This is a genomic window from Burkholderia sp. BCC1047, assembly GCF_902833155.1.
GTDB classification, from domain to species: domain Bacteria; phylum Pseudomonadota; class Gammaproteobacteria; order Burkholderiales; family Burkholderiaceae; genus Burkholderia; species Burkholderia sola.
This window is the reverse complement of record NZ_CADFEH010000011.1, coordinates 114,389-172,059: the sequence shown is the minus strand read 5'-3', so window position 1 is coordinate 172,059 and position 57,671 is coordinate 114,389. Positions and strand designations below refer to the sequence as shown.

The following is a 57,671-nucleotide window of genomic DNA, read 5'->3' as shown; positions in this document are numbered from 1 at the left end:
CGTTCGCGCGCAGTTCGTCTTCCCGAAGCCGCGACAGCGACGCCAGCACCGCGAAGAAGCTGAGCCCGTTCGCGAGAAACGCCCAGCCGGTGCCGACCGATGCGATCAGGAAGCCGGCCGCCGCCGGGCCGACCATCCGCGCGGCGTTGAACGACGTCGAATTGAGCGCGACCGCGTTCGCGAGTTCGCGGTCGCCGACCAGTTCCGCAACGAAGGTCTGCCGCACCGGCGCGTCGAACGCCGACGCGCAGCCGAACAGGAACGCGAATACATACACATGCTCGAGCCGCACCGCGCCGGTGACCGTCAGCACGCCGAGCACGAGCGCCAGCGCGCCCATCAGCGCCTGCGTCGCCATCAGCAGCTTGCGCTGGTCGAAGCGGTCGGCCGCGTAGCCGGTCCACGGCAACAGCAGCAGTTGCGGGCCGAACTGCAGCGCCATCACCGTGCCGACCGCCGATGCGTCGTGATGCGTGAGCTGCGTGAGGACGAGCCAGTCCTGCGCGGTGCGCTGGATCCACGTGCCGATGTTCGACACTAGCGAGCCGATCGCCCACACGCGATAGTTGAAGCTGCGAAGCGAGCGGAACACGCCCGCGGCCGGCACGCTCATCGCCGCTCCCGGTCGGACGCGTTGCCGCCGTGCAGTTCGCCGAAATGGCGCGCAAGGAACAGGCCGAGCACGAGGATGCCGAGGCCGAACGCCGCCGCGTCGGCCGTGATCTTCAGGTCGAAATCGCCGGCCCGGCGCACGAGCGCATAAGCAATGACGAGGTTCACGACGCCCCACACCACGTTCACGGTCGACGACGACAGCCCGCGCCCGGGCGGATGTGCGAACGGTGTCTGGAACGGCTCGCCGCGCAGCCCGCTGACGAGATGCGGCACGGCATTCGCGAGAAACGCGCCGCCGAAGAAGTACGACACGAGATGCAGGAAGTTCATGGGCGAGCCATCCTTTCAGCGAGCGGGTCGATACGGTTTACGAACGCGCCGGGTCGTGGAATTCGGCGAGCCGCTGCAGCAGCTTCACGGCCGCCGCGAGCTCGGCCTGTTCCGCCGCCGACAGTTGCGCGTGCAGCGCGCGGAACAGCCAGTCGTCCTTGGCCGCGCGGTTCGCTTGCAGCACCTTGCGGAAACCGGGCGTGAGCGCGATCAGCGTCTGCCGGCCGTCGGTCGGATCGGGCGCGCCGGCGACCGCGCCGAGCGCCTCCAGCGTCGCGACCGTCACGCGCATCGACTGCGGCCGCACGCTTTCGGCGCGTGCGAGCGCCGAGACGGTTGCCGGGCCGTCGCGATCGAGCCGCAGCAATACCGATTTCTGCGACGACGTGAGGTCGTTCGGATGGGTCTGCTCCCGCATCCGCCGCATCAGCTTGCCGACCGAGATGCGGAGTTCGCCGGCGAGACCGGCCAGTGGGAGCGTGTCGGGGGGAGACGATGGCGAGTTCATGGATTCAAGATAGCACATCGACAGTCAAACTGTACAGTTTAACTGTATATTTCGTTACGTAAGGATTGACCCGCCGCGCACACTTTCGGCGCGACGCCACGCCCCGTTCGGCCGCGCGATCCGCCTCTGCGATAATGCGGGCTTCCCGTTTCCGCCCCGCCTTCCGCCATGACGCAGCCGCCCGCCCCGCTCTCCACCGACCTGCCGCCGATCTCGTGCCTGCCCGGCGATGCACTGCCGTGGCTGCCGATGAGCGCCGACCTGCCGGGGCTCGCGATCAAGTACCTGCACATCAACGCGGCCGAGGACACGCTGACCGCGCTGCTGAAGATGCCGGCCGGCGGCATGCTGCCGCGCCATCGGCACGACGGCGAGGTGTTCGTCCATACGCTGCAGGGTGCGTGGCGCTACCGCGAATACGACTGGGTCGCGCACGCCGGTTCGACGGTGCTCGAACCGGCCGGCTCAGTGCATACGCCGGAAACGCTCGGCGCGCCGGGCGAGGACGTGATCACGCTGAACGTGATGCGCGGCGACCTCGTGCTGCTCGACGACGACGGTCGCGAAACGGCGCGCGAGAACTGCCGCGTCGCGCTGCTGCGCCAGCGCAAGCATGCGCGTACGGCGCCGGATGCGGCCACGGCGTTCGTTACGCGGTAAGACGGGGAATGACGCAGCAAGACAGGCAATGCGACGCGATCCGAATCGTGCCGCTCCCGTCCCGCGTAAGCGGCCTCCGGGGTAGGTTTCCGCCGCCCGGCTTGCTCGCTCGTTATCGAAACCGTCTGAAAAACCGCCGAATATCGTCGGCCAGCAAATCCGGCTCCTCCATCGCCGCGAAATGGCCGCCGCTCGGCATGTCGGTCCACTGCACCACGTCGAATACGCGTTCGAGCCAACTGCGCGGCGGGCGGCTGATCTCCTTCGGGAAGCGCGCGAAACCGACGGGCACCGCCAGGCGTTGCCCGGGGGCAAACCGCATCGGCTGCAGCCGGTTCTCCCAATACATCTGCATCGACGAGCCGATGCAGCCGGTGTACCAATAAAGCGAGATGCCCGTCAGCAGCGTGTCGTGCGAAAACCGCCGCGCGACGTCGCCGTCGCAATCGCTCCACGCACGGAATTTCTCGGCGATCCACGCGGCCAGCCCGAGCGGCGAATCGTTGAGTGCGACGGCCAGCGTCCGCGGCTTCGTCATGTGGACGTGCGCGTACCCGCCTTCCAGCGCGGCCCAATCGCCGCGCTGCTTCAAGAACGCCTGCTCGTCGTCGGTCAGCGGCCGCGCCGCGTCGATCGGCGGTTCGTAGCTGCCGGGCAGATAGTTCAGATGGATGCCGTCGACCACGCCCTCGTGCCGCGCGCCGAGCGCGACCGACACGCCCGCGCCCAGGTCGCCGCCCTGCGCGCCGAAGCGTCGGTAGCCGAGGCCCGCCATCAATTCCGCCCAGCAGTCGGCGACCTGGAGCGCCGACGTGCCGGCTGCCGCCGGCGCCGGAGAAAACAGGAAGCCGGGTAGCGACGGCGCGACGACGTCGAACGCGTCGTCCGGATCGCCGCCGAACGCGGCCGGATCGCACAGGCGATCGATCAGCGCATGGAATTCGAATACGGAACCCGGCCAGCCGTGCGTGACGACGAGCGGATAGGGTTTCGGGCCTGTGCCGCGCCGATGTACGAAATGCACGCGCCGGCCGCCGACGTCCGCGACGAACTGCGGCAGCCGATTCAGCGCGCGTTCCGCCGCGCGCCAATCGAAGCCGTCGGCCCAGTACGCGGCCAGTTCACGTAGCCACGCGCCGTCTACACCCTGCTGCCACGGCTCGGCAGGCGTCAGGTTCGGCGGGCGGGTGTCGTGCAGACGTCGACGCAGGTCGTCAAGTGCTTGATCGGGTATCGCAATGTCGAACGGCTCGGCGTGCATCGTGTCTCCTCGCGAAACATGTCGACGAGATTCTGCGCGATTTTCCCGACCCGCGCTGGCGGCGTACGGCGGCGCCCGTCAGCCCGTTTCCCGCTCGCCCGCCCGCGCATCGCGCCGCAACGCCTGCGGCGGCACGCCGAACCCGCGCACGAACGCGTCGCGCATGTGCCGGCGGTCGCGAAAACCGTTCTCCTTCGCGATCACGTCCAGCGGATGGCGGCTCTGTTCGATCATCAGCCGCGCCGATTCGAGCCGCAGCCGCTCGATCGCCTTCGCCGGCGACTGCCCGGTTTCGAGCGTGAACACGCGGCTGAACTGGCGCGGGCTCAGGTGCACGGCCTCGGCCAGCTCCTCGACGGTCAGTGCGCGGCCGAGATTCTGCCGCGCGTAGTTGAGCGCGTTCTGGATCCGGTCGGATTTCGGCGCAAGCTCGAGCATTTCCGAATGCTGCGACTGGCCGCCGGCCCGGCGCTGATGCATCACCAGCTTGTGCGCGACCGAGCGCGCGGCGTCGGCGCCGAGGTCCTTTTCCACCATCGCGAGCGCGAGATCGAGGCCGGCCGTCATCCCGGCCGACGTCCAGATCGGGCCGTCGACGATGAAGATCCGGTCGTCCTCGACGCGAATCTCCGGGTAGTGCCGCTGCATGTCGCGACCGAACGCCCAGTGCGTGGTCGCGCGGCGCTGCGCGAGCAGCCCGGCCTCGGCCAGCACGAACGCGCCCGTGCAGATGCCGGCGATCCGCCGCGCCTGCCCGTTCGCGCGGCGCAGGTAAGCAACGACGCCGGCCGGCGCCGGCGAGGCGAGCGGATCGTTGACGCCCGCGACGATCCACGTATCGACGCCGAGCCGCCCGCGTAGCGCGCGCGTGGCGACCGGCAGCCCGAGCGACGAGCGCACGTCGCCGCCGTCGACCGAATAGCTGTCCATCGCGTAGAACGGCGCGTCCATCCCCATGTTCGCGTACTCGAACACCGACTGCGCGGCGAGCGCCATGATCTGGAAGCCGTCGCTGATCAGAAAACCGATTCGGTGCATCTGCATTCTCCGGTTCCGTGCCGATTGGCCCGATGTCCGGAATCATACCCATCTACGTCATTTGTGTCGCAGCGCTTCGAAGCCAGAATGTCTTCACGCCATCCGGCCATCCTCATCGAAACGGAGTTACATCATGACGCAAGCACATCGCGGTACCGCTGTCATTACCGGCGCGTCGTCGGGCATCGGCGCCGTCTACGCGGACCGCCTCGCGCGCCGCGGCTACGACCTGATCCTGGTCGCGCGCAGCCGCGACCGGCTGAGCGCCCTCGCCGACCGCATCACGAACGACACGCGGCGCAGCGTCGAGATCGTCGACGCGGACCTGAACGACCGCGCGGCGCTCGCCGCCGTCGAAGCCAAGCTGAAACAGGACGCAAGCATCACGCTGCTCGTGAACAACGCGGGCATCGGCACGCATGCGCCGCTGCTCGACAGCGACGTCGACGCGATGACGCGGATGATCGACCTGAACGTGACCGCGCTCACGCGGCTGACCTATGCGGCCGTGCCCGGCTTCGTCGCGCGCGGCCGCGGCGCGGTGATCAACATTTCGTCGATCGTCGCGATCTCGCCGGAAACGCTGAACGGCGTGTACGGCGGCAGCAAGGCCTTTGTGCTCGCGTTCAGCCAGTCGCTGCATCACGAGCTCGCCGACAAGGGCGTGCAGGTGCAGGCCGTGCTGCCCGGCGCGACGGCCACCGATTTCTGGCAGACGGGCGGCCTGCCGCTGGAGCACCTGCCGAAGGAAATCGTGATGACGGCGCCGGACATGGTCGATGCGGCGCTGGTCGGGTTCGATCGCGGCGAACTCGTGACGATCCCGTCGCTGCACGCGGGTGACGAATGGGACGCGTACGAGGCCGCGCGCCGCACGATGGCGCCGCATCTGTCGGCCGATACGCCGGCGCCGCGTTACACCGCGACGCGCTAGTTGCCGGCGGGGCCCGCGCCGTGCGGTGCGGCCCGCACGCCCAGCAGCATCGCGACCGCACACGCGGCCAGCAACCCTGCGATCATCAGCATCGCCGAATCCATGCTGCCGGTGCGCGTGCGGATCACGCCGACGATCCACGGCGTGATCATCCCGCTCGATACGCCGATGCTGCTGATCAGCGCGATCCCGCCCGCTGCGCCGGCCCCCGCGAAATACGCGGACGGCACGGCCCAGAACACCGGATGCGCGGCGAAGATCAGCATCGCCGCGATCGACAGCAGCGCCATCATCGCGACGATGCTCGGCAGGTGCAGCGTCAGCAACGCGAGCGTCACCGCGCCGCCGAACGCGCACGCGGCGAAATGCCGGCGCCGTTCGCGCTTGCGGTCCGAGCGCCGCGCGATCGCGATCAGGCCTGCCGCGCCGATCGCGTTCGGCACGATCGACAGCAGGCTGATGTGCACGACGTCGTGAATGCCGAATTCGCGAATCATCAGCGGCATCCAGAACAGCAGCATCAGCAGCGCGGTCGTCAGCGAGAAATAGATGAACGCGAACAGGTAGGTACGCGGCTCGGCCAATACCTGCCGCAGCGAAGCAGCCGCGTGCGCGGGCGCATCCGCGCGATCGGCGGCCAGGTCGGCCGCGAGCCGCTGCCGGTCGTCGTCGGACAGCCAGCGCGCGTGTTCGGGACGGTCGCACAGCCAGAACCATGCGATCGCGCCGAGCAGGATCGCGGGCGCGCCCTCAATCGCGAACATCCATTGCCAGCCGTGCAGCCCGAGCACGCCGGACATCCCGCGCATCAGCCAGCCCGACAGCAGCCCGCCGATCATGCCGGCCACCGCGACGCCCGCATAGAAGATCGACAGCACCGACGCGCGCCGGCGCGCCGGATACCAGTACGTCAGATAGAACACCACCCCGGGGAAGAAACCGGCTTCGAACAGCCCGAGCAGGAACCGCAGCACGTAGAACTGCTTCGCGCTGTCGACGGTGATCATCGCGACCGACACCGCACCCCACAGGACCATGATCCGCGCGAACGTGCGTCGTGCGCCGAAGCGGCGCAGCAGCGCGTTGCTCGGCACCTCGAACAGCACGTAGCCGACGAAGAACAGCACCGCGCCGAGGCTGTACATCGCGTCGGTCAGGCCGAGATCCTGCCGCATCTGCAATTGCGCGAAGCCGATGTTGCTGCGATCGAGGATCGACACGATGTAACAGACGAACAGGAACGGCACGATCCGGATGCCGATGCGGCGGTACAGCGCGTCGTTGCCGGACACGGCGGAACCGGACACAGCCGCGTGCGCGGCGTCCGCTTGCAGGGGGATGGACATCGCTCGTCTCCTCGATGGATGCGAATACGGGCCGGACGGAAAACGCGACGCCAGTCGCCGCCGCCCGCCGACGGCAACCGGCCGAAGCCGACGTTCAGCCGCGCCGCGCGGATTCGCCCTTCACGCCCGCCATCAGCGCCACGCCGCTCGCGACCAGCAGCGCGGCGAGCAGGTACACGGCGAGATCCATGCTGCCCGTGCGCGTGCGGATCATCCCGATCACCCACGGGCTGACGATGCCGCTCGTGATCCCGATGCTGCTGATCAGCGCGATCCCGGCCGCGGCCGCATTGCCGGACAGGTAGCGGGTCGGCACGGCCCAGAAGATCGGCAGCGCGGCGAAGATCAGCGTCGCCGCGATCGACAGGCACGCGAGCATCGCCGCGAAGCTGTGCAGGTGCAGCGTCAGCGCCGCAAGCGCGAGGCCGCCGCCGATCGTGCAGCATGCGAAGTGCTTGCGGCGCTCGCCGGTGCGGTCCGAGCGGCGCGCGATCAGCACCAGCCCCACCGCGCCCACCGCATTCGGCACGACCGTGTAGAGACTCACGGCCACGACGTCGGTCACGCCGAAGTCGCGGATCATCAGCGGCATCCAGAAGTTGAGCGTCAACGATGCGCAGGTCAGCGAGAAATAGATGAACGCAAACAGGTACACGCGCGGGTTCGCGAGCGCGGCCAGCACGCTGCGCCCGTCGTGTGCATTGCCGTGTGCGCGGCCTTCGGCGCACAGCGCGGCGACGCGCGCCTTTTGGTCGGCCGTGAGCCAGGTCGCGTCCTGCGGCCGGTCGACCAGCAACGTGAACGCGGCGAACGCGAGCAGGATCGCCGGCGCGCCTTCGATCGCGAACATCCACTGCCAGCCGTGCAGGCCGAGTACGCCGCTCATGTCGCGCATGATCCAGCCGGACAGCAGCCCGCCGAGCACGCCGGCCACCGCGACGCCCGCGAAGAACACGGAGATCGCCGCCGCACGCCGGTTCGCGGGGAACCAGTAGGTCAGGTACAGCACGATGCCGGGGAAGAAGCCGGCCTCGAACACGCCGAGCAGGAAGCGCAGCACGTAGAAATGCGACGGCTGCGACACGAACATCATCCCGGTCGACGCGAGGCCCCACAGCAGCATGATCCGCGTGAACGTGCGGCGTGCGCCGAACCGCGCGAGCAGCATGTTGCTCGGCACTTCGCAAAACACGTAGCCGACGTAGAACACCGCGGCGCCTAGGCCGTACATCGCATCGCTGAAGCCGAGATCGTGCTTCATCTGCAACTGCGCGAAGCCGATGTTGATGCGGTCGAGAAACGACACGACGTAGCAGAGGAACAGGAACGGGACGATCCGCCATGCGATCTTGCGGAACAGCAGCGCGTCGCCGAATGCGGATGCGGAAGTTTGCGCCGAAGCGCTCGCGTGCGCGAGCGTCGCTTCGGCAGGAAGCGATTGGGTCATGTCTCTCTCCAAACGGGCCGCACGATATCGAGCGCGCGGCAGTCTCCGAGGGCGTGCATGCGCCCTGCTTTCTTGTGAGACCGGATACGGTTGCCGGCGCCGCGGCGCGATGCCGCCGCGGATGCCGCAACCCTCAGTGAAACGGCGAGGCGATCATCTGAACGCCGCCCCGCCGCCGTGCGCCCTTCACTCCTGCAGCGCGGCCCACATGTCCTTGTCGCGCTGCGCGGTCCAGATGCGCGGATGCGCGATGCCGCTCGCTTCGTCGAATGCGCGCGACACGTCGAACGGCAAACAGTGCTCGTAGATGAACACGTGGCCGAACTTCGGGTCCATCGCCTCGCGCGTGAGCGCCATCGCCGCCTTCAGGTCGAGATTGCGCTCGACGGCCTTGCGGCCCTGCGCGAGCAGCGTCGTGACGAAATCCTTCGTGTAGTCGAGGCCCTTGTTCACTTCGGCCGGATTCAGCAGCGCGGGGCCGCGGCCCGGCACCAGCTTCTCGGCGCCAAGCGCGCGCAGCGCCTCGAGCGTGGCCGGCCACTGTTCGAGCTGTGCGTCGCCGCAATAGCACGCGGCGTCGTATTCGACGAGGTCGCCCGAGAACAGCACCTTCTGCGACGGCAGCCACACGATCGTGTCGCCCTTCGTGTGGCCCGAGCCGACATGCATGATCTTCACCTCGAGCTTGCCGAGGAACAGCGTGATCTCGCGCTCGAACACGAGCGTCGGCCAGGTCAGCCCCGGCACCGTCTCGACGCCGGCGAACAGGCGCGGGAAGCGCTCGATCTCCGACTTCATGTCCGCCTCGCCGCGCTCGACGATCATCTCGTACGTGCCGCGGCTCGCGATCACGTGCTGCGCGCCTTCGTCGAAGTACGCGGACGCGCCGAGCACGCGCACCGCGTGGTAGTGCGACAGCACCACGTGCTTGATCGGCTTGTCGGTCACGCTGCGGATCTTCGCGATCAGGTCCTGCGCCATCGCGGGCGTCGCGGTCGTGTCGACGATCAGCACGCTGTCGTCGCCGATGATCACGCCCGAGTTCGGGTCGCCTTCGGCGGTGTACGCGTACGCGTTCTCGGACAGCTTCGTCCAGGTGACTTTCTTCTCTTCCAGATCGGCTTGGGAGGCGAATGCTTTGGCCATTGTGCGTTCCGTGGCTGCGAGCCATGTGTTGAGGGGAATGAGCGGATCATCGACTTGCGCCGAATATTTGTCAATGGCAAACTCGCTTGCTATTGTCTAATACGGGTAAACCTGCGGGCTGGCGCTGAAAACGGCGTCGGATACCATGCGGGGTTTCGTCAACGGAAGAATCATCGCGTGCAGAACCACGAAGTCAGCGCGGACGACGCGCCGCCCAAGGCGCAGCGCGGCATCCAGAGCGTCGAGGTCGGCGGCCGGCTGCTCGACGCGTTCGCGCGCCGGCGCAAGCCGCTCGGGCTGTCGGAACTGGCCGCGGCGGCCGAGCTCTCCACCGCGCAGGCGCACACCTATCTCGTGAGCCTGACGCGGCTCGCGCTCGTGAAGCGCGATGCGATCACCGGCAACTACGAGCCGGGCCCGCTGTCGCTGCGGCTCGGGCTGATGTCGATCGAGCGCCAGCCGGCCTACCGCGCGACGCTGCCGCATGCGGCGCGGCTCGCGGAAACGGTCGGCCTGAGCGTCGCGCTGTCGGTGCCGGGCGTGCTCGGCCCGACGATCGTGCGCATCGAGCACGGAGGCTATCCGCTGCACATGAACCTGCACGTCGGTTCGGTGATGTCGCTCGACACCACGGCGACCGGCCGGGTGTTCCGCGCGTTCGGCGACGCCGCGCACATCAACGCGATGGCGGCCAGCCAGGCCGGCGCGGGCGGAACGCTGGCGGGCGCCGAACGCGAGCCGGTCGTGCCGGACGCCGCGGCGCAACACGTCGAACTCGACGCGATCCGCGCGCGCGGCATCGAACGCAGCATCGATCGGCCGAGCCCGGGCGTCAGCGGGATGTGCGTGCCCGTCTTCGATGCGCACGGGCGCCTGCAGCTCGCGTTGACGGTGATCGGTTCGACGGGCTCGATCGATGTCGACTGGAACGGCCCGATCGCCGCGGCGTTGCGCGACGCGGCGCGGCAGGCCACCGCGTCGCTCGGCGCGGTGCGTGCGGAGCCGGTGCCCGCACCGGCGTCGGGCCCAGCACGCGTACCGCCCGCGCTCGCCGACGACGCGAAGGCGCAGCGCGGGATCAATGCGCTCGACAGCACCGGCGACCTGCTGCTCGCGCTGGTGTCGGCGGGCCGCGCGCTGCCGCTGCGCGATCTCGCGACGGCGGCCGGCATGCCGGCGGCGAAGGCGTTTCCGCATCTGGTCAGCCTGCAGAAGATCGGCCTGCTGAGCCGCGACGACGCCGGCTGTTTCGACGGCGGCCCGCTCGCGCAGGCGCTCGGCCTGATCGCGATGCAGCGCGTGTCGCCGACGCGCGACGCGGAAGCGGAGATCGTCGCGCTTGCCGGCGCGACCGACATGAGCGTGGCCGCCGCGACGCTCGGGCCGCTCGGGCCGACCGTGATCCGGCTGGAAGAATCGGCGCGGCCGCAGCACGTGAGCCTGCAGGTCGGCACCGTGATGTCGCTCGTCAATACGGCGATCGGCCGGGTTTTCGCGTCCGGCATGTCCGACGACGTGCTGACCGACCTGCTTGCCAACGAGCCCGTGCGGCTCGCCGGCGCGCACACCGCGCCGGACGACGCGGCCTTCCGCTCACGGCTCGCGGCGATCCGCGCGGACGAACTCGATTTCGCGTTCGACGCGCCGGTGCCGGGCATCGGCACGATTGCGGCGCCGGTGTTCGATCACACCGGCAGCATCCGGCTCGTGATCGCGATCATCGGCTCGTCGCGCGGCTTCCCGCGCGGGCCGGACAGCGAGCTGGCGCAGACGCTGCGCGCCGCGACGCGACGGCTGTCCTGGCGCTTCGGGTGGATCGGCCGATAGCCGCGCCCTTTTCCCCGACGTACGTACGTTCGATTCCGCTTCTTTCTGCCCGCGAGGCCGCGCCGGCACGGCGTCGTCACGCCTGCCCGACAACCGCGGGCCGCCAATATTCATGTTGCGCAGCAGCAACATGAATTGTCAGTAATTCTCATATAACGAAATCGCATTTCACAAGGCGGGGCCGTTTCGTTATGATTAGGGTTATCCCTAGCTCGCCACCTATATGGGGCTTCGTCATGCAAACGTCTAATGTCTCCGATCGTTCCACCCAATCCACTGGCTGGCTCGCACGTGTTGGCGAGCTGCTGGCGGAAGCCTGGGCACTGCACCTCGAGAACTGCGAAGTCATCGCTGAAGCGCACGCGCGCCTGCCGCGCTGAGCGAATCGCCGGCCGCCTGATGCGCTTGTGCTGACGCGCGCCGCGAGCGGTTGTTGCGCCGGGCGCCCGATGGGTGCGCCGGCCGGATAGCAAGAGGCCGGGCTCGTCCCGGCCGAATACGCTCGCCGCGTGGCGAGCGTTTCAAGTTCGTATCGAGGCCGTGTTTCAGGCCGATGCCGACGCGGGTCACTTGCTGCGCGCCGGTTGCCTGGGCGCGAAGCCATTCCCCTCCGACCGGCGATTAGCGCCCGAACGGAAGATTCATCCGTTTTTGTGGGTCCGCGGGCCATCTCCCTGGTGAGCCTTCCCTTTCAGCCGTTCGCCGGTTACGTCCGCGCCGGCGCGTCGTTGCATGCACCGTCGTTTCAACGACGGTCGCGCTCGCATTTCCCTTGCGTCACACCTGAATCGAAGGCACATCCTTCATACACCGCAGCGCGAACATCGAACGGCTGTGGCGGATGCTCGAAATCCGGTACAGCTTTTCGCGCAGGAAGCGTTCGTAGCCGGCCGTGCCGTCCACCGCGACCTTGATCCAGTAGTCGTACTCGCCCGACACCAGATACGCCTCGAGCACCTCGGGCAGCGCCGCCAGTTCGGCGCCGAAGCGCGCCAGCGCGTCGTCTTCATGGCGATCGAGCGTAACTTCGAGAATCACGATATCCGCATAGCCGAGCTTGCGCTGGTTGACCAGCGCGACATAGCCGTCGATGTAGCCGTCGAGTTCAAGTTGCCGCGTACGGTTCCAGCAGGCGGTGGTCGACATGCCGATCTGTTCGGCCAGTTCGGCGTTCGACAGACGCGCATTTTTCTGCAATGCACCGAGGATCTTGCGGTCCTGATTGTCGAGCGTTTTCGGCGTGCGTTCGCGAGTAGCCATGATGAGAAGAATCTTCTACTGAAAAACGTGATTCTATCTGAACGACATTCCGGTTTCAGGTCCGTTTTGCTGGAAAACAGGAAGCCTTTTAACCGGGCCGCTTGATACATTTTCTCCATGCCTGCTGCCCGGCACGCTCCCCGCGATCACCCCCTCGCAGCGGGACGCACGGCCGCAATCACGAGTTGCGGTGCCGGCCGGCAGGCATGCGATTCCCCGCCGCCCGCACGCCTATCCGACCGCGTGCGGGGCCGGTGCCTGCTTCCCCGTTCCTGCCCGTCCGTCATGTCGTTCAAGCTTTATCTGTCGTTCCTCGCTGCTTCCGTCGTCCTCATCTACGCACCCGGCCCCGTCAACCTGCTCACGATGAACCAGGCGCTGCGCACCGGCTGGCGTCGCGCGCTGCCGTGCGTCTGGGGCGGCACGCTCGCCGTGCTGCTGCAACTCGCGCTGACCGCGCTGTGCCTGAATTCGCTGGTCCACCTCGACGAACACGCGCTGACCGTGCTGCGCTGGGCCGGCGCCGCGTATCTCGTCTGGCTCGGCGCCAAGCAATGGCTGAACCGCGCGCCGGTCGGCGCAGACGCGGCGCCGGCCGAGGCCGGCATCACCGGCGCCGGAACGGCAATCGCCGCACCGGACATCGACAGCGGACGCGCGCTGTTCTGGCGCGGCGTCGCGACTTCCGGTCTGAATCCGAAGACGCTGCTGTTCTTTCCGTCGTTCTTTCCGCAGTTCATCAGCCCGACTGCCGACTGGAGCCTGAACGGTCAATACCTGCTGCTCGCCGCGACGTTCGCGCTGCTGTTTGCGGGCGGCGTCGCGTCGATGGCGCTGTTCTCGCACCGGCTGAGCCGCGCGTTGCAGCGGCCGGCGCGGATGCGCGCGATGAACCGCGTGACGGGCGGGCTGCTCGTCGGAATGGGCGCGATCATGGTCGGCTGGAACTGAAGAGAACACAAATTCTCTGATCAACATGTCAACCGAAACAGCTTCGCCCGGATAAATCGATTTCTTAAGAAAATTTTCTCAAAACACACACTTACTTTCTTTTTTTCTCAATCAAGTGCACTTCAACCTTAAACCCCATCCTTCCTATGCGCTCCGCGATCGGCTGAAAGCTTACTTTGCTAAAAAATGGCAAATCCAATCCCTTTGACCTCGCCTTTTTTGATACATATGCAGTTCGCATAATTCCATAAACAACGGAATAACTAGCAGTCACGGGCTGATCCCCTTTTTTGGGCAAGAGCTTCACAAATCCAGCTCGACCGTACTTGATTTGGCGAATCCGCACATTATCCCTGAATTGCTGACGAAACTCACCATCACTAACCAAACATTCAGCCGATACCAAGCCTTGATTCCAAAGATGACTAATTGGAGCAGAATCATGTCCATCTTTCAAATGAATAAATTGTCTGCTTTTGGAAAAAAAATCACAAGGCTCAAGATTTGCGCCAGATGCATTTAATGGAGACAATTTAACCTGATCCAAATTCAACAACTCCTTGCGGGCACTCAACTCACCAATAAAATCCCTTTCATTAACTGAGTTGGTTGCTTTTACAAATGGATTTTTTGATAAATATTTTTCAAAATTCGAAACCACTCTTGCATAATACCCGCCGTCAATTCGATACCATGATCCAGCAAAGAGCACATAAGTTACACCTCCATATTTTGCTTCAAATATAAAGCAGTCATATAACCGCTGACGCTGACGCCTATCCCCCTCTCCATTGACAATTACACGAATTTCGTGACTAGCCTTCAATTCCGACATATCAGCGATATCCGCTATACGTCCAGATCGAAGCTCCGAAACATAGTCTTCAATTTCAACATCCGGATATGTCGCCTTACTCCCCGATCTAAGTCCACTCCCGTAATATCCAATTTCAAATGCATCCTCCGGGTTAATCATCTCGGGAATCGCAATATGAAGACTTGACGACTTTCCATCAACCATCGATTTCAATGAATCAAAAACCTTCTTATCGAGAACCCTTACAACACTTTGGCGATTTTCCGGAACGATATAATCAATAAATTTGAAATCTCTCTCGTAATGCTTTTCACAATATAAATCAAATGCCTCCCTACACTTCTCGGCAATCTTAGCAGGATCTATTTTTGCCGTGAGAGACAAAGCATCCTTCCCAACTAGCGCGCGAGCAAACTCTCTATCAGTAGGGGCTCCGCCAGCCAGCCTCAACAAATCACTCTGCTCATCAATACCAAAGTCGCGCAAATCAGATTTTCTACTTGCCTGAATTCTCTTCTGAATAAGAGTAGTATCCAATTGAGCGACATCCACATTGCGCAAATCACTTCGAGCCACCGCATTGAGCGTCACACGCAATCCGAAATTTTTAACGTAAGAATCCGGATTAAGGAAAAGATGACCACTACCAAATGTTATTGCAAAAAATCGTTTACTCATTCGCAGATCAGAGGGGGTAACCTCCAAAAACAGGACCGCCGAGCAGTGACGATTGGTCAAATCCGGGAGATCTTCTATAGAAAATTCGCGGACAATTTTGACCCAGCTTGGCGGGGCATCTTCGGACTGCGCTGTATACAGATATCCCCCCTCGCTTTCTCGCTCAATCATTGTGTGCCCCGAGCGCAAGCCATCTTTGACAGAAGCCCCTTTGTTCATTAGACGAATCGAAAGAGTACTGGATCGCCCACTTAACTTACTGGTCTCTTCGCTCTTTTTTTTCATTTTACAATCCAAAATTTTATGTGACGCTCATCATCCGAACCGAAATCAGGACATTGAGGTGAAACTCCATTCTATGTCAAAAAAGGCAAATCGAAATCGGACGGATCGAGCTGTGATTTCTTGAACCGAATTGCCCGTCGCTCCTTGGCAACGAGAGAATACTAGGCGCCAGCGCGATTTAACTTCACTCAACTCCGTTAAAGAGAGTCGGCCGGATTCTGTTCGTGGTCAGTTCGAAGGTACCTTCACGCGTGAACGCGCCTTTTCCCTCTGGCGAGCCCTTGGAACTGCCAAGGACGAGTCGGCTACCTACTCTGCTTACGTGAACAGCCTAGAGTGGGCCAGTACAATCGCGCGATGTCCGAATTGCTCACTTACGGCGGCCTGTTCGCCGTGTCGATGGTCGCCGCGACCCTGTTTCCGCTCCAGTCCGAAGCCGTGCTCGCCGGCCTGCTGCTCGCCGGCCGCGAGCCCGTGTGGGCGCTGGTGCTCGTCGCGAGCGTCGGCAATGTCGCCGGCTCGGCGATCAACTGGGCGCTCGGGCGCGGCATCGAGCACTTTCGCGAGCGCCGCTGGTTTCCGGTCAAGCCGTCCGCGCTCGCGCGCGCCGAGGGCTGGTATGCGCGCTACGGCCGCTGGTCGCTGCTGCTGAGCTGGGCGCCGGTGATCGGCGATCCGCTGACGATGATCGCCGGCGTGCTGCGCGAGCCGCTGCCGACCTTTCTCGTCATCGTGACGATCGCAAAGGTCGGCCGCTATCTGGCCGTCGCGTGGCTCGTCACGCACTGACCTCCGCCCTCCCTTCGCCCGCCTGCCGGTCCGCGATGCGCGACAGCCGCTAAAGATTTCGCGAAAGTTGCCGTATTAACCGGTCCACGAGCGGTGACGCGTGCGTTCCGCCCCCTCTCACTCCACTCAGGATGTTCCATGAGACTGACCCAATTGGGCCGGGTGAGCGTCGGCGCGCGTCTGGCCGCGCTCGCGTGCACGCTCGTCGCCCTGCTGTTTACCGTGTTCGCGTGGACGCTCGCCCATTTCGCCGGCCAGCAGCTCGCGGAAGAAGCGCACCTGCGGATCGACGACAGGGAGCAGTCGATCCGCGCGATGGTCGACCTGTTCGACAAGGCGCTGACCGCCGAAGCCAACCGCTCGATGTCGCTGTTCGCGAGCTTCCTGCCGGCCGATTTCTCGCTCGACGCGGCACGCACCGTCGATATCGGCGGCGTCGCCGCGCCGACGCTCCTCGCGGGCGGCCAGCCGCTCGACCTCGATTACTCGATTCCCGATCAGTTCCTGAAGAAAAGCGGCGCGATCGCGACGATCTTCGCGCGCGACGGCGACGACTTCGTGCGCATCACGACGTCGCTGAAGAAGCAGGACGGCGCGCGCGCCGTCGGCACGAAGCTCGACCGCGCGGGCCCCGCGTATGCGCCGCTGGTCGCGGGGCGCAGCTACACGGGCCTCGCGAAGCTGTTCGGCCGGTCGTACATCACGCAGTACAAGCCGGTGACCGACGCGAGCGGCCGCGTGATCGGCGCGCTGTTCGTCGGCCTCGACATCGGCGCCGAGCTCAAGCTCGTCCAAGACGGCATCCGCTCGCTGAAGATCGGCGACAACGGCTACTACTTCGTGCTCGATGCATCGCAGGGCCCGTCGCGCGGCGCGTTCGTCGTGCATCCCGACGCGGCGGGCCAACCGGCCGACAACACGCGCGCGCCCTACGCGCAGATGCTCGCGGCCGGCCAGGGCCGGCTCGCATACACGTCGACCGACCCGGCCGCGCACGACCGTGGGCCAACCGCGAAAGTCGTGTCCTTCACGACGATTCCGCAGTGGCAATGGCTCGTCGGCGGCATCGCGCTCGACGACGAACTGCTCGCCACGATGCGCGCCACCCGCAACCGCTTCCTGATGATCGGCGCCGTGCTCGTCGCGGCGTTCGCGACACTGTTCGTGATCGTCGTGCGTCGCGTCGTGAGCCGGCCGCTGGAAGCCGCCGCCCGCGCGTCCGAGCGCTACGCGGCAGGCGATCTCAGCGTGCGCATTCGCGACAGCGCGGGCGCGAGCGCGGTCGAGCAAGGCAGCGCGGACAACGACGAGATCGGCCGGCTCGTGCAGGCGGTCGACGGGATCGGCGACGGCCTCGCGCGGATCGTCGCGCAGGTGCGCAACAGCGCGGCCGACATCGCGCACGGCACGGTCGGCATCGCGGCCGGCAGCGGCGACATCGCCGCGCGGATCGCGACGCAGGCAAGCAGCGTCGAACAGACGGCCGCGAGCATGGAGCAAATCACCGCCGCCGTGCAGCAGAGCGCCGAGCATGCGGCGCAAGCCAACGCGCTGGTCGCGGACGCATCGGCCGCCGCGACGAACGGCGACGCCGCGGTGCAGCGCGTGGTCGCGACGATGGACGACATCGGCCGCGCGACGCGCCGGATCGCCGAGATCACGAGCGCGATCGAGGGCATCGCATTCCAGACCAACATCCTCGCGCTGAACGCGGCCGTCGAGGCCGCCCGCGCGGGCGAACACGGCAAGGGCTTCGCGGTGGTCGCGGCCGAGGTGCGCGCGTTGGCGCAGCGCAGCGCGGCCGCGGTCAAGGAGATCGACGCGCTGAGCGCCGAATCGTCGACGACCGTCGAACAGGGTTACCGGATCGCGGACGCCGCGCGCGGCACGATGCGCGACATCGTCGCGCGGGTCGACCAGGTCCGCACGCTGATCGGAGAGATCAGCGCCGCGTCGCGCGAACAATCGACCGGGATCGAGCAGGTGAACCTGGCCGTCACGCAGATCGGCGAAGCGACGCAGCAGAATGCGACGCTGATCTCCGACGCCGAGCGCGCGGCCGTCGCGTTGCGCGACCAGGCCGCGCAGCTGTCGGACGCCGTCAGCGTGTTCCGGCTCGAACGCAGCGCGTGACGGACGCCCGATGATCGACCTGGGCCGGGCGGCTCGCCTACTTCTTGTCGCCCGCCAGGTCGATCGCCTTGTCCGAGCCGACCGCATTGCGCAACTGGAACTTCTGGATCTTGCCGGTCGACGTCTTCGGCAACTCGCCGAAGCGCACGACCTTCGGCACCTTGAAGCCCGCGAGCAGTTGCCGGCAGTGCGCGACGATCTCCGCTTCGGTCGCGCTCGCGCCTTCGCGCAGCTCGACGAACGCGCACGGCACCTCGCCCCACTTCGGGTCGGGCATCGCGACGACGGCCGCGACCGCCACCGCCGGATGCCGGTACAGCGCGTCCTCGACCTCGATGCTCGAGATGTTCTCGCCGCCGGAGATGATGATGTCCTTCTTGCGATCCTTGATCCGGATATAGCCGTCCGGCATCAGCACCGCGAGATCGCCGGTATGGAACCAGCCGCCGTGGAACGCCTCGTCGGTCGCCTTCGGATTCTTCAGGTAGCCCTTCATGCAGATGTTGCCGCGGAACATGATCTCGCCGAGCGTCTCGCCGTCGGCCGGCACCGGCGTCATCGTATCGGGATCGAGCACCGTCGCGCCCGCTTCGAGGTGGTAGCGCACGCCCTGGCGCGCATTGAGCCGCGCGCGTTCCTCGTCGGATACGGCGTCCCAGTGCGCCTGCTTCGCGCAGACGGTCGCCGGGCCGTAGACCTCGGTCAGCCCGTACACGTGCAGCAGGTCGAAGCCGATCTCCTTCATCTTCGCGATCACGGCCGGCGCGGGCGCCGCGCCGGCGACCATCGCGTGCACCGTATGGTCGATCCCCGCGCGCAACTCGGCCGGCGCGTTCGCGATCGCGCTCTGCACGATCGGCGCGCCGCAGTAATGCGTGACGCGCTCGCGGCGGATCAGGTCGAACACGGTCTTCGCGTCGAACTTGCGCAGGCACACGTTCACGCCGCCGCGCGCCGCGACGGCCCACGGGAAACACCAGCCGTTGCAGTGAAACATCGGCAGCGTCCACAGATACACCGCGTGCTTCGGCATGTCCCATTCGAGGATGTTGCTGATCGCCGCGAGATACGCGCCGCGATGGTGGTAGACGACGCCCTTCGGATCGCCGGTCGTGCCCGACGTGTAGTTCAGCGCGATCGCCTCCCATTCGTCGGCGGGCGGCGTCCATGCGTAGCCGGGGTCGCCGCCGGCCACGAACGTCTCGTAGTCGGTCGCGCCCGCGAAACGGTCGGGGTCGGCCGGCATCGCGTCGGCCACGCTGACGATCTTCAGGCCCGGCACCTCGAGCGCCGCGCGATGCGCGACCTCCGCGTATTCGGTGTCGACGATCAGCACCTTCGCCTCGCCGTGACGCAGCATGAACAGCACCGACGACACGTCGAGCCGCGTATTGATCGTGTTCAGCACGGCACCGGCCATCGGCACGCCGAAGTGCGCCTCGACCATCGCCGGGATGTTCGGCAGCAGCGCCGCGACCGTGTCGCCGCGACCGACGCCGGCCTGCACGAGCGCGCTCGCCAGCTGCTTCGCGCGCGTGCAGGTCTCGCCCCACGTGCGCCGCACGTCGCCGTGCACGATCGCGAGGCGCTCGCCGTAGACTTCGGCCGCGCGGATCAGGAAATCGATCGGCGTGAGCGGTACGTAGTTGGCATCGCGGCGGCCGAGCCCGGCCTCGAACATCTGCGTCATGATCCTGTCTCCCGTGTTCTGTCGACCGGGATGCGTGCACCCCGGATCGTCTTGATGTGGTTCAATGGCCGACAGCCTAACGGGCGCTATTGTGAGCCGTCTGTCATCGAAACGACAGAGTGCCGCTCGAGCGCTGCGCGTTATCCCTATCCTCGCAAACCCGCACCCATGCACGACCATTCCGACGCGGCCGCCCGGCCGGCCGACACGCTCCCCGAACCGGGCCCGCTGCCGCCGCTCGCGACGCTGTTCGGCCAGTGCGCGTGGTTCCGCACGCTGGCGCCCGAACACCAGGCGCTCGTGCTCGCCCAGTCGCACGTCGAGCAGTGCGACGCCGGCGACGTGATCGCGCGCCGGCTCGCGCCGTCCGCATACTGGATCGGCGTCCATCAAGGGCTGCTGAAGCTCGCGATCTTCAACGTGTCGGGGCGCGGCTGCACGTTTTCCGGCGTGCCGTCGGGCGGCTGGTTCGGCGAAGGGAGCGTGATCAAGCGCGAGCTGCGCAAGTACGAGGTCGTCGCGATCCAGCGCTCGACCGTGCTGTTCGTGCCGGTCGACACGTTCCATGCGCTGCTCGACACGAGCCTGCCGTTCACGCGCTTCGTGATTCATCAGCTGAACAACCGGATGGGCGAATTCATCGCGTCGATCCAGAACAGCCGGCTGCTCGACGTCGATGCGCGCGTCGCGCAGGCGCTCGCGCAACTCTTCAACCCCGCGCTGTATCCGGATACCGGCCCGTCGCTGTCGATCTCGCAGGAGGAACTGGGGATGCTCGTCGGCGTGTCGCGCCAGCGGATCAACCAGGCACTGCAGCAGTTGGAGAAGCTCGGCGCGCTGCGGCTCGCGTACAACCAGATCGAGGTCGTCGATCTCGACGCGCTCGCGCGCTTCGGCATGGAGCAGCTGTGAGCGCTGCCCGATGCGCGAAACCGTCGCCATCGCGACCGCGCATTCCGTCTGCGGAATCGGCCGACGGTCGCCACGCCCCAACCTGACCATTCCGCCAGTTTCGCGACAGTAACCCGTTGCGGGCCGACGCCTATCATTCGGGTTCCCTTCACCGACGCCCGATCACCGCCTGCCCCGCCGCCTCCATGTGGATCGTCAATCTCGCGCTCAGGCGCCCCTACACGTTCATCGTGATGGCCATCATGATCGTGCTGGCCACCCCGCTTGCGCTGATGCGCACACCGGTCGACGTGCTGCCCGCGATCAACATCCCCGTGATCAGCGTGATCTGGAATTACAGCGGCTTCTCCGCGACGGAGATGACGAACCGCATCACGTCCGTCCATGAACGGATCCTGACGACGACCGTCAACAACATCCAGCACGTCGAATCGACGTCGCTGCCCGGCATCGCGGTCGTGAAGGTGTTCCTGCAACCGGGCGCGAACGTGCAGACGGCGATCGCGCAGACGGTGTCGTCCGCGCAGGCGATCGTGCGGCAGATGCCGCAGGGCGCGACGCCGCCGCTCGTGATCACCTATTCCGCGTCGAGCATTCCGGTGATCCAGCTCGGGCTGTCGAGCAAGACGCTCAGCGAACAGTCGCTCGCCGACATCGCGCTCAACTTCCTGCGCCCTCAGTTGATCACGGTGCCGGGCGTGCAGATTCCGTTTCCGTACGGCGGCCGCACGCGCGTGGTCGCGATCGACCTCGATCCGCAGGCGCTGCAAGCGAAGGGCCTCACGCCGGCCGACATCGTCAACGCGGTCAATGCGCAGAACCTCGTGCTGCCGACCGGCACCGCGAAGATGGGACAGACCGAATACCGGATCGACACGAACGCGTCGGCCGATACGGTCGCCGACATCAGCAACCTGCCGGTCCAGACGGTCAACGGCGCGACGACCTACCTGCGCGAGGTCGCGGCGGTGCGCGACGGCTTCGCGCCGCAGACCAACGTCGTGCGCCAGAACGGCCAGCGCGGCGTGCTGATCTCGATCCTGAAAAGCGGCGACGCGTCGACGCTCAAGGTCGTGTCGGACCTGAAGGCGCTGCTGCCGAAGGTGATTCCGACGCTGCCCGAGGGGCTCACGATCACGCCGCTGTTCGACCAGTCGGTGTTCGTCAACGCGGCCGTCCAGGGCGTGATCCACGAGGCGCTGATCGCCGCCGTGCTGACCGCGATGATGATCCTGCTGTTCCTCGGCAACTGGCGCAGCACGCTGATCATCGCGATCTCGATCCCGCTGTCGATCTTCACGTCGCTGATCGCGCTGTCCGCGCTCGGCGAGACCATCAACATCATGACGCTGGGCGGGCTCGCGCTCGCGGTCGGCATTCTCGTCGACGATGCGACCGTCACGATCGAGAACATCGAGCGGCATTTGCATCTGGGAACGAACTTGCACGAAGCGATTCTCGAAGGCGCCGGCGAAATCGCGGTGCCCGCGCTCGTGTCGACGCTGTGCATCTGCATCGTGTTCGTGCCGATGTTCTTCCTGACCGGCGTCGCGCGCTTCCTGTTCGTGCCGCTCGCGGAAGCCGTCGTGTTCGCGATGCTCGCGTCGTACGTGCTGTCGCGCACGCTGGTGCCGACGCTCGCGATGCTGCTGTTCCGCCCGCAGCAGGCGAGCACCGGCCCCGCCGCTTCGACGTCGCGCTTCGCGCGCATCCATCACGCGTTCAACCATGCGTTCGAACGGCTGCGCGCGTGGTACATCGTGCTGCTCAGCATCCTGCTCGTGCGCCGCCGCTTCTACGCGCTGTGCTTCCTCGCCTTCTGCGTGCTGTCGACGGGCCTCGTGTTCGTGCTCGGCCGCGACTTCTTCCCGAACGCCGATTCCGGCAACCTCCGGCTGCACGTGCGTGCGCCGACCGGTTACCGGATCGAGGAAACCGCGCGGCTCGCCGATCAGGTCGAGCGCGTGATCCGCCAAACCGTGCCGCCCGACGAGCTCGGCGCGATCGTCGACAACCTCGGGCTGCCGGTGAGCGGCATCAACCTGTCGTACAGCAATGCCGGCACGATCGGCACGCTCGACGGCGAGCTGCTGATCGCGCTGAAGCCCGGCCACCGCGCGACCGCGCACTACGTCGAGACGCTGCGCACACTGCTGCCGCAGCGCTTCCCGGGCGTCGAGTTCTTCTTCCAGCCGTCGGACATCATCACGCAGATCCTCAACTTCGGGCAGCCGGCCGCGATCGACGTGCAGGTGCTCGGCAACGATCTCGCGAGTAACATGACCATTGCGAGCAGCCTGATGAAAAAGATCAGGCAAATCCCCGGCGCCGTCGACGTGCACGTGCTGCAACGCAACGACGAACCGACCCTGCTGGCCGACATGGACCGTACGCGCATGCAGCAGCTCAATCTCTCCGCGCAGAACGTCGCGCAGAACATGCTGATCTCGCTGTCGGGGAGTTCGCAGACGACCCCGTCGTTCTGGATCAACCCGCGCACCGGCGTCCAGTACCCGTTGCAGATCCAGACTCCGCAATACAACCTGTCGTCGGTCGACGACCTGCTCGGCACGCCGATCTCCGCCAGCGGCCGCACGGGCATGCCGCTGCAACTGCTCGGCAACCTGGTGCAGGTGCGCAGCACCGTGAACCCGGCCGTGATCACGCACTACAACATCCGCCCGGCAATCGACGTGTACGTGAGCGTCGAGGGCCGCGATCTCGGCGCGGTCGCGGGCGAGATCGACCGCATCGTGGCCGACGCGCGCGCGACGCTGCCGCGCGGCACCGACCTCACGATGCGCGGCCAGATCGAGACGATGCGCACGTCGTATGTCGGCCTCGGCGCGGGCGTCGCGATGGCGATCGTGCTCGTCTACCTGCTGATCGTCGTCAATTTCCAGTCGTGGCTCGACCCGCTGATCATCATCAGCGCGATGCCGGCCGCGCTCGCCGGCATCGCGTGGATGCTGTTCATCACCGGTACGCACCTGAGCGTGCCCGCCTTGACGGGCGCGATCATGACGGTCGGCGTCGCAACCGCGAACAGCATTCTCGTCGTCTCGTTCGCGCGGCAACGCCTCGCGGACGGCGCGCCGCCGCTCACGGCCGCGCTCGAAGCCGGCGCGACACGGATCCGCCCGGTGCTGATGACGGCGCTCGCGATGATCATCGGGATGGTGCCGATGGCGCTCGGTCTCGGCGAAGGCGCCGAGCAGAACGCGCCGCTCGGCCGCGCGGTGATCGGCGGGCTGCTGTTCGCGACCGTTTCGACGTTGCTGTTCGTGCCGCTCGTGTTCGGCGGCGTGCATGCGCGACTGGCCCGGCGGCGCGCGCGCCAGGCCGGTCACTGACTTTCGCCCCACTACCCGGTTGAACTGGTTGAATTCATGGAAGAGAAACATCACAGCGCCGTCGGCATCCAGGTGGACGAACACGGCATGCACCTGCCGGCGCGCGCGTCGGTGTCGCGCCGCGGCCGGATCGTCGTGATCGTGATCGGCGTGCTGCTGGCCGCCGGCGCCGCGCGCACCCTCGTCGTCAACGTGCTGAACCGGCATCGCCTCGACGCGGTCGCCGAGCAGAACACGCGCCAGTACGTGAGCGTCGTGCATCCGGTCGACGCGGCCACCGGCGGCAAGCTCACGCTGCCCGGCACGCTGCGCGGTTTCGTCGAGGCGCCGATCTATGCGCGTGCCAGCGGCTACGTGCTGCGCTGGCAGGCCGACATCGGCGCGCACGTGAAGCAGGGGCAAACGCTCGCCGAACTCGACACGCCGGAGCTGAACCAGGAACTCGCGCAGGCCACCGCGCAACGCCAGCAGGCGCAAGCGTCGCTCGCGCTCGCGAAGACGTCGTTCGACCGCGCGCAGCAGTTGCGCCAGCGCGATGCCGTGTCTCAGCAGGAACTCGACGACCGGCAAGGCGCGTTCAACCAGGGCACCGCGAATCTCGCCGCGGCCGACGCGAACATGCGACGCCTCACCGAGTTGAAGGGCTTCCAGCGAATCGTCGCGCCGATCGACGGGATCGTCACGCAGCGCAACGTCGACGTCGGCGATCTCGTCAATTCCGGCAACGCGGGCCGGTCGTTGTTCACGGTCGTGCAGGCCGAGCGGCTGCGCCTGTACGTGCAGGTACCGCAGGCGTATGCGCAGCAGATCAAGGTCGGCCAGCACGTGAGCGTCGCGCAGGCCGAACTGCCGGGTCGGACGTTCGACGGGACGATCACGCGCACGTCGCAGGCGATCGACGTCGCGACGCGTTCGCTGCAGATCGAGATCACGCTGCCGAACCCGGACGGGCGGCTGCTGCCCGGCGCGTACGTGCAGGCGACGCTGCCGATGACGCCGGTCGGCCGCCTGCAGGTGCCGGCCAATACGCTGCTGTTCCGCGCCGAAGGCCCGACGGTCGCGACCGTCGATGCGAACGGCAAGGTCCGGCTGAAACAGGTGACGGTCGTGCGCACGATCGGGCAGACGCTCGAAGTCGACGGGCCGATCACGCCGAACGATCGCCTCGTCGCGAACCCGAGCGACGCGCTCGCGACCGGCGACGCGGTCGTCGTGCAGGCGCCGGCGGCGCAGCCGGCCTCGGCCGTCGCGGGAGCGAAGTCGTGAGTGCGATACGCACCCGCATGCACCCGGCCGCGATCGGCGCGGTCGCGATCGTCGCGGGGGCCGCCCTCGCCGGCTGCACGGTCGGCCCGGATTACCGGCGCCCGGCCGTCGACACGCCGGCCGCGTGGCGGCTCGCCCCGGCCGACGGATACTGGCAGCCGGCCGCACCGGCCCGCGCGCCGCTCGATCCGGCCTGGTGGACCGCGTTCGGCGACGCCCAGCTCGACGCGCTGGAAGCCGATGCACTGCGCAACAACCAGAACCTGAAGGCGGTCGCCGCGCGCTACGACCAGGCGAAGGCGACGCTCGCGTCGGTCGCATCCGCACAGTATCCGGCCGTCGGGCTGAACGCGAGCGGACAGCGCTTCAAGATCTCCGCCGACCGGCCGCAGACCAACTACGCGACGAAGAGCATGTCGACCGTGCAGAACGAGATCCAGGTCGGCGCGGCGGTCAGCTACGAACTCGACCTGTTCGGCCGCGTGCGGCGCAACGTCGAAGCCGCGCAGGCCAGCTCCGAGCAGGCGCGCGACGATTTCGCGAACGCGCGCCTCGTACTCAGCGCCGATCTGGCGTCGAGCTATTTCGCGCTGCGCGAGCTCGACACCGAGATCGACGTCGTCAGGCGCTCGATCGAACTGCAACAAAAGGCGCTCGATTACGTCAGCGCGCGCCACGACCTCGGCGCGGTGTCGGGTCTCGACCTGTTGCAGCAGCGCGCGCAGCTCGACGCGACCCGCACGCAGGCGCAGTTGCTGATCCAGCAGCGCGCGCAGGTCGAAACCGCGATCGCCACGCTGGTCGGCACGCCGGCCCCCGCGTTCTCGCTGCCGCCGCGCGTGGTGCCGATCAACGCGCCCGCGCTGCCGACCGGCATGCCGAGCGACCTGCTGCAGCGGCGCCCGGACGTCGCGTCGGCCGAGCGCGCGATGGCCGCCGCGAACGCGCAGATCGGCGTCGCGCGCGCCGCGTATTTCCCGCGCATCACGCTGTCGCCGGACATCGGCTGGGACGCGACCCGTTTCGCGGGCCTGTTCACCGTGCCGGCGCTGCTGTGGTCGGTCGGCGGGTCGCTCAGCCAGCCGCTGTTCGAGGGTGGCAAGCTGAAGGCCGGCGTCGATTTCGCGCAGGCCGGCTACGTCGCCGCGCAGGCCAGCTACCGGCAGACCGTGCTCACCGCGTTCCAGGAGGTGCAAAATGCGGTAACCGGCCTGTCGGTGCTCGCGCAGGCGGCGCAGCAGGCGTCGGCGGCCGTCGACGACGCGCGCAAGCTCGTGTCGCTCGCGCAGGACCGCTACGCGGGCGGCCTGACGCCGTTCATCGACGTGCTGACGGCCCAGCAACAATTGCTGACGAGCGAGCGCCAGGCCGTGCAGATCCAGGGCCAGCGCGCGGCGCTCGTCGTGTTTCTCGCGAAAGCGCTCGGCGGCGGCTGGGACGGCGATGCGGCGAACGGCCCCGCGCCGTCCGACGTCGCGTCGACGGCCCCGCAGCGCGACGCGGGCGTCGGCCCCTGACCTGCCCTTAACCCGGTTACACGGAACGAACATGAAAGTGCTGATCGTCGAGGACGAACCGAAAGTCGTCGAATACCTGAAAAGCGGCCTGACCGAGGAAGGCTGGGTCGTCGACACTGCGCTCGACGGCGAGGACGGCGCGTGGAAAGCCGTCGAATTCGACTACGACGTGGTCGTGCTCGACGTGATGCTGCCGAAGCTCGACGGCTTCGGCGTGCTGCGTGCGTTGCGCGCGCAGAAGCAGACGCCGGTGATCATGCTGACCGCGCGCGACCGGGTCGACGACCGCGTGCGGGGCTTGCGCGGCGGCGCCGACGACTACCTGACCAAGCCGTTTTCGTTCCTCGAACTGATCGAACGGCTGCGTGCGCTGACGCGCCGCGCGCGCGTGCAGGAATCGACGCTGATCTCGATCGGCGACCTGCGCGTCGACCTGATCGGCCGCCGCGCGACTCGCGACGGCGCGCGGCTCGACCTGACCGCGCAGGAATTCCAGCTGCTCGGCGTGCTCGCGCGGCGCAGCGGCGAGGTGCTGTCGAAGACGACGATCGCCGAACTCGTGTGGGACGTGAACTTCGACAGCAACGCGAACGTCGTCGAGACGGCGATCAAGCGCCTGCGCGCGAAACTCGACGGCCCGTTCGCGGACAAGCTGCTGCACACGATCCGCGGGATGGGCTACGTGCTCGAGGCGCGCGAGGACGGCGACGTGGAGCGACACGCATGAAACGCTCGATCACCCTGCGCCTGTCGGCGATGTTCGGCATCGTGTCGCTGCTCGTGTTCACGCTGGTCGGCTGCGGGCTGTTCGTGATGATGGAGCGCCAGTTGCTCGCCGAATTGCGCGCGACGATCGACACGCGTGCGAAGGTCGCGCAGATGATCGTGTCGCACGCGACCACGGCCGCGCGCGGCCGCGTGATGCAGGAAAAACTCGCCGACCTCGAACCGCCCGACGGGTCGACGCGCTATCAGGTCGACAGCCCCGACGCCGCTTTCCGCTTCGGCCATCCCGTGGACGGTGTGCCCGACGGCCAACCGTTCGGTGCGTTCCAGCAGTACGCGCTCAACAACAGCAGCTACAACGTGATGACGAAGACCGTCGCGATCGCGGGCAGCGGCGAGCGCCCGGACGTGAAGCTGATCGTCGCGTCGTCGTGCGAGCGCACGCAACGGATGCTGCGCCGTTTCGTGTGGACGCTGGCCGCGCTGATCGCGACGGCCACCGTCATCACGCTGCTGCTGAGCCGCGCGGTCGCGCGCTTCGGGCTCGCGCCGCTCGACCGGCTGTCGCAGGACGCGGCGAGCGTGAGCGCGACCAACCGCCGCCAGCGGTTGCACACCGACGCGCTGCCGACCGAGCTGCGCGATCTCGCGACGTCGTTCAACGGCGCGCTCGAACGCATCCAGCAAACCTACGCGCGGCTCGAAGCGTTCAACGCGGACGTCGCACACGAGCTGCGCACGCCGATCAGCATCCTGATCGGCCAGACCCAGGTCGCGCTGACGAGCCGTGACCGCTCGGTCGACCGGATGCGCCAGACGCTGCAGTCGAACCTCGAGGAATTCGAGCGGCTGCGCGTGATCATCAACGACATGCTGTTCCTGTCGCGCAGCGACCGCGGCGAACGCGCGACCGACCTGAAGGACGTGTCGCTCGCCGACGAGGTGCGGCGCATGCTCGACTTCCTCGAAATCCCGCTCGACGAGGCGCGGTTGCGCGCGGAACTGCACGGCGATGCGCGCGCGGCCGTCGATCCGTCGCTGTTCCGCCGCGCGATGACGAACCTGCTGATCAACGCGATCCAGCATTCGACACCGGGCGCGACGCTGAACGTGACGATCGCGCGCCGCGACACGCTCGTCGAGATGGCCGTGTCGAACCCCGGCGAGCCGATCGATCCGGTGCAGCGCGCGCACGTGTTCGAGCGGTTCTACCGGCTCGAGGAAGCGCGCGCGAACAGCAAGGAAAACCACGGTCTCGGGCTGTCGATCGTCAAGGCCGTGGCCGAGATGCACGGCGGCGGCGTGTTCGTCGCGTGCTCGGGCGGCGTCAATACGTTCGGTTTTTCGGTGTCGACGCAACCCTGGTCGGGCGGGCCGCTGCGTGCCGCCGACGCCGCTGGCCCGGCCGATTCCACCGATTCCACCGATCCGCACGGCGTGCGACCGGCGCACGTGCCGCGCGCGTTGCACTGACGGCGGCCCGCACCGCCGAGGGCAGTTTTCTTCAATACGGGCCGACGCGGCGCCCGTAGTCTCGATGCGACTTTCAACATGTCGTATGGAGACACCTGATGAGCATGCTGGTTTCGATGGCCGCGTTCGCGCTCGCCTCGTCGATCACCCCCGGTCCCGTCAACATCGTCGCGCTCAGCGCGGGCGCGCGCCACGGCCTCGGCGCGAGCCTGCGCTACGCGGCGGGCGCCACGCTCGGCTTCGTCGCGCTGTTCCTGCTGATCGGCCTCGGCCTGCACGCGGCGCTCGCGCGCTGGCCCGCACTGACGACGGCCACGCAGTGGTCGGGGATCGCGTTCCTGCTTTACCTGGCGCTGCGGCTCGCGCTCGACGACGGCCGGCTGTCGGCCGATCCGGACGTGGCCGGCCCGTCGGCGGCGGCCGGCGCGGCGATGCAGTGGCTCAATCCGAAGGCGTGGCTCGCGTGCGTGGCCGCGATGGGCGCGTATGCATCCGACGGCGACCGCGCGCAGGTCTGGCAGTTCGCCGCGCTGTATCTGGTGATCTGCTTCGCGTCGATCGGATGCTGGGGCTATGCGGGCGCGTCGCTGCGGCACCGGCTCGCGAACGCGCGGCGCATGCGCGTGTTCAACCGGCTGATGGCGCTGCTGCTCGCGGGCAGCGCGCTGTTTCTGCTCGACGTGTAGCCGCCGTGCGCGGGGCGTTCAGCGCCTCGCGCTGCGGTACTGCCCCGGCGTCGCGGCGGCGATTCGCCGGAATGCACGCTGGAAATGCGCCTGGTCCGCAAAGCCGGCGTCGAGCGCGACTTCGGCGATCGGCCGGCCGCGGCGCAACTCGGTGCGGCCGTATTGCACGCGCCGATCGATCAGGAACGCATGCGGCGTCATCCCGTAACGCGCATTGAACGCGCGGATCAGGTACGACGACGACAGGTCGGCCGCCGCGCAGATCGCATCGAGCGTGACGGCCTCGCGGCAATGGGCGGCGATGTAGTCGGCCGCGCGCGCGAGCTTCGCGTTGTCGTCCCCCGGCCGCGGGTCGGGCAGTTCGCGATCGAGCGCGCCGTGCAGCGCCGTGAAGAATTCGACCGCCGCGCTCTCCTTGCCGAGCGCATCGATGCCGCGCGACACGAGCGTGCGGTAGAAGCCGCCAAATTGCGCGAACAGATCGCCGCGCTCGGTCAACTTCGGCGAAAACCCGTGAAAATCGCGATTCGGATCGCGACCGAGCGAATGTTGCAGCCGCGCGAGCCACGGCACGTCGACATAGACCATCCGGTATGCCCACGCATCGGCGCCGTACGGATTGCATGCGTGTACCTGCTCCGGATCGATGATCACGAGTACGCCGCGCCCGACGTGTGCGTGCGTCGCGCCGTTCACGTACGTGCTCGTGCCGCCGACGATCGCGCCCACCGAAAACGTGTCGTGCGTGTGCTTCGCGTAGCAGATCGCGCGCCCGTCGTCGACGGTGCGCGCCTCGATGAACGGCAGCGCGGTATCGCGCCAGAACGGCGACGGTACGGCGGATCGGTTGGCGGTACGGCTCACGCGGCGGGCTCCCGGTTCGAACGGCGAACGCTCACCGTACAAGACTGTGCGGCGCCACGCAACAGCGAGCCGACGCTTCGCGGCTGGATCGCCTAAGCTTTGAATTCGGCCGCCGCGGCAGACGCGGCGGGTTCCGCTTCCTCTTCCCACCGGTACACACATGCAGATCGATCTGAAAGGCAAGACCGCGGTCGTCACCGCTTCCACCGCCGGCATCGGCTTCGCGATCGCCGAAGGGCTCGCGCGCGCCGGCGCGCACGTCGTCGTCAACGGCCGCAGCGACGCGTCGGTGCAGTCCGCGCTCGGGAAACTGCGCGACGCCGTGCCCGGCGCAAGCTTCGACGGCGTCGCCGCCGACCTGTCCGACGCGGCCGGCGTCGCGCGCGTCACGCAGCACACGCCGAACGCCGACATTCTCGTCAACAACGCGGGCATCTACGGCCTGAAGGCGTTCTTCGACATCGACGACGCCGAATGGGAACATTTTTTCCAGATCAACGTGATGTCCGGCGTGCGGCTCGCGCGGCATTACCTGAAAGGGATGATCGAACGCAATGCCGGGCGCATCGTGTTCATTTCGTCGGAATCGGGCCTGAACATTCCCGTCGACATGATTCATTACGGGTTCACGAAAACCGCGCAGTTGTCGATCGCGCGCGGCCTCGCGAAGCTCGCGGCCGGCACCCGCGTGACCGTCAATTCGGTGCTGCCGGGCCCGACGATGTCGGAAGGCGTGCGCGAGATGCTGAAGGCACAGGCCGACGAAACGGGCCGCAGCATCGACGACATTGCGGTGGAGTTCGTGCGCAGCGAACGCGCGAGTTCGATCATCCAGCGGCCGGCGACCACGGAGGAAGTCGCCAACCTTGTCGTGTACGTATGCTCGCCGCAGGCGTCGGCCACGACCGGCGCGGCGTTGCGCGTCGACGGCGGCGTGGTCGACACGATAGCGTGACGGCCGGATGACGCGCTCGCGCCGCGCGTGGCCGCCGTCCTAGCGCGACGCGCGCTTGCCGGACTGGAGCGTGCCCTTGCGATCGGCGTCCATGCAGGTATCGAAGCCGGACTGCGTGACGACGCCGGCCTTGTCGAACACGACGAAGTACGCGCGGTGATCGTTGCCGTGCTCGATGAAGTAGTTGTAGCAGACGCCGCCGCCGTTACGGACCATCCAGACGCTGCGCGGGTTGCCGGCGACGCGGACGACGTCGGCGCGCGTCGCGCCGTGCCGCGACGCGGCCCGTGCAAGCGGCGTGCGCGAATACGAGAACGGCAGCCACGAGTCGAACCACGCACAGCCATGCAACATCAGGCAGCTGGCGGCCAGGGACAGCGTCGCTGCGGGACGGGCCATCGGAATCAATCGCATGCTCGGGAAATCTGCTGCGCCATACCGGCGTGATCGAAAACCCCATGCTACTCGACCTTTGGGTCCGGATCGAAAAGAAATATAGAGATCTTCATCCGAATCCCTGCGTGTGCGGGCCTTCGCGCCGGCTGAATCGTCATCAATCGTTGCAGCCGACGCGCGCACGCGCATCCGCACCGCCGCACCGTCGTATCGAACCGGGTGCAACGGCATGGCATGCGCGATCAGGCGATCCATTCGGCCCACAGCATCGTCAGCACCGTCATCAGCGCGGGGCCGACGAACAGCCCGATCAGGCCGAACGTCTCGGCGCCGCCGAGGATGCCGAACAGCACAAGCAGGAACGGCAGCCGCGTCGAACCGCCGATCAGCACCGGCCGCACGAAATGCTCGGCGACGAATACGACGATAAACCCGAGCGCCGCGATCACGACGGCCCACATGGTCGCCCCCTGCACGAACAGCCAGAGCGCCGCGCCGCAGAACACAACCGGCGCGCAGAACGGCAGCATCGCGGCGACCGCCGTGACGAGCCCGAGCAGCGCCGCGTGCGGCACGCCCGCGAGCGCGTAGGCGATGCCGAGCAGCGCGCCCTCGCCGAGCCCGACGACGACGAGCCCCGTCACCGTGCCGTACACGGCCGCGACCATGCGCTCGATCAGTTCCGCGCCGTTACGCCCGAACGCGCGCCGCGCGCCCTGCAGCAACGCACCCGACAGCTTGTGGCCGGCGCGCAGGATCACGAACAGCGTGACGAGCATGAAACCGAATTCGAGCAGCACGTGTGCGAGCTTCGTGCCGAATTGCCGGCCGAACGCGATGAATTTCTCGCTATTGACGCCGTGCATCGCGGTGGCCGCATGCAGCGGATGGCCGAGATTGGCCTGCCACCATTCGGTGATCTGCGCGGCGCCGTACGGCAACCGGTTGATCACGTCCGGCAGCGGGATGCCGTTGTCCTGGATCGTGTGCAGCCACTCGCGCAGATCGTGCGCCTGCGCGATCGCCTGGGTCGTCGCGACCGCCACCGGCAGTACGACGAGCAGCGAGATCGCCGCCGTGATGACGGTCGCGATCAGCGTCGGCCGATTGCGGAACAGTCGGTGCGATTCGACGCATTTCAGCAGCGGCCACATCGCGATGGCGATCACGCACGCCCATGCGATGGCGGGAAGGAAGTCGCGGATCACCCACAGCGCGAGCACGAGCAGCGCCGCATACAGCGCGATGCGGGCGACCTGCTGCGCGCGCGGCCGCGCGGCGGAATCGGAAGACGACGGGACATGTGCGCCCATGGCACCTCGGTCGAAATGAAAAAATGGCGGCTCGCCCAGGCAATCGCCAGGACGAACCGCCATTCTATCCATCGGCGCCGGATCGGCGGCACGCGATCGATACGCAGACCACCCGACGCCGCGTCGACGCGCGCCGCTCAGGCCACCTTGTCGGCGATCCGGTAGCGCTCGAGCCAGTGCGCGTACGGCGCGGGCAGCGTCCACGACGGGCGCTCGACGCCGAGCTGCTTGGCCGCGTAGTACGGCCAGTGCGGGTCGGCCAGGTGCGCGCGGCCGACCATCACGAGATCGAGCTGCTTCTGCGCCACCACGCGGTTCGCCAGTTGCGGCGTATCGATTCCCCACGCGGACGACACCGGCAAGCCGGCCTCGCGGCGCACGCGTTCGGCGACCGGCGCGAGGAACGCCGGCCCCCACGGAATCTGCGCGTCGGGCGTCGAGAAGCCGACCGACACGCTCAGCATGTCGAGCCCTTCCCGCTTCATCCGCTGCGTGAGCGCGATCGACTCGGCGAGCGTCTCTTCGTCGCGGCCGTCGTATTCGATCACGCCGAGGCGCGCGGTCAGCGGCAAATGCTCGGGCCAGACCTTGCGAACGGCCGCGAGCGTGTCGACGAGGAAACGGCCGCGGTTTTCAGCCGAACCGCCGTATTCGTCGGTGCGCCGGTTCGAATGCACCGAGAAGAAGCTCTGGCCGAGATAGCCGTGCGCGAAGTGCAGTTCCAGCCATTCGAAACCGAGGTCGCGCGCACGCTGCGCGGACGCGACGAAGTCGGCCTGCACGCGGGCGATGTCGTCGTGCGTCATTTCGCGCGGCACCTTCGGCAGGTGCGCGCCGAACGGCACGGCCGACGGCGCGATGGTCTGCCAGCCGCGCGGATCGCCGTCGGCGATATGGTCGTCGCCTTCCCACGGGCGGTTCGCGCTCGCCTTGCGGCCCGCGTGCGCGATCTGGATGCCGGGCACCGCGCCGGCCGCCTTGATCGCCGCGACCGACGGCGCGAAGGCTTCGGCCTGCGCGTCGTTCCACAACCCCGCGCAGCCCGGCGTGATGCGGCCTTCCGGCGACACGGCCGTCGCCTCCGCGATCACGAGGCCCGCGCCGCCGCGCGCGATGCCGGCCAGATGCACGTGATGCCAGTCGTTGACGACGCCGTCTTCGGCGACGTACTGGCACATCGGCGGCACCGCGATGCGGTTGCGCAGCGTGACATCCTTGAGTTTGAACGGTTCGAACAGGGCAGACATCCACGACTCCTTGATTGGGTCCTGCAAAACGGGGAATGCGTCGTGCGGGGCGCACGGCGCAACGATGCGGGCCGTCGGCGGGCAGGCTGCGCCCGGCGACGGCGACGGCGACGGCGACGGCGACGGCGAGGACGCGGCGCCGGCCGGGCCGGCGCCATGTGCTTAGCGGTGGCCGAGCTTCGCGAGCAGCGCCTCGGCCGCGGGCGCCGACGACGCGGGGTTCTGCCCGGTGATCAGCAGCCCGTCGGTGACGACATGCGGCGCCCAGTCGGCGCTGCGCTCGAATTCCGCGCCGTTGGTCTTCAGCATGTCCTCGACGAGGAACGGCACGACTTCGGTCAGCTCGACCGCCGCTTCCTCGCTATTGGTGAAACCCGTCGCGCGCTTGCCGCGCACGACCGACTCGCCGGTCTGCGGGTTCTTCACGTGGCGCAGCACGCCCGGCGCATGGCAGACCGCCGCGACCGGCTTGCCGGCCGCGAACGTGCGCTCGATCAGGCCGATCGAATGCAGATCCTCGGCGAGATCCCACAGCGGGCCATGGCCGCCCGGGTAGAACACCGCGTCGTAGTCGTCCGCCGACACGTCGGCCAGCTTGTGCGTCGACGCGAGTTCCGCCTGGGCCGCCGCATCGGCGTCGAAGCGGCGCGTCGCGTCGGTCTGAGCCGTCGGGTCGCTGCTCTTCGGGTCGAGCGGCGGCTGGCCGCCCTTCGGCGACGCGAGCGTCAGCTCGACGCCCGCATCCTTGAACGTGTAGTACGGCGCGGCCAGTTCCTCGAGCCAGAAGCCGGTTTTCTTGCCGGTGTCGCCGAGCGTGTCGTGCGAGGTCAGGACAACCAGAATCTTCATGATCGGACACTCCTTCGAAAATGGACGGTGGAACGGGGCCGCACGTCGACGCGGCGCGCCTGTCGGTTAGTCCGCCCGCGGGCGGCAACGTGCGATTCATTCATTCGCATGCGATATATGCCTATTAGACCAGTCGTCTAGAAGCGGCCGAAATAAAACGACGGCGTCTCGCGGCATGAAGCTGCCGGGGACGTCGCCGCATTCACCAGGACGGATGATAGCCGCGAATTAGACCGGTCGTCTAGACGAACGCGTATTCGCCCCTGCCGTCGTCATGGCCTTTTCGACGGCGTCGGAGTCCGGCATCGCCGTCGCCGCCCTTCGCCGTTTGCCCGCAGTAGCCGGCCGCTGCCGCCGCGCCGGCTCCCGACGGCTACCCGCGCACAGGCCCGTCCGTGTCCCCCGCTTCGATGACTGGCGCTTCGAGCCGGTGATCGCGCACGCCGTCGTCCAGCAGCCGCAGCATCAGCTCCGCCAGCGCGCGGCCCGAGGCGTACCCGGTCGGCTGCACGACCGCCGTGACACGATACGGGTGCGCGATATCGGGCGGCACGCCGTCGTAGACGATCAGCGACATATCGGCGCCCAGGCGCAACCCGCTGTCCACCAGCGCGCGAAACGCGCCGCCGCCCGCGATGTTGTTGTCGACCAGCAGCGCGGTCGGCGGCTCGGCGCGCGCGAGTAAAGCCCGCGCCGCCTGCTGCCCGCCGTCGTGCGTAAACGCGCACTCGACGAGCAGCGCCGGATCGGCCGCGATACCGGCTTCGCGCAATGCCGACAGATAACCGGCCCGCCGTTGCGCGGCGAAATTCAGCTCGAGCGGCGCACTGATCATCGCGATGCGCCGATGCCCGAAGCCGATCAGCCGGCGCGCCGCGTCGCGCGCGCCCGCTTCGTTGTCGAAGTCGAACCACGCATACGGGCCGGCCGCCTGCGTGCGGCCGTACGCGACATACGGAAACGCGCTCGCTTGCAGGTACGCGAGACGCGGATCGTCGACCCGCGTGCGCGCGACGATCAGCCCATCGACGAGCTTGCCGTCGACGATGCGCCGATAGGTGTCCAGTTCCGCGTTCGGTCGCGCCGACGCGATGATGAAATCGAGATTGCGCTCGGCGAGCCGCTCGGTGATGCCCGCGACGACCTCGCCGAAACGCGGATCGCCGAGATCGCCGGCGCCGAACGGATAGACGATGCCGATCATGTCGGCCCGGCCGGTCGCCAGCCGGCGCGCGGTCGGATCGGCCACGTAGCCCATTTCCCGCGCGGCCTTCGCCACGCGCTCGCGCGTCGCCTCGCTAACGTCGTCGTAACCGTTCAACGCGCGGCTGACCGTCGTCCGCGACAGACCCAGCGCGTCCGACAGCGCCTTCAGATTCACCTTCACCGTCATTCCTCGCATTCGCCGATCCGCCCGGCCGCTCGACGTCCGCGACACGCCGGCCGGGTAATTATTTCCTGTTGGTAACGATTACCGTCAAATAAATATCTTTTGCGTTCCAAACCGGTTTGAAATAGCATCCAAACCGGTTTGGACATCGATGCCCACTCAGCCGTTCATTTTCACCTGCCAAGGAAACAACGACGAGATGACATACTTTCCCCTTTTCCGCCCGATCGCGGCCAAACGTTTGCTGCTCGCTGGCGGCGCACTTGCCGCCTTCGCGTCCGTCGCGCACGCGCAGTCCGGCGGCACGGGCGCGCCCGTGCCCACGCCCCATACGCAGCAAGCCTACGATCCCGAAGGCAACTTCACGATGCGCTGGACGCGCGCGGACATCCGCCAGATCGTCGCGCAATCGCACACCGCCGGCGCCGACAAGAACTCGCTACCGCAAGCGCTGACGATGCCGGACATCCCGCAGGATTTCCCGCTGATCAACTCGAACGTGTGGGTGTGGGACACGTGGCCGCTGGCCGACCTGCGCGCGAACCAGCTCAGCTACAAGGGCTGGGAGGTGATCTTCTCGCTCACCGCCGATCCGCACGCAGGCTACACGTTCGACGACCGTCACGTCCACGCCCGCATCGGCTTCTTCTATCGCCGCGCCGGCATCCCCGCGTCGCAGCGCCCCGCGAACGGCGGCTGGACCTGGGGCGGCCACCTGTTCCCGGACGGCGCGAGCGCCCGGGTGTTCGGCACCGCGCCGATGACCAACAACGCCGAATGGTCGGGCTCCGCGCGCCTCACGAACGGCAGCAACGTCAGCCTCTACTACACCGCGACGTCGTTCAACCGCTCGGCCCCCGGCGGCGCCGACATCACGCCGCCGCAGGCGATCATCACGCGCGCCGACGGCAACATCCACGCCGACGACAAGCACGTGTGGTTCACCGGCTTCGGCGACCACAAGGCGCTGCTGCAGCCGGACGGCAACTACTACCAGACCGGCCAGCAGAACACCTACTTCTCGTTCCGCGATCCGTTCGTGTTCACCGACCCCGCGCATCCGGGCAAGACCTACATGGTGTTCGAAGGCAACACCGGCGGCCCGCGCGGCGCACGCACCTGCACCGAGGCCGATCTCGGCTATGCGCCGAACGATCCGAACCGCGAAGATCTCAACGCGGTGATGAATTCGGGCGCAGTGTATCAAAAGGCCAACGTCGGCCTCGCGGTCGCGACGAACCCGCAACTGACCGAGTGGAAGTTCCTGCCGCCGATCCTGTCGGCGAACTGCGTCGACGACCAGACCGAGCGCCCGCAGATCTACCTGAAGGACGGCAAGTACTACCTGTTCACGATCAGCCACCGCACGACGATGGCGGCCGGCGTCGACGGCCCGGACGGCGTGTACGGCTTCGTCGGCAACGGCATCCGCAGCGATTACCTGCCGCTGAACGGCGGCAGCGGCCTCGTGCTCGGCAATCCGACCGACTTCTCCGCACCGGCCGGCGCACCGTATTCGCAGGACCCGAACCAGAACCCGCGCGAATTCCAGTCGTATTCGCACTACGTGATGCCGGGCGGGCTCGTCGAGTCGTTCATCGACGCGATCGGTCCGCGCCGCGGCGGCACGCTCGCGCCGACGGTGAAGGTGAACATCAACGGCACGTCGACGGCGGTCGACCGCACGTATGGACGCAGCGGCCTCGGCGGCTACGGCGACATCCCGTCGAACCTGCCGGCGACCGGGGCCGGCCACAACGACGGCAACGCCCAGGCCAATTAACCAACAATAACCGTCGTCGATAAAGGCACGAGGTTCAGGAGGCGCGTATCGCGCGTGTCGCGTGCGCGCCTCCGCTTTTTTTCGACTTTTCTTTCGACCGTTGCGCATGCCGTCGTTGCAGGCGGCCTGCGCCCTCCTTTCCCGCTTCGTCCGACGAAGCGCCTCCGGCACCGCATGAAATCGACGTCTTTCCGCTTTTCCGTCCGCCTCATCCGGCTGCTGCTCGCCTGCATGGCCTGCACGCAGGCCGTCGCCGCGCCCTGCCACACGCCGGCCGACAACGGCACGCCGCAATGGCGGCCCGCCGTCCACTACACGCCGCAGCGCAACTGGATGAACGACCCGAACGGGCTCGTCTACGCGAACGGCCGCTATCACCTGTTCTATCAGTACAACCCGCTCGGCAACGACTGGGGCAACATGTCGTGGGGCCACGCGACCAGCACCGATCTCGTTCACTGGCGCGAGCAGCCGGTCGCGATGCGCGCGAACGCCACCGAGGAAATCTTCTCCGGCTCGATCGTCGCCGATACGCTGAACACGTCCGGCCTCGGCACACCGGGCCACACGCCGCTCGTCGCGCTCTATACGAGCGTCTACAAGCCCGGCTCGGGTCACGCACCGGGCATACAGGCGCAGTCGCTCGCGTACAGCCTCGATCAGGGCACGACCTGGCAGCCGTATGCGCACAACCCGGTGCTGACGCTCGATCCGGAATCGAAGCAATTTCGTGACCCGAAAGTGTCGTGGTATGCAGCGGGCGGCTACTGGTTGATGACGACGGTCGTCGCCGATGCGCACGTCGTGAAGCTCTATCGTTCCGACGACCTGATCCACTGGTCGTTCCTCAGCGATTTCACGCTGCCGGACGTGCCGCATGCGGGCGCGCTGTGGGAAATGCCGGACCTCATACCGTTGCCGCTCGACGGCGATCCGAAGCGAATCAAGTGGGTGATGATCGTCAACGTGAATCCGTGGTCGATCGCCGGCGGTTCCGGGGCTATGTATTTCGTCGGCGATTTCGACGGCCGCACGTTCACGCCCGACCGCGTCGCGCCCGCCGGCTCCGATCCCGCGCAATTCCGCTGGGTCGATCACGGCGCCGACTTCTACGCGGCCGGCACGTTCTCCGGCGCACCCGGCACCCGGCCGGTCGCGGTCGCCTGGATGAGCAACTGGGATTACGCGGCAAAAGTGCCGACCACCCCGTGGCGCGGCGCGACCACGCTGCCGCGCGAACTGTCGCTGAGGGCGATCGACAGCGAGCCGACCCTCATCGTCGCGCCCGCCGCCGCGTTCGACACATGGGCCGATGGCCGGCCGGCCGTGCATGAAGGCGACGTCACGGTCGATTCCGCTACCCGACCGCTGTCGGCCGCCACGCGCGGCGTCGTCCAGCGCATCACGGTGACGCTCTCGCCGCAGCGTGCCGCGCGCGCGGGGCTGATCGTGCGGCGTTCGGCCGACGGGTCGATCGGCACCCGGATCGTGTACGACACCGCGAAGCGCACGCTGACGCTCGACCGCTCGCGATCCGGCGAAGCGAATTTCGCCGGCACGTTCAGCCGCGAGCATATCGTCGATCTGCCGCTCGAACGCGGGCAACTGCGACTCGAAATCGTCGTCGATCGCGGCTCGGTCGAAGTGTTCGCGAACGGCGGCCGCGTCGCGCTGACGGACCTGGTCTTTCCGCCGCTCGAAGCGGATCGCGTGGCCGTGTTCGCCGAGCAGGGACGCGCGACGTTCTCGGGGTTGACGGTGACGCAACTCGATGCGCGGGGAGCCTGCGCGTCGCAATAGACGCATGCGCCAATGCGAATTTTTTCGTCCGATCGAGACGTGCCCGCATGCAGCCCGAATCGAGCCCCAATGCATCGTACGGCGAGACCCCGGAACGGCTCCGATTATCGGATACGCGACATCGAGGATTAAGGCGACTTGGCGGTGAGCGGCATTCACGCATGCGACTCTGCTCTCGCTCGCGTGTGCGCACGGTCGTCGGAATAAACTCGATTCCCTAATTCGGAGATATCACGACCGCTCCGGCCTTCATCCAGTGTGTCCGGTCGCGCTGACGGCCTTCTGCTTGGGCGCAGGCGGGATCGGCGTACTCTGCCGAGGAGCGGATCGAGTAACCGGCTGCCCTGTGGCATCGGTGAGGATCAATGTATTGTTGCGCACCTCGATCTTCACGGGGTCGGTCTTCTTCCATTGTTTCTTGGGCACGATCAGCTTCCAGACCGCGCCGCCGCCAGGCTCTCGGAAAAACGCGACGACGCCGACCATCTCGGCTCCCGGATCCATCGGCTCGCTCACGCTGACGCTCGCGCCGGGTCGCAGCACGACGTCCTTGGTGGCGAGCAGGTCCGCTTTCAGCGCGTCCAGGTCATCCGTCTGCAGTCGGGTGTAGTCGAGTTGCCCGAAGGTCCGTGCATCCTTCAATTGGTAGAACCTCACGACCGTCGACAACGGCTGCTCGGCCGCATTCTGGTTCAATGACGATCGGGCGACGAGGTCCACGTTCATCGTCTTTACCTGCGTCGTGAAAACCCATTTCGCCGCATTCACGGTGCTGTCCTTGACAGCTTGTCCGACGCCGCAACCGGCGGTTGCGAGCGCGCCCATGACGACCGCTGTCGCAATCAGGCTTCGCCGCGGCGCAGCCGCGCGGAAGGTGTTCTGCTGCATGCCCATGTTCCGTGTCCTGCTGAATGGTGTATCGAGCTTACGCGGCGAACGCTGCACCGCCCCAACGGCCCAGTTGCACCCATGTCGCGCGCGTGCGTTCATGTTGTCCGTTCGGCGGAGAGCCGAGTTGCGTGGTCAGTCCCAACCTTGCCTGACCGCGCGCCAGCACAGGCTCGGGCATCAGGTCTGGGTGCACCTGCATCTCCAGCAGCGCTTCGCTCTCATAGCCCAGGTAGAAGCGCAGCAGCGCCGAAATCCGGTGGTATGCCGGCTGTCCCGGCATGAGCGCCGCCACCGCGCCACGTGTATGCGGAGTGATGGCGATTCTCAGCGTGTTCGCCCGATCGTAGAATCCGCGCCCGAGTACACAGTGTTCGCCAAGCGCGGCCGGTTCGAAATCGTCGATGGCACGCCACACCGGATAAAACTCATCGACCGCAACCGTCGCATCCGTAACGGCATGGTTCAGCACGCCGACGAGTCCTTCCGCGGTGCGCGTCTTCTGGGCTGCCAGCCCGAGCATCGACAGCAGCGTGCGGGCATCGATACCGGCCGGCAGCCCGGCAGCCGGCGAACCTGTGTACGGAGACCGGAACCCGAAGCCGACGAAACTGAGCACGCCCTGCGATACCGTATCGAAACCATCCGGCCGAAAGCCTGTCGGATACCGGTATTTGCGCCAAATGCGATAGAACTGCGTGGCAATCCGATGATGAAACAGATCCAGAAACGCGGACAACGACTCGGCACCGTCGCGATTCTGTGCAATCTCGTCGACGAAATACGCCGGCATGCGGGCATCGACCCCGTACAGGCCGAGAAACGTCGTGCGTACGGTTGGCAGTCCGACCGAATCGGCGATATCGAATTCCACCGTATCGATCTCGCGTGCCGGGAATCCCAATTGGGCACGGGACCGGAAACGGATGGGATCCGTCGCAGGCGAATCGGTCGTCCCCAGCGGCGCAGCCTCCGGTGCCGCCAGCTCGATCAACGCGCAGAAGCGATGGAAGTTCATGCGGTGCGCATGTTCGAGCAGCACCGGCAACAGCGTCCGATCGGCCGGATGCGGCGGCAGCATCGTCAGGCTGCGCTCGGACAGTTTCGCGGAGCGGCTCAAAACGGCGCTCCGTCGCCCTTGGTATCCGGCCATTCGAGGCGCTTGCCGGTCGGCTGAGCCACGATCACGAGCCTGGTGTAGAGATTCACCGTGGCATACAAGCCGAGAAAACGATTGAGCACGGCGCCGAACAATTCGAGATCGCCCTCGCCGGCAAAGTGCGAACTGTCGATCGTCACGGCGATTTCGACACCGCGCATCAAGCCTCCCTTCACGAGCTTTTGCAGCGGCCGGTGCCGCACGTCGGCGATTGCCTCGATGCGGCGGCGATTCAGTTCACCGTCGGTCCAGTCGTACAGGGCAAGCGAGCCGCGCAGAATCTCCGCGTCGAGCAGCGACAGGTAGTTCGGCGCCAGATGCGACAGTACGCGCCACTGGAAACGGTCTCCCGTCGGCGGGTACACCGGTAACGTCGGCGCAGTCAGATTGCGCACGGAAGCAACGTTCATGAAACCCGCCCGCATGCGCGTGATGCTGGCGTCCCGCAACGCCTTGCGCGGCAGCATCCCGTTGGTGCCGGTCACCGAAAGCGACAACGTCTCGCGAGGCAATGTGCTCTCGGTGTCCCATGCATGGCCGCCGAGCACCACGCAGGTATCGAAACGTCCGGACGGCGCGCGCCGCACGTGCGCGTGGAAATAACGTTCCGGCATCGTGTGGCGGAGCATCCCGCCGCGGTGACGGAAGGCTGCGAACGGCACATATTCGAAGCGCCGGCCGCGCTCGATGCCGTGCACCGCATCGACCGAGTAGATGTCCACCAGCGGCCCATGCTGCTCGCGTGCGCGGACCCGATATTCGGTCTCGAACTGCGTGACCTTGATTGGATCGGCCTCAACGGGAAACAGGTTGATGATCGGCGTGCAGTACAACCGCACGTTCTCCGCGGCGAAGCGCATGTTGTCCTGCCATGGCTTCGCCAGCACGATCTCGACGTCGACGTATGGAGCGGAATCGGGAATTGCCTGGAAGTCGAGCCCGAGCAGGTCGACGAACATGAACTTCTCGGGGAACGTCAAATATTCGAGGAGCAACTGATAGCCGCCGAATGCGTTGTCTGCTTTCGGCCATAGGCGTTCGTCGCCCGCGAAACCCGCCGCCTCCATCCGGAGCCCCGGCATCTCCAGTGGCGCACCGGGGCGAATCGCCGGGAATCCGGGGATCCGGACATGCATCGCGAGCGGTTTCCCCGTGAGCGCCGCGTGCAGCGCAAGGGCAACGGGACGATCGGCGTCGAGATACATGCGCAGGCGTGGCACACGTAACCGATCGCGTTGCGCCTGCTGCTGAATGGCGAGCCGAAACCGGATGACGGAGCGACCGTCCTCGCGCGCCCATGCCCCTGCCTCGGTGAGCGCCAACGGATACAGGTCGACCGGTTGCGTGGTGCGATAGACGCATTCGACATGGGTAGGCGCTCCGTCGCTCACGCCCGTCGCGATCGGTCCGGATGTCGCCTCGAGGCCGGCCGGAAGCGTCTCGTGCTTTTGCAGCACGCCCGTATCCGGCGTGAGTTCGAGAATCGACAAAGACGGAATCATTCGCAAATAGTGCGGCCAGAGCAGGCTGACGAGCCCCTCGGTCAGTTCGGGCAGTTCGTCGTCGAGCTTGTGGCGCAGTCGCCCCATCAGGAACGCAAACCCCTCGAGCAACCGCTCGACGTGAGGATCTCGGTCTCCGCCACGATCGATGCCCAACTCGCGGGCCCGGTCGGGGAACGCGTGGGCGAATTCGCGCCCAGCCTCGCGCAGATAGCGCATCTCGGCCTCGTAATAGCGCAGGATCTCGTTGTCCTTGATGGGATTCGTCATTCTGTGTCCTGTTGTGTCATTCCGGTATCGGCCCGCCCGGGATGGGCACCGACGCATGGCGAGCTGCCGCGACCGCACCGGGTGGCAGGGGCGACGGCTGCGAGGCAGCCCCACCCGCGCGAGGGGTGGACGGTCGAGACGCGAAAATGCGCGACGGCAAGGCGAACCCGCGAAGCGACAGCAACTCGAGCGGCCCCTTGCCTACATCCGTGCGCATCAGATAGGTCAGCGGATATGTGAGCGATGACGGCGCCGGCGTCAACGGCCCGTGCGTCGTCAACGCGGCGTCATCGTCCGCCTGCACGCCGGCTGCCCTGGTTTTCGGCGTCGACGGCACCGCAGCCTGCCAGGTAAGTTGATAAGTGGCGGTATCGACCGGCGTTACCTGCGCCCGTTCCAGCATGCGCACCAGCGCCCAACGTCCGTTGAATTCCAGATTCAGGTTCGTACCGGAGCGCTCGGTTTGCCACTCGAGCCGGGTACCCGCTTTCTGCGGCTCGCTCGACGGCCACGTGAACGTCTGCCATGTTTCCTGCTGGTTGTAGTAGTGAAGAACCTGGCCATCGACGGTCAGGCGCGTATCGATCACGCCGGACGCGGGAACGGGCTTCAGATCGAACGCATACCTGGGCTCGCCTTGCGCGAGCAGGTGAGCGGCGATCCGCTGCAACCGGTTGACGGCGTCGAGGAAACCGGGATCGATCGTGCGGGCCGCGCTGCTCGCGCCCGAGCCGGTCGATGCCGGCACCCACTGATCGCCTTGCAGCGTCAGCACGCCGGCGAGCTGGGTCGCAAGGAATGAACCGATGAGTCCGCCTTGCGGACGCAGGAAGCGCGCCAGCTCGGGCAGCGACGCGTCGTTGAGGGTGTTCGCGAACGGATAGCGGCCGGCAAACGACCGGTTCCAGGTCGCGACGATCGTCTGTCGCCACGCGTCGTTCAGACTCGCCTGCGCCGGTTCGAGAACCGCTTGTGCGGCTTGCGCGACCGGCCGCACGAACAGCGTCTGGCCCATCCCGGCCCACTGCTCGCCAAGGCTCGCGGCAACGAGTTGAGCGTAGGCGAGCGTATCGGCAAGTTCCGAGCTCCTGCCTTGAAAGAGCGCCTGTGCGACCTGCCGGGCTTCGCCGTCGGCATCGGGGCTGTCCGCAATCTGCTGCAGTTTCAGGCGCAGCATCGTGAGGCGCTCGGTAAAGCGCTGCAGGCTCAGATCTCCGATTGCGCCGGCGCCCGCGGCGCCGCCGGCAGCGACCAAGCGCAGTACCGGCCCGAACGATGCCCCCAACGGGCCGGCCGGATCGGGGCTTGCCACCTGCGGCGCGTCGTCCTTGCTGGCGAGGATGCTCTGCGCCTTGGTCACCAGCGTGTCGGACAGCGACGTCCGCACGGCACCGGCGCCTCCGTGGTATTCGAGCGATTTCATCAGTGCGATCACCGGCGACTGCCGGGCATCCGCGATCACCTTCAACTGAGCGATGGCCGCCGGCAGCGTCCGTGCCGGCTCGCACACGATGCCGTTCATGAAGGTCTGCCAATGTTCCGCGTAGCCCGCGAAGTAGCGTGCGCGCAGCGCGGCTCGCAACGCGTCGGGCGTCGTCGCCAGCGCGTCGGAATGGGCCCCGCCCGTTCCGAGCACCCAGTCCGCCGTCACGCCGTTGCGCTTGGCCATCGCGTCGATCGATGCCTCGATCGAGCCGTCCCATGCCTGGCGCGTAAACGCGCCGGGCACGCTCGCCGACGTCCGCAGCAATCCACGGGTATCGGTTCCCGCCGTCAGCGAAGCGAGTGTCTGGTCGGGGTATTTGTGCCCGACCGAGCCGAGAATCTCCTGGTAGATCGTATCGTCCGAGTTCCGAACGCCGATCACGGCGAGCAATGTCTGGCGGGCACCACCGACGAGGTCGTCGCGCGGCGCGATACGCCAATCAGGATGCGCGCTCAAGTGCTGCGCATAGAACGACAGCAGCCGCTGCGACAGATCGAGTTTTTCGCCTGCGGAAAGTCCTGCGCCGCCGCTCCAGTATCGGGCGAGCTGCGGCGTCAGGAAAGCGGCATCCGCCCGCGTCGGCTCGGCCAACATCAAGTACGCCTTGAGCGCGGCATGGCCGGCGCGCGCAAGATGGCCGGCCTGATCGTCGAGCGCCGTGGCGGGCATCTGGGCCAGATCGACCAGTTGGGCTTCGATGTTCTGCTGCACGGGCGCAATGAGCTGGGGACGCGCTTCGCGCGGGTAGCGTGTCCATAGTGCGGCGAGCACGTCCTGATCGTGATTCAGGCCGAAGCGGGAAAAAAGCCTCGGATGTTCTATCCGCGCCTCGTAAAACTCAATGCGTTGCTGCAATGCGAGCAGCGCTCGCAGGCGAGCGGACGCGTCGGCGGCACGCTCGAGCGTACGTAGCGCATCGTTCGTGAGCGCGAGCTCACGCGCGTTCGTCAAGCCGGACATCAGCATCCCCGCGCCCCACAAACCAACGATCGCCATTGCAAGCGTCGACAGTATCGCAATCGGATGCGCTCCGGTGCGGCGCCCCGGCCGACGCGCGGCGGCATCGCGAAGATAGCGCCACAGCGGCGATCCGGCGCCTTCGGTGCCGGGAGCCGGCCAAGGCGCGAAAAACGCCCCGACTACCGGCTGCGGGCGACGTTGCCAGTCCGACAGGTTCACGATCCAGCGCGCCAGCGGCCCGCTACGCATATCGAGCCGGGCCGACAGGTCCGACAAGTGGCGATCGTCGCCATGGCGCGCCAGTTGTCCGACGCTGATATCGGCGAGCCGATCGCGCAACTCGAGCAGCGCGGCCTCGATGGCGGATGCATCCGTCGAATTGGCGAATTCGCAGCCGGTGACGGGCGTATCGGCGTGGTGAACGGAATCTTCGCCGGCGAGATCGAGCACGTAGACCGGCGCGGACCAGCGCAGAAGCCGAGTGACGCGTGCGAGGTGAACCGCCCAGTCATTCCCGCCGCGTGCGCCCTCCTGCGACAAGGTCGTGTCGTTCACCGTCAGCACGATTGCATCGACGGGGCGACGGCAGCGCATGCGGCGGATTCGACGCAACCACACGTCGTCCTGCCGGCCGTCCGACCCTTGTCGCCCCCACAACAACACCGCGTCGCTCGTGATCATCCACCCGCGCGCAGCCAGTTCCGGCGACAACCGGCCAATCGTCGAATCGGTTGCCGCTAGTAATAACCAGGGCAAGCGGTAACGCCAGCGCCAGCCGTATCGATGCCGCAGCGCCACCTTCAGATCCGTCGCCCAGTTTCCGGTTACCGGACCGACCGCGGCTTCCGGCGCGCCGACACGGGCCGCAGGATCGCGCTCATACCGGCTTCGCTGTTTCGTGCCTGCGGTCCGTGCCGTCCACCGCCATGCGCCGCGAACCAGCCCTTCCATCGCGAGCAGGAGCGCACCCACGAGCGCAACCGCCAGCATACGCACCAAGGGTGACGGATGGACCGTCTCTCCCATGTAGTACGCCACGATGCCCGCGATCACGGTGAGCGCACCGATCACGATCCAGTACCCCGACATCTTCTTGCTGCTCATGCGTCAATACCTTCGTTCTCGTTTTCCGTCGGTGCCTGCGTGTGCCCGTCTCCGCGGACGGGTGGGGGCTGAACGACCGCGACACGGAGCTCGCGGCCGCGTGTCGCGATGGCCTGCGCCGTTCCCGACTGAACGGCATGCTCCGCTGCCAGTGCGATGGCGAGCCACGCAGCGGCAACCCCTGCGTGCCCGATCGCCAGATCGATATCGTGAAACCCGGACAGATCGTCGGTATTGGACGCGCCGAGCTCCAGTTCGGACGCCGCCATGAGCAACGCCGGCTTGTCGGCCGATGAGAGCCCGGTTTGCCACACATCCTTCACCTGTTCGGGCTTCGCGTGCCCCCACTGGACGCCTGTGCGCAATACATCGAGCACTGCATCACTCGATCTTTCCACCGGCCGATGCATCAACGCGTGTATTGGCGCCCCGTTGCGTTGTGCCATCTGCGTCCAGCCGAACAGCAACGCGACCGCCGCTTCCGCGCTGCCCGCGTGCGGCTTGTCGTATAGCTGGGCGGCCACAAACAGCGTGTATTTCTCGAGTGCCGGCCCGCCATAAGCATCGAGCCATGCATCGACCGCCATCACGCCTTCATCATGTGCAAGCACGAACGCGTCGGCGGCCCGATGTCCCGCCAGCGCCCAGCATCGTTGCCAGATGTCGCGGAATGCGTCAGCTTCGATATTCGTCGGGCAGTCCAGTAAGATCTCGAACCGCAATGCCTGTGGCAGCCCATCGAGTGCATCGTCGATCATGGCCAGCAACTCGCGGAAGCAGGATGCGTAGCGAGCGGCAAGCGCGGCATCGTCGATCAGACGCAATGCCGTATGGCGGAGCGCCTCCCCGCCGGCTGCCAGCACGGCCGACTCAAGTGGCCGGACGCCGTTGGCCATGGCGCCCGCGACATCGACGCTGCCGAGCGAGCACAGATAGCCCGACGCAAGCAACGCGACCGGCTCCTGAGCGAATTGGGTTGCTTCTGCGCAATCCTCTCGCCACTGTTCGTGTTCGGCATCTTGACGCTCTCTTTCGCGCTCGAAATACAGCAACCGAAAACCATACGCAATCGCGCAAGCAAGCACGGGAAAGCCCAGTACGCGGATCCAGAACCAGACGGTGCCGGCAGGAACAGCCTTCGGCCAAGTAACGAGCGTGTACGCGGCGGCGCCCGCGATAACGCACGCGCACACCACCAGCCAGACAGCGGCTCGGGGAGGTCTGGGTGGCGGACGCTGCGGCCGTGTCGGGAGAATCACCGGCATCGCGCGGCCATCAACGCAGGCTCGAGATCAGACGACAACCACATGTCGCCCGATAGCCATGACGGGCGACCGGCATGCCATTGTTCGTCCCCTGCTCGAATCCGTCGACGATCAGATTGGGGCTGACGTCCGGATGCTTCGGACACGTCACCCTGTCGCCTTTTCGGGCGACGCAACGACCGTCGATCCGCATGTTCGACGACGCGCTGACGACCTTGCCGCCGTGATCCGTCGCGTCGCCAAGACGAATTGCATCGAACATCGTTTTTCCCCTTCTTTGAATAAATTATTTAGTTTCACGAATGATGGCGCATGTGCGCTGAAAACAGCTTAGTGATAGCCCGGCTGCGATAGCCAGTCGACGAACCACCAAATCAATACGGCATCGAGTGCCAGCACACCGGCGGTCACGAAGAAGGCAAGGTCCAGAGATACGTCCAACGACTTGGCCGGCCTGTGCGCATATTTGTCATCGGGAGAAATCGGACAGGCGTCGACGATGTGCTGCGGCCAGCGCGGCAGCCGACGCGTGACGTTCATGATGAACCAGCGCAACAGGCTGCCGGGGACGGTCAAGGGCGCGAGGAAGATCGCCGGGCCGAGCATTGGGCCGGCCAGGAACCAGCACAATTGCGCGCCCATGCGGAACGATTCGCGCTTGTTTTCGATCGGCAGCAGGATTTCAGGCTCGGGTAGCGAGTCGGGGCCTTCTTCCATATAGCGACGGAAGTATTCCCATTGCCCACGCATCCCCTCTTCGGTCGGCCACATCACGCCTAAGCGGAAGTAGTCATAGCTGCCGTCGGGACGTCGCACGTAGCCCGCCATCACGCCCGGGACATAGCCTTGCTGCAAGGCCCCTCCGCCGATCATCCCGAAGGTAATGTCGCGCCAACGGTAACGGCTCACACCGCCTTCCCCGTTATGGCGGAATACATGAACCATCTGCTTTTCCGATCTAGACGAACGGGATAATGGGTACATCCCGTAAACGTCTTGAATAGAATTCGACCGAACCAGATGATGAAAGGAAGGCAAAAAATAGTCGCCACAGAATTATAAAACAACGGGTCTCTATCCAATCCTGAACAAGCATTCAGAATAATAAACAATAAAAATGACATTGGCGCCAGCATCACCACCATCAAAATGACCTCAATCGGACCGACCTTCTGATAGGCCCAATCAGTCACTTCCATGTAACTTTCGTTAAACAAAATGACGCTACCAAGCGTACACGCCTCGACACCAGTTCGTTGATTTTGTTCAAGCAACGACTGCTTGAATAGCTCGCTCGGCGTCCACGCCGGTTCACGCAAATATCGACCCGACATCACAACGCCGTTGTTCCGTACCAGCAACCATGCCATCCAGGGTTTCATCCGTTCATCCCCTTCAGTGATAGCCCGGCTGCGACAGCCAGTCCACGAACCACCAAATCAACACGGCGTCGAGTGCCAGTACACCGGCGGTCACGAAGAATGCCAAGTCCAGAGATACGTCCAACGACTTGGCGGGCTTGTGCGCATATTTGTCGTCGGGAGAAATCGGACAGGCGTCCACAATGTGCTGCGGCCAGCGCGGCAGGCGACGTGTGACATTCATGATGAACCAGCGCAACAGGCTGCCGGGGACGGTCAGCGGCGCGAGAAAGATCGCCGGGCCGAGCATTGGGCCGGCCAGAAACCAGCACAACTGCGCGCCCATGCGAAACGATTCGCGCTTGTTTTCGATTGGCAACAGGATTTCAGGCTCGGGCAGCGAGTCGGGACCCTCTTCCATATAGCGCCTGAAGTATTCCCATTGACCGCACATCCCTTCCTCGGTTGGCCACATCACGCCTAAGCGGAAGTAGTCGTAGCTGCCATCAGGGCGTCGCACATAGCCCGCCGTTACCCCTTGAACGTAGCCTCGCTGTAAGGCGCCACCGCCGATCATCCCGAACGTAATGTCGCGCCAGCGATAACTACTCACACCACCTTCTCCGTTGTGACGGAATACATGTACCATCTGGCTCTTCCGATCTAGGCGAACCGGATAATGCGTGTAACCGGTGAGTGTGTTGTACAGAATTCGACCAAACCAAAGAAGAAATGGAAAATCAAATATATTCAGCATTATCATTGCCAAAAAAACCTTCATATATATGCCGTCTGGCAACGGATCAGACATGAAGATCCAGGTAATCGAAGCCCCCCCAAGGGCAGAAAAAGCATACCAAATGCCCAAAGAATTTCAAACGGCCCAATCTTCTGATAGGCCCAGTCAACTACATCCATATAATTTTCATTGAATGAAATAATGCTACCAAGCGTGCAAGGAGTAGCTTTATTTCGGCGCTCCTTCTCAAGCAACGTCTGATTGAACTGCTCGCTCGGAGTCCATGCCGGTTCATTCATGTATCGCCCCGACATAACCATGCCATTGTTGCGCACCGACAACCACGCCATCCAGCTCTTCATCCGTTCAATGCCTTGTAGAAATTTTCTATTTCATCACGTGTGTCTTTGTAATTTCCCTCACCTCCCCACAAACATTGGCGCAACCAATCCATTGTCGGCGGATCTTTCTCAATTTCAATAACAACACTGACAGTCAAGATAATCGCAGTAAGCCCAAAAACAATCGGATTAAAATTAGCGAAGACAAACCCCAGCCTAAAAATTAGATTAATTCCTGCTGCGGCCGAGTAAAATCCAACGTAAATCTCGGCCGCCGCATTTATCCGATATAAAATCACCATACCCACTTGTTTTCGCCGAGCCGCCTCACGCGCATTTTCGAGATCAATCACACCCAAAATAATCGTCCCCACCCCACCCGCAACGCCCCCAACCCTTCCCAGATCAGAAAACCCTTCTGCCCCAACCGCGCCCCCAGCCACGAACTGAGCATCGGAATCCTTCTCCCCGCCGCCGCCCGCGCCCCTACCCGCACCAGTTCCAGCAAGCTCCCCGCCCCGGCGCTATACAGCGCCGCGATCTTCAGCGTCGCTCGCGTCCGCAGGTGCTTCATCGATGCATCCGCGCTCGCCGCCTGCGTCAGCCCCACGAGCGCCAGCGTCAATCCCACACCCGCCAGTGCGCCGGGATGCGCGGCGGATTCGATCACTTTCCCGATCGTTCCCGCCGTAAACTTGTCGACGCCAATCACCTTCACCGTCTTGCCCAGCGCGTCGCCACGCTGCGCCGCCGGCACACGCCCTTTCGCCAGACCGGCTTGCGCGTCCTCGTCGAATACCACGCTCCAGAACCGGACCTTTTCGTCCAGCGGCACCCCTTCGATCTCGAACGTGCGCAACTGATCGGCCAGCGAGTACTGCAGGTGACCCAGCGAAATCGCGCGCCCCGCCTGAGACTTGAGAATCACCTCGAGCACGCTCTTGTACAGATCGCGCCGCGTCCCGGCGACCTGCACCCGACGAATCGGCTGCCCGCCGCGCATGCCCAGCGTCGCGAGCATCGCCGCACCGGCCTTGCCGCCTTTCTGCATCATGTTCGTGGGCAGCGTTCCCAGTTCCTGCAGCAACGCCGGCAGGACATCGGAACTCATGACCGCGTTGCGCCTCACGCCGGTTGCGCCAACCGCCGCACCGACCTCTCTGATCTTGCTGGCAGCCGCGGAATAAACGACGGACAGGTTCGTCCAGTCGTCCGGACCGGTGAATGGCGCGCTCGAACCGCTCGACGCCTCGTCCACCGCGCGCAGCAGCGGTTCATGATTCAGATTCAGCGCCCGCCACAACGGGCTTTTCTCGACCGCTTCGTCGAACCAGTCCCGATAGACATTCATGCACGCACCCAAACCGCCCGTCCCGCGAATGCACGACAGCGCCACACCCGAGAAAGCAGCGCCGCTATTGATGTCGCGCATGTCGAAATGGTGGTCGAGCACCGCGCGCAGCTTCGCGCTCCGAAGCCAGGCGGCATGTGCGATCGCGAGCGGCGTGGTGTACTGCGCGTCGTGCAGCGCGGACGCCTTCGCATACCGCTCTTCGAATGCGTTGCGTTGCGCACCGTCGAACAGCTTCGCGTACGCTCCCCAGCGCTCGGTGCGAGCGCGTTCGAGCTGCGCCTGCGTGACCTTTTCATCGAGAATCGGTTTCGCTGCCTTCCGGTATTCCGGAAACAGCAGCCCCATGTTGTACACGCGCTTGCCGTCGCCGCCATCGATCCATTCGACGTCTCGTCGCGCCTGCCTCGCGTCGGCGTAGACACTCGCCTCCGCCTCCCGCTCGACGTGCAACTTGAGCGTTTCGAGACACGAACTGAGCACGGATTTGCGATGCCATGTTTGATCCGGATGGACCGGATCTTCCACATCGTCCTGCGATACGAAGCTCGACCAGCGTTTGTCGATATACGACGAAATTTCCTGCAGCATGGCCACGGGATCGTCCAGTACGACAATCAGCCCCTTGTCCTTCAGCAACCGCTGCGATTCGGCCTTCAGCGCGATGGCGCGCGGTGCCTGCAGCGAGCGCTGTCTCAACGTCGGGAACGGATTCCAGAAAAACAGGCGCCGGCTGTCCTCGTCCGACATCGCGTAATCGGCGACGACCGAATCGACGTTGGCAACGGTGCTGGCGTGCGGCGGGGCCTTCGCGGGCCGACCGTCGTTGTACCAGCCCTGAACGTCGATGCACCGCATGTGCTGCCGACGAATCTCCACCGACTCGTTGTCCTTGCGGACCGCGGGCGTCCACCACGCGTCGGAAAAACCGAACCAGACCTTGCCCGCGGTCTTCGGGTCGCGAATGGTGACCAGCGCGGCGCTCGCCACCTTCTGCATGTTCTGCATGCAGCCCTGATGAAACGGCTTCACGTCCGGCGGCATGTAACTGTCGACCGACACCTGCGCCAGCTTTCCTTCGTCATCGACGGCATAGGCCTCCCACGATTTGCCGACTTCGTAATAGACGTAGACATAGCCGCCCCGCAGGCTCCGAACGGTGTAATGCGCTTCGGCGGTCCTGCCGAGCGCGATGGTCGGCGTCGGGTCGCCGACGGAGGAGGCGGCCTTCGGCGCGGGCCGCGTAACGGGCGGCCTCCCCGGCCTCGCCATGAATGCTTTCTCGGGCGCGATACCGTAGCGCGCAAGCAGGATCGGCAAGCCTTGTTTTTCACAGAACGGACAGGGTGGAAGCGTCATGGGCACGCGATGAGGTAAGTGAATCAGGCGGAGGTTATGGACAAGTCGGCGGCAATGCGCTGCCAGTCGGCCTCGCCGAGCGCTGACGTCAGGCGGCTGTAACGCCGTGGATTCCCGTCGCATTGCGCGAGGATGCGCACGATGACGCGATGACGATGGAATTCGGGATGACGTGTGATGCCTTGCATTGCAAAGGCGATCGCGTCTTCCTCGTCGGTCAACGCGAACGACTCGGCAGACGCCAACCATGGGTCGAGCCGTCGGCCCAACGCGGTGAGTTGTTCTGCCGGGGTACGCTGCCGCTCCAGCACCACGTTCACCCGGCCCACCCGCTGCAATTGCCGCCATTGATCGTCGCGCAGTCGCAGGGCCGGCGTCGCCGAAGCGTGCTCGTCGGGCTGCAGCCGCCACCAATGTTCGAGCGGAAACAGCCACGCAGACGCAGGCCCCATCAGCGTCTTCTGCTGATCCTCGTCCAGTATCCAGCGCAGTTGCATCAGCGTGTACGCGTCGTGATATCGAAGGTGGTATGGCTTGCGCTCCGCCGGCGAATGAACGATCGTCACGCGTTGCAGATGGCGAATGACGCTGCCCGGCGTATTCGGGCTCTCGAGCAGTAAACAGAACAGCGGTTCCTCACCGTCCGAATCGCGCTCCATCACCTCGACGAACAGCTCATCGCGCTCGGTAGCGCCGAGCGCATCCAGGCGCAGAACGGATGGCAGGCGAGACGCGCGGTCGGCATGGGTTGCCGGTGCCAGCGATTCCGGCGAAAAGCGTTTCAGGAGCGGGGAATCCACCTGCCGCGGATCGATGACGGCATAGCCGCAACGTTCGAGCGCACGTCGATCAAGCTGGATACGTTCCATGGCGTTACGCATCCATCGGGACGAGCGCTTCATGGCGCGACGCGGCGGTCTGCCGGGACATGTCGCAATCCTCGATAGCGCCCAGCGCGACGGTGCGCGTCGAACTTCCGGACGAATCGATGTCCCACGACACACATTTCTCGATAATGTCGCCGGCGGTGCCATTCTCGATGCGGCTACCGTTGATCTTGATATAGGAGCCCCCGGCCCCGATCCATACCTCGTCCTTTGCAGTGAGGACCAGCTTGCCGTTGGTGCTGGTTACGCTGACATCCTTCAACGCGCTGAGCGCGATTTCGTCCTCCAGCGCCCGGATGTCGACCTTCCCCTTGCCGGCGAACAATTTGATGCCCGCCTTCCTGGCGAAAAGACTGATCAGCTCGCCCGCCGCCACGGTGAATTTGCGCACGACACCGATATCGGCGTTTTGGCCGGCCGTCAGCGTGAGATTCGCGCCGGCGCTGTGCTGGATCGTCTCCGGCGACGTCACGGCAATCGACGCGCTGGCGGACAACAGCATGACGGCCTGCTGGAGATCCTTGATCTGGTTCTGCAGCACGTCGCTCATCGCCCGGGCATCCGCGGCGTCCGCCTGCGCGCTCAGCGCCGCCTGGGTCAGTTGCTGCATTTGCGATTGCGCGGCCTCGAGCTGCTGCAGCGCTTCCTTCATGTCGAGCTGCGAGCCCGTTGCGTTCGGACGGTCGATCGACGAGAAATACAACCCGCGCCCCGCCCTTATCGCGCCGTAGGCCGACGTGCGCAACTCGAAGCCCTCGCCCCTGCACTCGAGCTGCTGGTTCACCAGATAGCCGAGGTTCAATTGCGATTTCCCCGAGTGTTCGGTGCTGAGCTTGATGCCTTCCTGTCCGGCCCAGTCCTCCATTCGCAGTTTGTTGTTCGCCTGCGTGCGGATCACGTTGCGCGACAACCAACGACGGTCGCTCGTCACCAGGTCCCGTGCCTGACCGTGGTGATGGAAGCCGATGATCTCGGGTTTGTCCGGGTCTGCATCCCGGAACGAAACGACGGCTTCGTCGTTGTCGAGCGCGGGGAAGTGAAAACCCGTCTGCAGCTTGCCCGCGAACGGTTTGGCCAGCCGCAGCGGCACGCTCTCGCCGCCGGATGGCCAAGCGGCGAAATCGACGTCGAACCGCACAGTGTAGTAACCCGCTGCGGTCAGATACGCGTACTTGTATTTGTCCGGCGAAGTCACGCGCGCGCTCAACGTGCCGGCTATCGTCGGCCATGCGTCCACCTCGAGTTTGAGCCGGAAGCGCCGGTTGGCGGGGATCGCCTTGTACTGGTTCGTATAAGCGCGATCGCGTGCTCCGCTGTGCGTCACCTCCACAACGACCTGCCCGTCGGGCGCATCGGGCAGCGCCGTGTCCAGGTTCAGCACGCGACCGGGCTGCAACGCGAGCACATTCGTCTCGCCTTCGTACACGACTTGCCAGGCGAGTGCCGCCTCATGACGCAGCCGCGCTTCCCATTTCGCGCCGGCCTGATCGAGGTGATGCGTACCGTACACGTACGATTGGCCGTAGGTGGTCGAGTCCTGCGGCGCGACGTTGGCCTCGTCCTTGAAGCGCTCCCAAGCCTGCTCCGGGTTGTAGTCGGCGACGCAAAACGATTGCGGTACCGTCACGGCGTGCACCTCGAGCGCCGTCACCGCCTCCGTGCCGGCCGCCTCGAGCCCCGCCGCCTCGCGATACGCGACGGCCAGATGCGGATTCCACTGATAGTGGTCGACATCGTCGGCAAACACGACTTGATCGCCATGCTCGGTCTCGACGATATAACTGTAGATACCGGCCTTCTGCATCAGCATCCGCACGTACGACAGGTCGTCGATCCGATACTGGAAACGGAACAGGTGCTGCGGATATTCGCGGCGCAGCCGGAACGCAAACTGGTGACCGTCAAGGCCGTGACTGCGCAGCACCGCCTCGATGATCTGCGGCGTGGTCTGGTGCTGGTAGATCCGGCTGGTGCTGACGGCTTCCAGACGTGCGAAGTGGGATCTGAGCACCACTTCGTACCGGATGAAGTCGCGTGTGGTCTGCAGCGTCGAGAAGCGGGCAACGAAGCCGGAGAAACGACGAGGCGCGCCCGCTTCCGGAACGATCGTGCAGGCCGCATCGCGATTCAGATAATCGGCACGCGCGAGCCGCTGCGGATGCGTGAGCACGATCCGTACTTCGGTCGGCTCCCCCATCCGCTCGGTTGCATGCACGGACACCACGGACAGCGCCGTAGCGGAGTCGGTACCGGGCACATCGAGGAAATACGCCTGACGTCCCGACACCACCATCAGGCTCGAAACGGAGCGCTGCGTCTCGTCAAACAGATCCACCATATTCGAAACCCCGTCTCCATATAGCACTGCTACACACTTATTCCCTCTACAACGTTTTTGAGCGCGTGCAATGCGTGGATTGAGCGACGAAAGATAGCCGCTCGCGCCCCGACTCGGGAAGGGCTCGATTCCTTTATTCCGGCGAATTGTTGTATTTGACCGAAACGTAACAGTCGTTCACGAATGACGCTGTTTTTGAGATGTTTACCGTGTTATACGTCGCACTTCGCCGATTTTCGGCCGCATCTCGTTCAACGCCCAATGAGTCCAGGCTTTCCAGTCGACCCGTACACCAAAGCCGTCGAAATGTCCGATGTGCATGCACGCGTCGATGCGAATTCAGCAACCTGCGCACGCTCGGACGTGCTCGACTGGTGCCTCGCCGACCTCGACGAGCAACTCGGCCGGCAACTCGA

At 65.8% G+C, this 57,671-nt stretch carries 49 protein-coding genes (2 of these 49 running past the window's edge); 18 read left to right on the top strand and 31 right to left on the bottom strand.

Going from position 1 to position 57,671, the window contains the following annotated elements; all coding sequences use genetic code 11:
• The 3 genes in view from HWX55_RS14425 to HWX55_RS14415 are tightly spaced (at most 37 nt apart) and all read right to left on the bottom strand, a layout consistent with a single transcriptional unit that may run on beyond the window.
• Positions 1-613, bottom strand: partial view of an MFS transporter gene (locus HWX55_RS14425; protein ID WP_175976163.1) — the 5' portion only. The gene continues 629 nt to the left of window position 1, outside the view; the window shows 613 of its 1,242 coding nt (coding positions 1-613); its start codon is at positions 611-613; its stop codon lies beyond the left edge, outside the window.
• Entirely contained in the window at positions 610-945 is a 336-nt protein-coding gene (locus HWX55_RS14420) for a hypothetical protein (RefSeq protein WP_124593337.1), read from the bottom strand. The genes HWX55_RS14425 and HWX55_RS14420 overlap by 4 nt, the downstream gene beginning before the upstream one ends.
• 37 nt (positions 946-982) lie before the next feature.
• Positions 983-1,453, bottom strand: a complete 471-nt coding sequence (locus tag HWX55_RS14415; RefSeq protein WP_175976162.1) for a MarR family transcriptional regulator — start codon at positions 1,451-1,453, stop codon at positions 983-985.
• A 168-nt stretch (positions 1,454-1,621) separates the two neighbouring features.
• On the opposite strand from HWX55_RS14415, the gene HWX55_RS14410 reads away from it, so the two are divergent.
• A complete protein-coding gene (locus HWX55_RS14410; protein WP_175976161.1) occupies positions 1,622-2,113 on the top strand; it encodes a 2,4'-dihydroxyacetophenone dioxygenase family protein in 492 nt (163 codons plus the stop codon).
• A 112-nt stretch (positions 2,114-2,225) separates the two neighbouring features.
• Here the strand turns inward: HWX55_RS14410 and HWX55_RS14405 are convergent, their stop codons facing one another.
• The gene (locus HWX55_RS14405) at positions 2,226-3,374 is read right to left on the bottom strand and encodes an epoxide hydrolase family protein (RefSeq protein WP_175976160.1); all 1,149 of its coding nucleotides are present in this window, start codon (positions 3,372-3,374) and stop codon (positions 2,226-2,228) included.
• A gap of 78 nt (positions 3,375-3,452) precedes the next feature.
• Positions 3,453-4,412: a GlxA family transcriptional regulator gene (locus HWX55_RS14400; RefSeq protein ID WP_175976159.1), complete on the bottom strand. Its 960-nt coding sequence runs from the start codon at positions 4,410-4,412 to the stop codon at positions 3,453-3,455.
• Between the two features lie 133 nt (positions 4,413-4,545).
• Here HWX55_RS14400 and HWX55_RS14395 point away from each other — a divergent pair, with 133 nt between their 5' ends.
• Positions 4,546-5,346 carry an SDR family oxidoreductase gene (locus HWX55_RS14395; RefSeq protein WP_175976158.1) on the top strand — a complete coding sequence of 267 codons (801 nt, stop codon included), beginning with the start codon at positions 4,546-4,548 and terminating at the stop codon, positions 5,344-5,346.
• Here the strand turns inward: HWX55_RS14395 and HWX55_RS14390 are convergent.
• The 3 genes from HWX55_RS14390 to HWX55_RS14380 form a co-directional block, all read right to left on the bottom strand.
• Entirely contained in the window at positions 5,343-6,692 is a 1,350-nt protein-coding gene (locus tag HWX55_RS14390) for an MFS transporter (protein ID WP_175976157.1), read from the bottom strand. The two genes, HWX55_RS14395 and HWX55_RS14390, sit on opposite strands and share 4 nt — an antisense overlap.
• A gap of 94 nt (positions 6,693-6,786) precedes the next feature.
• Positions 6,787-8,139 carry an MFS transporter gene (locus HWX55_RS14385; RefSeq protein ID WP_175976156.1) on the bottom strand — a complete coding sequence of 451 codons (1,353 nt, stop codon included), beginning with the start codon at positions 8,137-8,139 and terminating at the stop codon, positions 6,787-6,789.
• Positions 8,140-8,325: 186 nt separating this feature from the next.
• On the bottom strand, positions 8,326-9,285 hold the full coding sequence (locus tag HWX55_RS14380) for an MBL fold metallo-hydrolase (RefSeq protein WP_050010982.1): 960 nt from the start codon (positions 9,283-9,285) through the stop codon (positions 8,326-8,328).
• 177 nt (positions 9,286-9,462) lie between these two features.
• On the opposite strand from HWX55_RS14380, the gene HWX55_RS14375 reads away from it, so the two are divergent.
• Both HWX55_RS14375 and HWX55_RS14370 read left to right on the top strand, forming a co-directional pair.
• On the top strand, positions 9,463-11,112 hold the full coding sequence (locus HWX55_RS14375; protein WP_175976155.1) for an IclR family transcriptional regulator C-terminal domain-containing protein: 1,650 nt from the start codon (positions 9,463-9,465) through the stop codon (positions 11,110-11,112).
• A 236-nt stretch (positions 11,113-11,348) separates the two neighbouring features.
• Positions 11,349-11,492 (top strand): hypothetical protein, encoded by a 144-nt coding sequence (locus tag HWX55_RS14370; RefSeq protein ID WP_226134863.1) that lies wholly within the window; start codon positions 11,349-11,351, stop codon positions 11,490-11,492.
• Positions 11,493-11,889: 397 nt separating this feature from the next.
• On the opposite strand, the gene HWX55_RS14365 is transcribed toward HWX55_RS14370, so the two are convergent.
• Complete coding sequence (locus HWX55_RS14365; RefSeq protein ID WP_006479115.1) at positions 11,890-12,372, bottom strand: Lrp/AsnC family transcriptional regulator; 483 nt, start codon at positions 12,370-12,372, stop codon at positions 11,890-11,892.
• A 285-nt stretch (positions 12,373-12,657) separates the two neighbouring features.
• Between HWX55_RS14365 and HWX55_RS14360 the strand changes: the two genes are divergently transcribed.
• A complete protein-coding gene (locus HWX55_RS14360; protein ID WP_175976153.1) occupies positions 12,658-13,323 on the top strand; it encodes a LysE family translocator in 666 nt (221 codons plus the stop codon).
• A gap of 91 nt (positions 13,324-13,414) precedes the next feature.
• Here the strand turns inward: HWX55_RS14360 and HWX55_RS14355 are convergent, their stop codons facing one another.
• Entirely contained in the window at positions 13,415-15,103 is a 1,689-nt protein-coding gene (locus HWX55_RS14355; RefSeq protein WP_175976152.1) for a DUF6119 family protein, read from the bottom strand.
• A gap of 357 nt (positions 15,104-15,460) precedes the next feature.
• Between HWX55_RS14355 and HWX55_RS14350 the strand changes: the two genes are divergently transcribed.
• Both HWX55_RS14350 and HWX55_RS14345 read left to right on the top strand, forming a co-directional pair.
• Complete coding sequence (locus HWX55_RS14350; RefSeq protein ID WP_050010979.1) at positions 15,461-15,892, top strand: YqaA family protein; 432 nt, start codon at positions 15,461-15,463, stop codon at positions 15,890-15,892.
• A gap of 138 nt (positions 15,893-16,030) precedes the next feature.
• The gene (locus tag HWX55_RS14345; protein ID WP_175976151.1) at positions 16,031-18,025 is read left to right on the top strand and encodes a methyl-accepting chemotaxis protein; all 1,995 of its coding nucleotides are present in this window, start codon (positions 16,031-16,033) and stop codon (positions 18,023-18,025) included.
• Positions 18,026-18,062: 37 nt separating this feature from the next.
• Here the strand turns inward: HWX55_RS14345 and HWX55_RS14340 are convergent, their stop codons facing one another.
• A complete protein-coding gene (locus tag HWX55_RS14340; RefSeq protein WP_175976150.1) occupies positions 18,063-19,715 on the bottom strand; it encodes an acyl-CoA synthetase in 1,653 nt (550 codons plus the stop codon).
• A gap of 168 nt (positions 19,716-19,883) precedes the next feature.
• Between HWX55_RS14340 and HWX55_RS14335 the strand changes: the two genes are divergently transcribed.
• From HWX55_RS14335 to HWX55_RS14305, 7 genes are all read left to right on the top strand, one after another.
• Positions 19,884-20,627, top strand: coding sequence for a Crp/Fnr family transcriptional regulator (locus tag HWX55_RS14335; RefSeq protein WP_175976149.1), 744 nt, complete (start codon positions 19,884-19,886; stop codon positions 20,625-20,627).
• A 185-nt stretch (positions 20,628-20,812) separates the two neighbouring features.
• Positions 20,813-23,980, top strand: coding sequence for an efflux RND transporter permease subunit (locus tag HWX55_RS14330; protein ID WP_175976148.1), 3,168 nt, complete (start codon positions 20,813-20,815; stop codon positions 23,978-23,980).
• Between the two features lie 36 nt (positions 23,981-24,016).
• Complete coding sequence (locus HWX55_RS14325) at positions 24,017-25,246, top strand: efflux RND transporter periplasmic adaptor subunit (protein WP_175976147.1); 1,230 nt, start codon at positions 24,017-24,019, stop codon at positions 25,244-25,246.
• A 17-nt stretch (positions 25,247-25,263) separates the two neighbouring features.
• The gene (locus HWX55_RS14320) at positions 25,264-26,763 is read left to right on the top strand and encodes an efflux transporter outer membrane subunit (RefSeq protein ID WP_175976189.1); all 1,500 of its coding nucleotides are present in this window, start codon (positions 25,264-25,266) and stop codon (positions 26,761-26,763) included.
• A 31-nt stretch (positions 26,764-26,794) separates the two neighbouring features.
• On the top strand, positions 26,795-27,490 hold the full coding sequence (locus tag HWX55_RS14315; RefSeq protein ID WP_050010973.1) for a heavy metal response regulator transcription factor: 696 nt from the start codon (positions 26,795-26,797) through the stop codon (positions 27,488-27,490).
• Positions 27,487-28,962 carry a heavy metal sensor histidine kinase gene (locus HWX55_RS14310; RefSeq protein ID WP_175976146.1) on the top strand — a complete coding sequence of 492 codons (1,476 nt, stop codon included), beginning with the start codon at positions 27,487-27,489 and terminating at the stop codon, positions 28,960-28,962. Before HWX55_RS14315 ends, HWX55_RS14310 begins: the two co-directional genes overlap by 4 nt.
• Before the next feature lie 98 nt (positions 28,963-29,060).
• Positions 29,061-29,648 (top strand): LysE family translocator, encoded by a 588-nt coding sequence (locus HWX55_RS14305; RefSeq protein WP_175976145.1) that lies wholly within the window; start codon positions 29,061-29,063, stop codon positions 29,646-29,648.
• 18 nt (positions 29,649-29,666) lie between these two features.
• Here HWX55_RS14305 and HWX55_RS14300 read toward each other — a convergent pair whose 3' ends face one another.
• Positions 29,667-30,512: an AraC family transcriptional regulator gene (locus HWX55_RS14300; RefSeq protein ID WP_175976144.1), complete on the bottom strand. Its 846-nt coding sequence runs from the start codon at positions 30,510-30,512 to the stop codon at positions 29,667-29,669.
• Between the two features lie 160 nt (positions 30,513-30,672).
• On the opposite strand from HWX55_RS14300, the gene HWX55_RS14295 reads away from it, so the two are divergent.
• The gene (locus HWX55_RS14295) at positions 30,673-31,467 is read left to right on the top strand and encodes an SDR family oxidoreductase (RefSeq protein WP_089492303.1); all 795 of its coding nucleotides are present in this window, start codon (positions 30,673-30,675) and stop codon (positions 31,465-31,467) included.
• Positions 31,468-31,506: 39 nt separating this feature from the next.
• Here the strand turns inward: HWX55_RS14295 and HWX55_RS14290 are convergent, their stop codons facing one another.
• The 5 genes from HWX55_RS14290 to HWX55_RS14270 form a co-directional block, all read right to left on the bottom strand.
• Positions 31,507-31,881: a hypothetical protein gene (locus HWX55_RS14290; protein WP_089489329.1), complete on the bottom strand. Its 375-nt coding sequence runs from the start codon at positions 31,879-31,881 to the stop codon at positions 31,507-31,509.
• Between the two features lie 224 nt (positions 31,882-32,105).
• Positions 32,106-33,176 carry an AI-2E family transporter gene (locus tag HWX55_RS14285; protein ID WP_175976143.1) on the bottom strand — a complete coding sequence of 357 codons (1,071 nt, stop codon included), beginning with the start codon at positions 33,174-33,176 and terminating at the stop codon, positions 32,106-32,108.
• 137 nt (positions 33,177-33,313) lie between these two features.
• A complete protein-coding gene (locus HWX55_RS14280; protein ID WP_175976142.1) occupies positions 33,314-34,423 on the bottom strand; it encodes an NADH:flavin oxidoreductase/NADH oxidase in 1,110 nt (369 codons plus the stop codon).
• 162 nt (positions 34,424-34,585) lie between these two features.
• Complete coding sequence (locus HWX55_RS14275) at positions 34,586-35,272, bottom strand: type 1 glutamine amidotransferase domain-containing protein (protein ID WP_175976141.1); 687 nt, start codon at positions 35,270-35,272, stop codon at positions 34,586-34,588.
• Between the two features lie 373 nt (positions 35,273-35,645).
• Positions 35,646-36,674, bottom strand: a complete 1,029-nt coding sequence (locus HWX55_RS14270) for a substrate-binding domain-containing protein (RefSeq protein ID WP_175976140.1) — start codon at positions 36,672-36,674, stop codon at positions 35,646-35,648.
• A 187-nt stretch (positions 36,675-36,861) separates the two neighbouring features.
• Between HWX55_RS14270 and HWX55_RS14265 the strand changes: the two genes are divergently transcribed.
• Positions 36,862-38,445 carry a glycoside hydrolase family 68 protein gene (locus HWX55_RS14265; RefSeq protein ID WP_175976139.1) on the top strand — a complete coding sequence of 528 codons (1,584 nt, stop codon included), beginning with the start codon at positions 36,862-36,864 and terminating at the stop codon, positions 38,443-38,445.
• A gap of 174 nt (positions 38,446-38,619) precedes the next feature.
• Positions 38,620-40,245 (top strand): glycoside hydrolase family 32 protein, encoded by a 1,626-nt coding sequence (locus HWX55_RS14260; RefSeq protein WP_175976138.1) that lies wholly within the window; start codon positions 38,620-38,622, stop codon positions 40,243-40,245.
• 249 nt (positions 40,246-40,494) lie between these two features.
• Here the strand turns inward: HWX55_RS14260 and tssJ are convergent, their stop codons facing one another.
• The 14 genes from tssJ to vgrG form a co-directional block, all read right to left on the bottom strand.
• Positions 40,495-41,070 carry a type VI secretion system lipoprotein TssJ gene (gene tssJ / locus HWX55_RS14255; protein ID WP_244140572.1) on the bottom strand — a complete coding sequence of 192 codons (576 nt, stop codon included), beginning with the start codon at positions 41,068-41,070 and terminating at the stop codon, positions 40,495-40,497.
• A gap of 100 nt (positions 41,071-41,170) precedes the next feature.
• Complete coding sequence (gene tssG, locus HWX55_RS14250; protein WP_175976188.1) at positions 41,171-42,151, bottom strand: type VI secretion system baseplate subunit TssG; 981 nt, start codon at positions 42,149-42,151, stop codon at positions 41,171-41,173.
• Positions 42,152-42,249: 98 nt separating this feature from the next.
• The gene (gene tssF, locus HWX55_RS14245) at positions 42,250-44,064 is read right to left on the bottom strand and encodes a type VI secretion system baseplate subunit TssF (RefSeq protein ID WP_175976136.1); all 1,815 of its coding nucleotides are present in this window, start codon (positions 44,062-44,064) and stop codon (positions 42,250-42,252) included.
• A 16-nt stretch (positions 44,065-44,080) separates the two neighbouring features.
• Positions 44,081-47,614: an ImcF-related family protein gene (locus tag HWX55_RS14240; protein ID WP_175976135.1), complete on the bottom strand. Its 3,534-nt coding sequence runs from the start codon at positions 47,612-47,614 to the stop codon at positions 44,081-44,083.
• Positions 47,611-48,879, bottom strand: a complete 1,269-nt coding sequence (locus HWX55_RS14235; RefSeq protein WP_244140571.1) for a hypothetical protein — start codon at positions 48,877-48,879, stop codon at positions 47,611-47,613. The genes HWX55_RS14240 and HWX55_RS14235 overlap by 4 nt, the downstream gene beginning before the upstream one ends.
• A gap of 10 nt (positions 48,880-48,889) precedes the next feature.
• Positions 48,890-49,141 carry a PAAR domain-containing protein gene (locus HWX55_RS14230; protein WP_175976134.1) on the bottom strand — a complete coding sequence of 84 codons (252 nt, stop codon included), beginning with the start codon at positions 49,139-49,141 and terminating at the stop codon, positions 48,890-48,892.
• A 68-nt stretch (positions 49,142-49,209) separates the two neighbouring features.
• Positions 49,210-49,824: a DUF6708 domain-containing protein gene (locus HWX55_RS14225; RefSeq protein WP_244140570.1), complete on the bottom strand. Its 615-nt coding sequence runs from the start codon at positions 49,822-49,824 to the stop codon at positions 49,210-49,212.
• On the bottom strand, positions 49,785-50,261 hold the full coding sequence (locus HWX55_RS14220; protein ID WP_175976133.1) for a hypothetical protein: 477 nt from the start codon (positions 50,259-50,261) through the stop codon (positions 49,785-49,787). Before HWX55_RS14220 ends, HWX55_RS14225 begins: the two co-directional genes overlap by 40 nt.
• 13 nt (positions 50,262-50,274) lie before the next feature.
• Positions 50,275-51,051: a DUF6708 domain-containing protein gene (locus HWX55_RS36100; protein WP_244140569.1), complete on the bottom strand. Its 777-nt coding sequence runs from the start codon at positions 51,049-51,051 to the stop codon at positions 50,275-50,277.
• The gene (locus tag HWX55_RS14210; RefSeq protein ID WP_175976132.1) at positions 51,018-51,341 is read right to left on the bottom strand and encodes a hypothetical protein; all 324 of its coding nucleotides are present in this window, start codon (positions 51,339-51,341) and stop codon (positions 51,018-51,020) included. Before HWX55_RS14210 ends, HWX55_RS36100 begins: the two co-directional genes overlap by 34 nt.
• Entirely contained in the window at positions 51,338-51,673 is a 336-nt protein-coding gene (locus HWX55_RS36095; protein WP_244140568.1) for a hypothetical protein, read from the bottom strand. Before HWX55_RS36095 ends, HWX55_RS14210 begins: the two co-directional genes overlap by 4 nt.
• Entirely contained in the window at positions 51,670-54,030 is a 2,361-nt protein-coding gene (locus HWX55_RS14205; protein ID WP_244140567.1) for a T6SS effector BTH_I2691 family protein, read from the bottom strand. Before HWX55_RS14205 ends, HWX55_RS36095 begins: the two co-directional genes overlap by 4 nt.
• A gap of 23 nt (positions 54,031-54,053) precedes the next feature.
• Positions 54,054-54,899: a DUF4123 domain-containing protein gene (locus HWX55_RS14200; RefSeq protein WP_175976131.1), complete on the bottom strand. Its 846-nt coding sequence runs from the start codon at positions 54,897-54,899 to the stop codon at positions 54,054-54,056.
• Between the two features lie 4 nt (positions 54,900-54,903).
• Complete coding sequence (vgrG, locus tag HWX55_RS14195; RefSeq protein ID WP_175976184.1) at positions 54,904-57,255, bottom strand: type VI secretion system Vgr family protein; 2,352 nt, start codon at positions 57,253-57,255, stop codon at positions 54,904-54,906.
• A gap of 306 nt (positions 57,256-57,561) precedes the next feature.
• On the opposite strand from vgrG, the gene tssC reads away from it, so the two are divergent.
• On the top strand, positions 57,562-57,671 hold the 5' portion of the coding sequence (tssC, locus tag HWX55_RS14190; RefSeq protein ID WP_244140566.1) for a type VI secretion system contractile sheath large subunit. 1,234 nt of this gene lie beyond the right edge of the window; only the first 110 of its 1,344 coding nucleotides appear in the window; its start codon is at positions 57,562-57,564; its stop codon lies beyond the right edge, outside the window.

Bases quoted from the DNA above. Each gene is read 5' to 3' on its own strand.
- HWX55_RS14405 (WP_175976160.1), bottom strand. From the start codon at position 3,374: ATGCACGCCGAGCCGTTCGACATTGCGATACCCGATCAAGCACTTGAC.
- HWX55_RS14270 (WP_175976140.1), bottom strand. From the start codon at position 36,674: ATGCGAGGAATGACGGTGAAGGTGAATCTGAAGGCGCTGTCGGACGCG.
- HWX55_RS14345 (WP_175976151.1), top strand. From the start codon at position 16,031: ATGAGACTGACCCAATTGGGCCGGGTGAGCGTCGGCGCGCGTCTGGCC.
- HWX55_RS14400 (WP_175976159.1), bottom strand. From the start codon at position 4,412: ATGCACCGAATCGGTTTTCTGATCAGCGACGGCTTCCAGATCATGGCG.
- HWX55_RS14380 (WP_050010982.1), bottom strand. From the start codon at position 9,285: ATGGCCAAAGCATTCGCCTCCCAAGCCGATCTGGAAGAGAAGAAAGTC.
- HWX55_RS14235 (WP_244140571.1), bottom strand. From the start codon at position 48,879: ATGCCGGTGATTCTCCCGACACGGCCGCAGCGTCCGCCACCCAGACCT.
- HWX55_RS14205 (WP_244140567.1), bottom strand. From the start codon at position 54,030: ATGACGCTTCCACCCTGTCCGTTCTGTGAAAAACAAGGCTTGCCGATC.
- HWX55_RS14320 (WP_175976189.1), top strand. From the start codon at position 25,264: ATGCACCCGGCCGCGATCGGCGCGGTCGCGATCGTCGCGGGGGCCGCC.
- HWX55_RS14395 (WP_175976158.1), top strand. From the start codon at position 4,546: ATGACGCAAGCACATCGCGGTACCGCTGTCATTACCGGCGCGTCGTCG.
- HWX55_RS14260 (WP_175976138.1), top strand. From the start codon at position 38,620: ATGAAATCGACGTCTTTCCGCTTTTCCGTCCGCCTCATCCGGCTGCTG.
- HWX55_RS14220 (WP_175976133.1), bottom strand. From the start codon at position 50,261: ATGAAACCCTGGATGGCATGGTTGCTGGTACGGAACAACGGCGTTGTG.
- HWX55_RS36100 (WP_244140569.1), bottom strand. From the start codon at position 51,051: ATGTCTGATCCGTTGCCAGACGGCATATATATGAAGGTTTTTTTGGCA.
- HWX55_RS14350 (WP_050010979.1), top strand. From the start codon at position 15,461: ATGTCCGAATTGCTCACTTACGGCGGCCTGTTCGCCGTGTCGATGGTC.
- HWX55_RS14340 (WP_175976150.1), bottom strand. From the start codon at position 19,715: ATGACGCAGATGTTCGAGGCCGGGCTCGGCCGCCGCGATGCCAACTAC.
- HWX55_RS14370 (WP_226134863.1), top strand. From the start codon at position 11,349: ATGCAAACGTCTAATGTCTCCGATCGTTCCACCCAATCCACTGGCTGG.
- HWX55_RS14225 (WP_244140570.1), bottom strand. From the start codon at position 49,824: ATGGTTCATGTATTCCGCCATAACGGGGAAGGCGGTGTGAGCCGTTAC.
- tssG (WP_175976188.1), bottom strand. From the start codon at position 42,151: ATGAACTTCCATCGCTTCTGCGCGTTGATCGAGCTGGCGGCACCGGAG.
- HWX55_RS14310 (WP_175976146.1), top strand. From the start codon at position 27,487: ATGAAACGCTCGATCACCCTGCGCCTGTCGGCGATGTTCGGCATCGTG.
- HWX55_RS14410 (WP_175976161.1), top strand. From the start codon at position 1,622: ATGACGCAGCCGCCCGCCCCGCTCTCCACCGACCTGCCGCCGATCTCG.
- HWX55_RS14335 (WP_175976149.1), top strand. From the start codon at position 19,884: ATGCACGACCATTCCGACGCGGCCGCCCGGCCGGCCGACACGCTCCCC.
- HWX55_RS14415 (WP_175976162.1), bottom strand. From the start codon at position 1,453: ATGAACTCGCCATCGTCTCCCCCCGACACGCTCCCACTGGCCGGTCTC.
- HWX55_RS14290 (WP_089489329.1), bottom strand. From the start codon at position 31,881: ATGCGATTGATTCCGATGGCCCGTCCCGCAGCGACGCTGTCCCTGGCC.
- HWX55_RS14240 (WP_175976135.1), bottom strand. From the start codon at position 47,614: ATGAGCAGCAAGAAGATGTCGGGGTACTGGATCGTGATCGGTGCGCTC.
- tssJ (WP_244140572.1), bottom strand. From the start codon at position 41,070: ATGGGCGCGCTCGCAACCGCCGGTTGCGGCGTCGGACAAGCTGTCAAG.
- HWX55_RS14330 (WP_175976148.1), top strand. From the start codon at position 20,813: ATGTGGATCGTCAATCTCGCGCTCAGGCGCCCCTACACGTTCATCGTG.
- HWX55_RS14365 (WP_006479115.1), bottom strand. From the start codon at position 12,372: ATGGCTACTCGCGAACGCACGCCGAAAACGCTCGACAATCAGGACCGC.
- HWX55_RS14275 (WP_175976141.1), bottom strand. From the start codon at position 35,272: ATGAAGATTCTGGTTGTCCTGACCTCGCACGACACGCTCGGCGACACC.
- HWX55_RS14230 (WP_175976134.1), bottom strand. From the start codon at position 49,141: ATGTTCGATGCAATTCGTCTTGGCGACGCGACGGATCACGGCGGCAAG.
- HWX55_RS14360 (WP_175976153.1), top strand. From the start codon at position 12,658: ATGTCGTTCAAGCTTTATCTGTCGTTCCTCGCTGCTTCCGTCGTCCTC.
- HWX55_RS14280 (WP_175976142.1), bottom strand. From the start codon at position 34,423: ATGTCTGCCCTGTTCGAACCGTTCAAACTCAAGGATGTCACGCTGCGC.
- HWX55_RS14305 (WP_175976145.1), top strand. From the start codon at position 29,061: ATGAGCATGCTGGTTTCGATGGCCGCGTTCGCGCTCGCCTCGTCGATC.
- HWX55_RS14265 (WP_175976139.1), top strand. From the start codon at position 36,862: ATGACATACTTTCCCCTTTTCCGCCCGATCGCGGCCAAACGTTTGCTG.
- vgrG (WP_175976184.1), bottom strand. From the start codon at position 57,255: ATGGTGGATCTGTTTGACGAGACGCAGCGCTCCGTTTCGAGCCTGATG.
- HWX55_RS14210 (WP_175976132.1), bottom strand. From the start codon at position 51,341: ATGAAGAGCTGGATGGCGTGGTTGTCGGTGCGCAACAATGGCATGGTT.
- HWX55_RS14385 (WP_175976156.1), bottom strand. From the start codon at position 8,139: ATGACCCAATCGCTTCCTGCCGAAGCGACGCTCGCGCACGCGAGCGCT.
- HWX55_RS14420 (WP_124593337.1), bottom strand. From the start codon at position 945: ATGAACTTCCTGCATCTCGTGTCGTACTTCTTCGGCGGCGCGTTTCTC.
- HWX55_RS14390 (WP_175976157.1), bottom strand. From the start codon at position 6,692: ATGTCCATCCCCCTGCAAGCGGACGCCGCGCACGCGGCTGTGTCCGGT.
- HWX55_RS14355 (WP_175976152.1), bottom strand. From the start codon at position 15,103: ATGAAAAAAAAGAGCGAAGAGACCAGTAAGTTAAGTGGGCGATCCAGT.
- HWX55_RS14295 (WP_089492303.1), top strand. From the start codon at position 30,673: ATGCAGATCGATCTGAAAGGCAAGACCGCGGTCGTCACCGCTTCCACC.
- tssF (WP_175976136.1), bottom strand. From the start codon at position 44,064: ATGACGAATCCCATCAAGGACAACGAGATCCTGCGCTATTACGAGGCC.
- HWX55_RS14285 (WP_175976143.1), bottom strand. From the start codon at position 33,176: ATGGGCGCACATGTCCCGTCGTCTTCCGATTCCGCCGCGCGGCCGCGC.
- HWX55_RS14315 (WP_050010973.1), top strand. From the start codon at position 26,795: ATGAAAGTGCTGATCGTCGAGGACGAACCGAAAGTCGTCGAATACCTG.
- HWX55_RS14200 (WP_175976131.1), bottom strand. From the start codon at position 54,899: ATGGAACGTATCCAGCTTGATCGACGTGCGCTCGAACGTTGCGGCTAT.
- HWX55_RS14325 (WP_175976147.1), top strand. From the start codon at position 24,017: ATGGAAGAGAAACATCACAGCGCCGTCGGCATCCAGGTGGACGAACAC.